A 57,671-nucleotide genomic window follows, 5' to 3' on the forward strand; every position below is an offset into this window, starting at 1 on the left:
GGCCACATCAGTGCCGCGGACGCCTGGGTCCTTCTGGGCATCTTCGGCGGGCTCATGGCCTGGACCATCCACCAGGGTCTCAGACGACGGGGGGATACCCTGGCCGATGAAACAGAGCAGGGCATGGCATCGGATACCAAGACCCTCTCCCAGGCCCTGGTCCGGCTTGCCACCGGCCTGGTGGCCCTTGTGATCGCCTCACGGGTCCTGGTCTGGGGAGCCGTGGAGCTGGCCCATGCCTTCGGGGTCAACGACCTGATCATCGGCCTCACCGTCGTGGCCGTGGGCACCTCCCTTCCCGAACTGGCCTCCTCGGTCATTGCCACCCGCAAAGGAGAACACGACATCGCCCTGGGAAATGTCCTGGGCTCCAACCTCTTCAACACCCTGGCCGTGGTGGGCATCGCAGGGGCCATCCACCCACTGGATGTGGGCCCGGAGGTCCTTACCCGGGACGCCCTCACCATGGGCGCCCTGACCCTCTCCATGTTTGTCATCGGCTACGGGTTCAAGGGGTCGGGTCGCATCAATCGATTCGAAGGCGCTGCCCTGGTGGCCGCCTACATCGGCTACAACACCTGGGTGGCCATGGAGCTTTTTCGGTAAAAAAACGGTAACGAGTCAACTCAAAATTGCCTCCGTCGGCCCTGCCGGGGGCAAATGGTTCATTTGGTTTCCCGATCATTTTCAACATAACGAGCATCCAATCGGAACGTTTTTGCGGAGCTTTTTTCAAAACGCGACCCGCCGGAGGCCAACTGAATCGTTACCCAAAAATCAAAAAAAGGCCGCCCATAGAGGGCGGCCTTTTTTTATTGTTCGCTGTTGATCGTGTTTTAGCAAAACACACGGTCACTGTTTTTTCTGTCTATAAGCCCAAGGCTTAGACACCGTATTTCTTTCCGTAGTTTTCCACCACAAAATCGATGTCTTTGTCCCCGCGACCGGAGAGGTTGATGAGGATGGACTCCTCTTTGGGGAGGTCCTTGGCCAGGGTCATGGCGTAGGCCACGGCGTGGGCGCTCTCGATGGCGGGAATAATCCCTTCGGTGCGGGAGAGTTCGAAGAGGGCGTCGATGGTCTCTTCGTCACCGGCGGTGACGTACTCCACACGCTCAATGTCTTTCAGGAGGCTGTGCTGGGGACCGACCCCGGGGTAATCAAGGCCGCTGGCAACAGAGTAAACAGGCAGAGGCTCGCCGGCATCGTCCTGGAGGAGATAGGACTTGAAGCCGTGCAGGGTCCCGGGCTTGCCCAGGGTGAGGGTGGCGGCGTGCTGGCCGTCTTCAAGGCCTTTGCCCGAAGGCTCCACCCCGTGGATCTTGACGCTCTTATCGTCGAGAAAAGCGGTGAAAAGTCCCATGGCGTTGGAACCGCCCCCCACACAGGCCACGATATGGTTGGGCAGTGTGCCGTATTTTTCCTGGAACTGGGCCCTTGCTTCGATACCGATGATTTTCTGGAAGTCGCGGACCATCATGGGAAAGGGGTGGGGTCCCACCACGGAGCCGATGGCGTAGAGCTGGGTCACCGGGTCGGCGAGGTAGGCTTCAAAGGCGGCGTCCACGGCGTCCTTGAGGGTCTGGGTGCCGCGGGTCACGGGGATCACGTTGGCGCCGAGGATCTTCATGCGGGTGACGTTGGGCTTCTCTTTCTCAATGTCGATGACCCCCATGTAGATATCGCACTCCAGGCCCACGAGAACAGCGGCCGTGGCCAGGGCCACGCCGTGCTGCCCGGCACCGGTCTCGGCAATGAGTTTTTTCTTGCCCATGCGCTTGGCCAGAAGGGCCTCGCCGAGGCAGTGGTTGATCTTGTGGGCGCCGGTGTGGTTGAGGTCTTCACGCTTCAGGTAGATCTGAGCGCCCCCGATCTTGTCGGAGAGATTTTTGCAATGGAACAGAGCGCTGGGGCGGCCCACAAAGTCCTTCATGAGGGTGGTCAGCTCCGCCACAAATGCGGGGTCGTCCTTGATCTCGTTGTATGCGACGGTGATCTCGTCGAGGATGGCCTGGAGCTCGGGGGGCACAAAGCTTCCGCCGTAATCTCCGAAGTAACCTTCGGCGTTGGGCATTTCAAGGCTGCGGATGTCGGTGGTCATATCTACTCTCCTGGGTCTGTATCGTCTCTTTCGCGGTCCTGCCCTTACCGGTCCGGCCGCCCTTTTTGTTTCTACGAGCAGAAACATGCACCAACCCCCGGCCTTTTGCAACCTTTTTTTGTCCCAAAAGCGGAAAAACCGCCAATCACCTTGCCTTTCGCCCCCAAACCCACCTATAGTGATCTTTCTGTCAATTTAACCGCATACAGGTGACTCTCGTGATCTCCAAACCTCTCATCGAGGCCATCGTTGCCCAGTACGTCCAACCCCTGGAAGGACGTCACGGCCTTGCCCACTGGGCCCGGGTCCTTGAAAACGGGCGCCTGCTGGCCGACCTCACCGACGCTGACCTCGCCGTTGTGGAACACTTTGCCGTGTTCCACGATGCCTGCAGAAAAACCGAAAGCTTTGACCCCGGCCACGGAGCCCGGGGCGCTGAGCTGGCCCGCCGCCTCCACAAAGAGGGGCTCGTTCCCCTGGACGAAGACCAGCTGGCCCTTCTCACCCACGCCTGCGAAGCCCACACCGACGGCCTCATCACCGGCGACCTCGCCGTGCGGGTCTGCTGGGACTCGGACCGCCTCGACCTGGGCCGTGCCGGCATCCGCCCCGCCCAGGGCCTCCTGTGCACCGGCGCAGCCCGGGACAGCGAACTCATGCAGTGGGCAGGCGAGCGAAGCCTTGCCGGCCACCGGCCCGACCTCCTTGCAACGGAGTGGGGCATTGTCCTCAAAGACGAAATACCCGCATAAAACAACGTAAACTGTCGCCGCGCCATCACCATGCCTCCGGCAAAGCCGCCGGAGGCAAAAACGATCGGGCGGCCCTCAGCCGATTCCCATAGTCACCTTCCGCTCAGGACCCTACCCATGCACCTGTTCAACGCCATTGCCATCCTCATCTCCCTGGCCGCTCTTTTCAGCTTCATCAACGACCGTTTTATAAAGCTCCCCGCCACCATCGGCATCATGATGATCGCCATGCTCATGTCCCTTGGGCTCATCCTGGTGGCACCCTTCGGGCTGGACCCGGGGGTGGCAAAGCTCATCTCCGGTATTGACTTCAATACCACCCTCATGGTGGGGATGCTCTCCTTTCTCCTGTTTGCAGGGGCCCTGCATGTGGAGATGGACGACCTGCTGGCAAACAAGATTGAAATCGCCCTTTTTGCAACAGTGGGGGTGGTGACCTCCACCTTTGTCACCGCTGTACTGGTTTACGGGGCCGCAAGCCTCATGGGCCTGGAGCTGGCCTTCATCCACTGCCTCCTCTTCGGGGCCCTCATCTCTCCCACGGACCCGGTGGCCGTGCTGGGAATCCTCAAATCAGCGGGAGCGCCCAAAAGCCTGGAGGTCAAGATCACCGGGGAGTCCCTCTTCAACGACGGCATCGGGGTGGTGGTCTTCCTCACCATCCTGGAGATCGCCACGGGCGAGGCAGAACTCTCCTTCGGCCACGTGGCGGCCCTGTTCGCCACCGAGGTAGCCGGCGGCCTCGTCCTGGGCCTGGCCACAGGCTGGATCGCTTACCTGATGCTCGCCAAGGTGGACAACTACCAGGTGGAGGTCCTCATCACCCTGGCCCTGGTCACCGGCAGCTACGCCCTGGCCCTTGCCCTTCACCTCTCCGGCCCCATCGCCATCGTCGTGGCCGGCCTCCTCATCGGCAACCGGGGGCGGGCCTTTGCCATGAGCGATAAAACCCGGGAGCACCTCGACACCTTCTGGGAGCTCTTGGACGAGACCCTCAACGCCGTCCTCTTCCTGCTCATCGGCTTTGAGATCCTCATCCTCACCGTAAGCAAGCGTTTCCTCGCCCTGGGTGTCCTGGCCTTCGGCATCGTCCTTGTGGCCCGGTTCGTCTCCCTCACAGGGGCCCTGGCCCTGCTCAAGCCTTTCCGCCCCTTTGCCAAGGGCGCCCTCTCCATCCTCACCTGGGGAGGCCTCAGGGGCGGCATCTCCGTGGCCCTTGCCCTCTCCCTGCCCGCCACCATCCCGGTGCGCGACGGCCTGGTCACCATGACCTACGTGGTGGTGATCTTCTCCATCGTGGTCCAGGGCCTCACCATAGGAAAGCTCATCCGGCGGCACCATTAAACAATTATTAAAGGCAAAAAACATGCCTTTGGAGGCAAGGTGAGCCACCTTGACAACAGATTGCCACAGCGCTCTCCCCTTCGTTCCTCAGGGCAAAGCGCTATGGCATTCACGCCGCCCCCCTTTTGCCCTTCACCCTTCACCCTTCACCCTTCACCCTTCACCTTTTGCCCTTCGCCCTTCGCCTTTTGCCTTTTGCCCTATTACCTATCCCCTATTACCTATTTCCTATTTCCTATTTCCTATTCACAAAAAAACACCGCCGTCCCTCAAAACGAGCAACGGCGGTGCCTTGAAAAAAAGCTCTGGCTCACAGCACGGTGGAACCCCCAACGCGGTCGGACGTTAGAGGGCAGGAAGAAATGCTGGTACAATTCATGGGTCACATCGATGCAGAGAACCGAAACATCATGAATTAAGGAGAGATTTGAGCCAGAACATCGGTGTGGGCCGACCCGTTACGGTCGGCCCCGATAATCGGTGGTGCTTAGCGTCCCCCTTCCGGGGCCAGGATAAATTTCCAGGCGCAGACCCAGGTGTCGGGGTGGGCGTCCGGCGGGCACCCCACACACTCGGTGCGGATGCGCGGGTCAATGGCCCTGGCAAAAGAGGGGTATTCCACAAGCCCTGCGGATTTGCAGGGGTAGTCGTCCAGGCCTTTTCGCTGCCGCGCGGTCTGGACCCGGCACTTGTTCATCTGAAAAACAAAGCTGTTTTCCTCTTCCTCCACAATGGACTGCTCGTTGATCCGCGCGTACATGCGGAATTTCAAGGCCGTCTTGAGCCCTTCCAGCCCGGGCGTTTCAGAGAGTCCCAGAAACCGTTTCACGGCCGAGGCCTCAAAGGGTGAAAAATGTGCCCAGCAGGAGTCGTTGCAACGCTTGGCGTCGTTCATCCCGTGGGTGAACTCCACAGACTGGAACCACACCCCGTCGTTGGCCAGCCAGTTGATGGAAATGGACTCCAGAAACGCGTCCATGGCCTCGTCATCCAGGTTAAGGAGCGCATCGGGAATGCCGTCGGTAAGGCCGAAGCCCAGGGTCTTGGAGAGGCGTTTCAGCTGGATACCCCGGCTTGTCTCCAAAGCTTTCCAGAGGGTGTCGTGGGCTTTTTCCGTGCCCATCTGATGCCTCACCTCCGTAAACCACAGGACGTGATGCATGATAATGCGATGCATCATGTCCATGGCCAGCGTCGCCTTCTCTTTGCTGCCCAACCCTTCCAGTGCCGTCTTGGTCGTGTCCGTCATCTTGTGCCTATCCCGTTAAGGGCTATGCCCTAAAATAATAATACATAACGAAACGCCACCTTAAATTCATTATGTGTCGAAGCAACGATCAAAAAATCATGCTGAGGATTTATGGAATGATCCCGTCATGTGTCATTTATTCTTGGCATGGCCCTAAAATGAATGCCATGCATGGTGTCGAACGATTCCCGGGGCATCTCCCAACGCAAAAACCATTTCCCATGTGCCCCCGGCGGCCAGGGCAATCATCGCCCCTGGCCTCCAAGGTGCAGGCCCCTTTGGCCTTCGGTCCGGAACACCAAACGGGACTGCCTGTTGCACAGGAGTTTTACTTACAAAAAAACAACATCATCATAAAATATACCAATACACACAGCCTTCGGGATCCCGCATCGGCCACCACGCTTTACCCGTGCAAAGCAGATGGATAACTCTTCACAACTATTTCCGATCCGGGATCCGGGGGCAAGCCTTTTTGCAAAAAGGCTCCCCCCGGCGTTCCTCTCTCAACAGCAAGGAGGCCCCGAAGTGGCGGCGGGGCCCGTCATGCTATTTCCCCCCGAATCCTGCGTCGTCCATGGCGGTCACGGCACCATCGCAGGTTTGAATCGCATCCATTTTGCCCATGGCGGCGGGCAGCATGGTGTTGATGAAGAACCGGGCGGTGGTGACCTGGCCCTTGTAATATGCGGCATCCTTTTTCTTCTTCTCCACAAGGGGAGCGGCCACGGTGGCGCGCCACAGGAGCATCCAGGCCATGGTGAGATCGCCGGTCACCTCCAGGAGCGGATGGGAGAAGGCATAGGCGTCCAGCACCTTGTCGGACATGGCGGCCTTGCTGATGGCGGCGGTCACTTCGGTGTACTTGGTGAAAAAGGCCTGGAGGTTCTCGGCCAGGGGCGCCACGTCGGGAATCTCTTTGGCCTGGTCGATGGTGTGGTGGATGGTCTCCAGAAAGTCCATGAAGGGCTTGCCCTTTTTCATGCCGAGCTTGCGGCCCAGAAGGTCCATGGACTGAATGCCGTTGGTGCCCTCGTAGATCATGAAGATGCGCGAATCCCTCAGGAGCTGGGCCACGGGGAACTCTTCCACGTAGCCATAGCCGCCGTACACCTGGATGCCGTGGCTGCAGACCTCAAAGGCCTTGTCCGTGATGTAGCCCTTGATGACCGGGGTGAGCACTTCCAGAAGGAGGCTGTACTTATTGCGCTCGTCCGGGTCCTCGCTCATGGCGATCTTGTCGTGGCAGAGGCCGCCGAAGTAGATGAGGCTTCGCATGCCGTCCACGTAAGACTTCATGATGAGGAGCTGACGCTTGACGTCCGGGTGGTGGATGATGGTCACGGGGGCGGCCCCGGACGGATCGGTGAGCCCCTTGGTCTGGACCCTTTCACGGGCGTAGTTCAGGGCGTGGATGTAGGAAGCCGTGGCGTTGGCAAAGCCCTGGAGCCCCACCATCTGACGGGCTTCGTTCATCATCTGAAACATGGCGGCCATGCCCTTGTTCTCTTCGCCCAGAAGGGTCCCGATGCACTGGCCTTTGCCGCCCAGGGTCAGGGAGCAGGTGCAGTTGCCGTGGAGGCCCATCTTCTCTTCAATGCCGGTGCAGACCACGTCGTTGAACTCGCCCAGGCTGCCGTCCTCGTTGATGCGGTACTTGGGAACCATGAACAGGGAGATACCGCGGGTGCCTTCGGGAGCCCCTTCGATACGGGCCAGCACCGGGTGGATGATGTTTTCCACCATGTTCTGCTCACCGCCGGAAATGAAGATCTTGCTGCCGGAGATGGAATAGGTGCCGTCGTCGTTTTTCGTGGCCACGGTGGTGAGGGCCCCCACGTCGGAGCCTGCCTCGGGCTCGGTGAGGAGCATGGTCCCGGACCACTCACCGGAGAACATCTTCTTCAGGACCTGCTTCTTCTGGGCCTCGGTGCCGTAGCTCTCGATGAGCTTGGCCGCGCCGTGGGAGAGCATGTTGTAGAGCATAAAGGCGTTGCAGGCACCGTAGAAGTACTCGTTGGCCGCCATGGAGACCGCATGGGGAAGCCCCTGGCCGCCCCACTCCGGGTCGTCGCTCATGGCCAGCCATTCGCCTTCGCAGTAGAGGTCGTAGGCGTGCTTGAACCCTTCGGGCACGGTGACGGTGCCCGCGTCAAAAGTACATCCGTCATCCCCCACCTTCTGCAGGGGGAGCATCTCCTTGATCCCCAGATTCCGGGCCTCACCGATGATCATGTCGATGGTTTTTCGATTGAACTCCGCATAGGACCCGCCCTTGTACTCTGTGCCGACGTCCAGCTGTTCATGAAGTACGAAGTCGATATCCCGTTTGTCTGCAATCAGTTGAGCCATGAATCGGTTCCTTTCATCGTTGTGTGAGTAATGATCAAAGCTGAATGAATACTGTCTCCGGCGACAAGGGGGACGAAGCCGCGATTGCCTAAAACCGTCGTAAATGAATGGCAGGTGGTGCCTGTGCGCTTTATCGCTTTAGGCGCAGGCCCCCACCATGTGAAGCACCTCATCGTTGCGGTTGGCCGCACACCAGATCCGCATGTTCTCGGCCTCCCGCACCAGGTCGTCCCGAAAATCCGGGTGGGCGATGCTGATCAATGCCTCGGCGCGTTCCCAGGTGGATTTGCCCTTGAGGGAAACCATGCCGAACTCGGTGACCACGTACTGGGTAATGGACCGGGGCAGGGTCACCACGGTGCCGGGATCAAACACCGGCCTGATGCGGGAGATGAGCTTGCCCTCGGCATCCCTTGCCGTGGATGAGAGGCAGATAAAGGACTTTCCGCCCCTGGAGTGATACGCGCCGTAGGCAAAATCAAACTGCCCGCCGGTGCCGGTGATATGGCGAAAGCCTGCGGACTCCGAGGAGACCTGGCCGTAGAGGTCCACCTCCAGGGCGTTGTTGATGGAGACCACCCGGTCGTTGGCCGCGATGTTGAACAAATCGTTGGTGTAGTCCACGGCGTAGCTGGCGCAGGACGGGTTGTTGTCCAGAAAGTCGTAGAGGCGCTGGCTTCCCAGGGCAAAGGCATAGACCATCTTGCCGCGGTCCATGGCCTTCTTGCTGTTGGTGATCTTCCCGGCCTCGAACATCTCCAGGTAGGAGTCGGCGAGCATCTCGGTGTGCACGCCCAGGTTCTTGAGATCCGAACGGGCAATGAGCTTGCCCACGGCGTTGGGCATGCCCCCGATGCCGAGCTGGATGCAGGAGCCGTCCTCGATCTCATGGACGATGCGCGTGGCGATGGCCTTGTCCACGGCGGTGACCGCCGCGTCCGGCAGGGTGAGCAGGGGCTTGTTGTCCGACTCCACCACCACATCCACCTCGGAGATGTGCACCGACTCTTCGGCCCCGCCCAGGCACCGGGGAATGTTCTCATTGACCTCCACGATGACGGTGCGGGCGTTTTCGATAATTGCCCGCTGAAAGGAGTTGGCGATGCCGAAGTTGAAATTGCCGAAGCTGTCCATGGGCGCCGTGCGCACCATGCACACATCGCAATGGAGGTTCTGCCGGTAGTGGGACGGCCCTTCATGGTAGACAAAGGGGATAAAGTGGCAGCTCCCCTTGTCGTGGCTCTTGCGCTCCCCTGAGCTGAAGTGCCAGCTGTTGTAGACAAAGCGACCGCTTTCTGCGGGAACCTTGGCCACCGCGGCCACACCGGGAAAGGCCAGGGCCCGGACCTTGACGTTCCAGAGTTCGTCCTGGCGCATGGCCAGGGCCGCGTCCAGGTATTCGGGGGCACAACAGAACGCTCCGTAGTCCACCCAGTCCCCCGGGTGAACCAGACACACCGCATCCATGGCCGACATGAGCTTGTTCTTGTAATCGTTGATGAACCCCATAACTCCTCCCTGTGCCGATGGTAAGTCTCAACAGGCGGTGCCAGGCGGGGGCACCCCCCTGCAGGGAGTGTGGGAGACCCTGCGTCAATGGGGAGTGCTGCCGCACAACATGGCCCACGGTGCCGCCGAACCGGTGAAACCGGGCTGGGTACCCGGTGACGATTCCATTCCACCGTTATCCGGCGCATACGCCGTTTCAATGAGTAATCATGGGCAACAAACATGCCACCTCTATCAACAAGATTCCAGAAGCCTGTTTTTCATAAGAAAAGTAGCAAAGAGAGGAACCGGAGCCCCTGAACAGGAAGGGGGGAACCGATGTGGCGATATCGCCACAACCCGTTCCCCCCTTCCGACCGTTCCCTGTTTGGTTCGAATAGCTTACGCCATTTTGTGGCGGATTCGCCACACCACGTGGTTATTTCAACCCATACTTGCGCATCTTGGTAAACAGGGTCTTGCGATGGATCCCCAAAATCTCCGCCGTCCGCCCCTTCTGCCACCGGGTCTTCTCCAGGGCATTTTCGATGACCCGCCTTTCGAAGGCCTCCACAGCCGCTGTCAGGCCCACCCCGGCGTCGGGCAGGGCTTCCTCCTCTTCGGGATCCTCCACGAGGGTCTCCGCCTCCATCAGCTCCATGAAATCGACCTTTCGCAAGGTCACGTAACGCTTCAGCACGTTTTGGAGCTCCCGGATGTTGCCCGGCCAGTGGTAGCGGGTAAAGGCCGCCAGGAGCCGCCCGGTGATGGGCGCCACCTCCCGCCCGTCCGCATACATGGAGAGAAAATGATCGATGAGAAGGGGCAGGTCGTCCTTGCGCTTGCGCAAAGGGGGCAGCTTGATGGGGATGATGTGAACGCGGTAGTAAAAGTCCTCCCGCATGAGCCCCTTCTGGACCAGCTCTTTGAGATTCCGGTTGGTGGCCGCCACAATGCGGATGTTGGGCTTGCGCACCAGGGTGCCCCCCACCGGTGTGTAGCCGCTTCCCTCGATGGCCCGTAAGAGCTTCACCTGCATGTTGAGGCCGATCTCCCCGATCTCGTCGAGAAACAGGGTGCCCTCATCGGCGATATCCAGAAAACCCTTCTTGTCGGCGCTCGCCCCGGTGAAGGCCCCTTTCTTGTACCCGAAGAACTCGCTTTCGATGATGCTCTCGCTGATGGCGCCGCAGTTAACGGGCACAAAGGGCTTGGAACTCCGGTCGCTCATCTTGTGGATCGCCCGGGCCACAAGCTCCTTGCCGGTGCCCGACTCCCCGTAGACCATGACGTGGACGTTGCTGGCCGCCGCGTTGAGGATCAGCTCGTAGACCTCCTGCATCACCTCGCTCTTGCCCACGATGTCCCCGAACTTGTAGCGCTCCCGGATGGAGGAACGAAGCCGGAGGTTCTCCTTTCGCAAGTGCTTGGCGCTTGCGGCGATGGCCTCTTCCGTGAGCTTGCGGTCGGTGATGTCCAGGACAATGGACTGCACCTTGATCACGCTGCGGTCCGTATCGAAAATCGGGGTGCGCACCGCAAAATACCAGCGGTCCTCCTTGGGGCTCTTCACCTCCTGGCGCACCGTCTCACCGGTGAACACCTTCTCCGTGCACCAGGGGCAGGGGGTGTCCAGCCCGTAGATCACCTTGTGGCAGAGCTCTCCCACGGCGTTGCGGCCGATCTTCTCCTCCAGGGTTCGGTTGATGAACTCCAGGCGACGATCCGTGGTGATGATGTAGATAAAGCCCTCGAAGGTTGTAAGAATGGCGGAGAGCTTGGCCTCGCTCTCCCGCAGGCTGTTCTCGGCGAGCTTGCGCTCGGTGATGTCCATGAACGAGGCGATGCTGTTCATGGTGCCCGGGATCATCCCCACCTTCATGTAGATATAAGTGAGGTTCTTTGCCTTGTCGTGGATGCGACACTCGTACTCGATGGGGATATCCGCCCCGGGCTTTCGCCGCCCGTAGTGGTAGCGCTGCATGCGGTCCAGGTCCTCGGGGACCACGAACTGGGACCACTTCATGCGGTTGTCGATCTCCTCCCGGGTGTACCCCACCATGGCCTCGAACCGCTCGTTGGAGAAAAGGATCGTCATCTCGTGGTCGATGATGATGGTGCCGGTGCCTGTGTTCTCGAACACCGCCCGGTACATCTTTTCACTCCTGGCAAGGGCCTTGATGGACTTTACGCGACCGGCGCCCAGGCGCAGCTTGTGGACCGCCTCCCCCACCCCCTTTGCCAGTACGCCCAGGAGGTTCAGCTCCTCGGCATCAAAAAGATAGTCGCCCGAAGCATACAGGGTGATGACCCACGACTCCCCCATGGAAAGGGCAATGGGCAAACTCACCGCAGCGGAGTAGCCCATCTTCAGGGCCTCGTCGCGCCACTGGGCAAAATTGTAATCCGTTTCGATATTCTGGACAATGCAGGTCCGCTCGTCGGCCATGGCCACCGCAGCCGGGCAGCCCAGCCTGTCTGCACCGTCCCCCCGGATCATCGCCAGGTCGGGGCAGAATGCCTCCAGGCCGTCCCCGGCGCGTACGGACAACAGCTCCCCCTTTGCCGCGGGCGGCCCCCCCACCCAGGCATAGTCGTAGCGACTCTCCCCGGAAGACAGGAGAAGACAAAGCTTGTCCACAAGCTCGTCTTCGGTTTGTGAGTGAATCAAGATATTGAGAAAAGAGATATAGGCCTTGTGGTTCTGCGCTCTGCGATCGTCCATGGGTGGCTGGCCTCGTGATAAAAGATAAACTCGTCACACGTCGATGCCTCAGTTACGGGGCAGGCAAACATCGTGGCGGGATGGTAACACAAGGGAAGTAGAAGTTCAAAATTTACTCTCATGATCCCTGTTCAGAAAAACGCCTCACCGTCTCATGGCGACGAAGGAAAATTTCGCCGTCTTTCACTTAACGGTTTTTTGTCCATGTGGTAATGGTCGTGGATGACAGGCGACGTGCCGCGGCAACGGATGCTTCAACATCCCGGCGGCACCAGATGTTTCGCCACGGCCCCACCCCACAACGCGAAAGGAACAACACGATGCGCCCCCCATTTCAGCAAGACACCTGCATGGATCTTCTCATTACCCTGGCGGAAACACCCGGGCCGAGCCTGGAAGAGACGTTGAGACGAAAGGTTCTGGAGAATTTTCTTACCGACCGGGGTGTGCCCTTTTCCGTGGATGGCGCCGGCAACCTCCGGGTGCTTTTCGGAGAAGGCCCCTGGGAAGAGACCGTGGTGTTCGATGCCCACATGGACGTGGTGCAGGAAGGGTTTGAGGCCAAAGTGACCCGCGACAAAGACCGGCTCGTGGGCATGGGCGTGGCCGACGACCTGGCTGCCGTGACCCTCCTGGCCCACCTGGCAGCAGACCTCTGTGACCGCAAGGTGGCCCTGGAGCGCCCGCTTCTCATCCTCTTCTCCACCGGGGAGGAGGGCCACGGAAACCTCAAAGGCATCCGGCACCTGGTGGCAGAAAAGGAAAAGCCGCCTCACCTCTTTGTCTCCTTTGACCTGAACTTCGACAATATCTGCCTGACGGCCCTGGGGTCCAAACGCTACCGCATCGCAGCCCAGGCCCCCGGTGGACACAGCTGGAGCGACTTCGGCCTGCCCAGCGCCATCGATTCCCTCATGGCCCTGCTCACCGATGTCAAGCACCGGTTCGGCGCCATCACCGCCACCCACCCCGGCCAGGCATCCTGCAACGTCGGCACCATCCAGGGCGGAGAAGGGATCAACTCCATCGCCGCAGGGGCCTCGGCAACATTTGAGTTCCGAAGCGTGGACCCAAAGATCCTGAACCGCCTGGACCAGGACCTGCAAGAGAGCCTTGCCTCCCACGTCACAGAAGCCGTCACCTTCTCCTGCACCACCACGGGAGAGCGCCCCGCGGCCTCCCCGGTGGAGAGCCACCGCATCGCACCCATGGCCGTCAAAGCCATCCACGACGCCACCGGCATCACCCCCAAAGAGATCCCCATGAGCACCAATATCAACGTCCCCCTCTCCAAAGGATGGCCCTGCGTCTGCATGGGCCTCTGCCAGGGCGGCCGCTTCCACAGCCACGAAGAGTTCCTCATCATCGACTCCCTGGCCCAGGGCTGGGAAGTGCTGCACGCCATGCTGCCGGATGGCAGGGCTTAAAAGCAAGCCTCCGGCGGCCAGGTGGGGGCACCTGGAAACCCTATGGCGAATGCATGGAGATCGCGGGTATACGAACGCTCACAGGGCATTCGCGTGATGTGTGAGATGAGGCAACCGCTTATTCAGGAGAGGCCTATGTCACTCTTCTTATGAACACGATGAAGGACATTTGGAATTCGCTTGACGTTAACCGGAATAGCTTCGCCAGCGATGATGGTGAAGAGAATATGAGAAGGCTGACCACCCAAGTGCTAACCCGGATATCTTTCTCGCTCCCAGGCTTGGCCTGGGAGTGTCTGTTGCAAGGCTCCGCCTTGCCGGTGTGGGGTATTGAGAAGGGACTCCAGCGTGGAGGCAGAGCCTCCATGCACCATTCCCAGGCGGAGCCTGGAAACGAAAGAAGATAGTTAAATGCCCCACACCGCCTACCACGGGCGCAGCCCGTCAGCGAATGTGACGGCCCTGAGGAATCCGCCTACGCCCGTGTCTGCGTGTCACCACTCAGCCAACGTCACCGGGCCACGGCGCGACAAACGAGGGCCGAGAGCATTTGCGAACGCTTGGCCCATTGCCGCGGGAGACAGTCCGGTTAAACCGATAATGGACAAGCTATGATAGCGTATCCCGTACCTTCGATGGTTGAGAGCCTGTCCGCCTAAGCTACCGGCTTTTGCATCGGGCGAAGCCCGAGTCGAAGGCCCTTGCGCTTTGGCCCGAGGAACGAGGGACAAAGCGCAAGGGTTATATGCTTTCGAGGTGGCTCACCTCGCCGCCGGAGGCACGCTTTTTGAGCCGACGTTAACCACAGAAGGCCTTGTTTAAAGTTGTTCCAACGCTTTTTCCATGCGGTCCAGGGCCTCTTCAAGGAGGGCACGGGTGCAGGCAAAGTTGAGACGAAGCCAGCCAGGGGCGTCGAAGTAGGCGCCGTCTGAGAGGCCCACGCCGTGCTCTTCGAAAAAGGTGGCAGGATTATCCACGCCCAGGTCCCGGGCATCCATCCAGATCAGGTAGGTGGCCTCCGGCAGGAGGGGGGTGAGACCTTTCATGGCGGCAAGACGTTCAAAGGCGTAGTCCCGGTTGGACCGAAGGTACGACAAGACCTCTTTCAGCCAGGGGCCGCCGTGGATATAGGCGGCAGTGGCCCCTTCGTATCCCATGAGGTTCACGTGGGGGACGATGCCCTCCATGGCCGCTTTGAAACGGGTGCGAAGTTTCTCATCGGAGATGATGGCCATGGAGCAGCCGAGACCCGGGATGTTGAAGGTCTTACTGGGGGCCATGAGGGTGATGGTGCGTGCGGCGGCTTTTTCCGAAAGAGAGGCCGTGGGAATATGAGCGGCCTTTTCGTCCAGCACCAGGTCGGCATGGATCTCGTCGGAGCAAATGAGAATATCCCGTTCCTCGCAAAAATCAACGATACCGGCGAGTTCGTCCTGTGTAAGCAGGGTACCGCCGGGGTTGTACGGGGTGCAGAGCATGAGAAGTCTCGTCTCCGGGGTCACCTGGGCTTCGAGCACCTCGCGGTTGATCACGAGTCGGCCGTCCCCCACGGGCAGGTGGACCTTCACCATCTGCCTCCGGGCGTTTTTAGCTGCAGACAAAAACGGCGGATAGGCGGGGGTGGGCACGGCGATGTCTTCTGTCTCCCCCACCAGCCGGGCGGCCACGTTGAACCCGGTGACCACACCGGGGATAAAAAGAATCCACTCACGCTCCACTCGCCAGTCAAAGTGCCGCGCAATATGCCCCTGCACCGCCTCGTACAGGGCATCGGAGGGAAGGGTATACCCGTACACCGGATGGCCAGCCCGTCTTGTGAGCGCCGTGGTCACGGCCTCGGGTGCTGCAAAATCCATATCCGCCACCCACAGGGGCAACACATCCTCTTTAAACCAATCCCACTTAAGGCTTGATGTCCCTTTGCGGTCAATGGGCCTATCAAAATGCATGACAACTCCTTCATCTCTGGTCACAGGCAGGTGCCCTTTCGTTACCCAAAGAACATACCCGCCACAAACCAAAGGCACCAGAAAAAACGCTAACCATTCAGCTCAAAAGAGCCTCCGGCGGCCCTGCCGGGGGCCAAACTTCATGGGAGTCGGGATACGCGGACAGCGGCTATTTACGAAAGGTCTTTGTCAGGGAAGCGGGGTTGCTGCCTGGAAAATACCGTCGAAAATTCCGGTGTACCCGGTAAAGCGAGGGGCATCAAACAAGCATCACAGGCCGCACAACCCGACACGATTTTCGCAACACCTCCGCCGTTCCCCGAACAGGAATCCTTGACAGCCAGACCATTTAGCATGTAAATCCTTCCGAAAACCGAACCGACACACGATATGATCAGCTCCCCCTGAACACCAAGGTTCAGGAAACCCCACGCCCAAGGAAGTGACAATCGCCCCTGATGCGAGGCCGGAGCCTGAATACATAACCAGCACCCGAGGTTCCATCGCCTCCTGATGGCCCTCTCACTGCACGAACCCAAGTGGAAAAACCCGATGTTCGAATCCGTACCCTCCTGGTGGCGCGCCACCTCCCCTGACGACTCTGCCGTGGATGTCCGAAAGGCCCTTGAAACCATCGACAGCCCCTTCTTCCTTGTAGACAAGGGAAACGGGCCCGAGGCCCACACCTCCGGAGAGATCCGCCTGGGGTGCGACAAACCCGGTGACCAGTGGCACCCCGCCCTGGCCACGGTCCGCGCCCTGCCCATCTCTGCCCTGGGGTCCCGGAGCTTTCTCAAGCGCCACGGCCTGCGTTTTCCCTATATTATGGGGGCCATGGCCAACGGCATCACCAGTGAGGCCATGGTGGAGGCTGCCGGGAAAAACGGCATGCTGGGATTTTTTGGGTCCGGGGGCTGCACCCTCCCCCGCATCAAAGAGGCCATCGCCCGTCTGAAACAAGCGGCTGCGGCTGAGCCGTTTCCCTTTGGGTTCAACTTTCTCCACCACCACGGCGCCCCCGAGGCAGAGATGGCCCTGTGCGAGCTCTACCTCTCCGAAGGGATCCGCTGCGTCAGCGCCGCGGCCTTTCTCACCATGACCATGGCCCTTGTGCGTTACCGGGTCACCGGCATCTATTTAGGCGACGACGGACGGGTGATCACGCCCAACAAGGTCATTGCCAAACTCTCCCGGGAAGAGCTCGCCGAAAAATTCATGAGCCCGCCCTCTGCGGAGATCCTCAAAAAGCTCCACGCCAGGGGACTCATCACCGACACCGAGCTGGCCCTGGCCCCCCGCATCCCCATGGCCGACGACATCACGGCCGAGGCCGACTCCGGGGGCCACACGGACAACCGCCCTGCCCTGGCCCTGCTTCCTGCCATCCAGGCCGTGCGGGACCGTCTCATGGAGACCCACGGATACCCTGAAAAGATCGGTGTGGGCCTGGCCGGGGGCATTGCCGCGCCCGTGTCTGCCACAGCCGCCTACGCCATGGGCGCCGACTACGTCCTCACCGGCACCATCAACCAGGCCTGCGTGGAGGCGGGAACAGCAGAACCGGTCAAGGCCGCCCTGGCCCAGGCCCGCCAGGCCGACGTTACCATGGCGCCTGCCGCCGACATGTTCGAGATGGGGGGCAAGGTCCAGGTGCTCAAGCGGGGCACCATGTTCGCCATGCGCGCGGCCAAGCTCTTTGCCCTCTACAAGGAGCACCCGAGCATCGAGGCCCTGCCCGAGTCCGATCGTATGTTTGTGGAGAAAAAAATCCTGGGCAAGCCCCTGGAGCAGGTATGGCAGGAGACGAAAGCTTTTTTTGAAGAGCGGGACCCCTCCCAGCTGGCCAAGGCCCAGTCCGACCCCAAGCACCGCATGGCCCTGATCTTCCGAAGCTACCTCGGCCAGGCCTCACTCTGGGCCATCCGGGGCATCCCGGAGCGCTCCGGGGACTACCAGATCTGGTGCGGGCCCGCCATCGGCGCATTCAACGCCTGGACCAAGGACACGCCCCTGGCCTCCCCCGACAACCGGGACGTCACCACCGTGGCCTTCAACCTCCTGGTGGGCGCCTCCGTGGAAGCCCGCTCCCGCATCCTGGCCAGCCAGTACCCCAGCCTTGCCGGGATCCGGTTCCTCCCCAAAACCCGGGAAGCCCTTGTCCGGTGCTCTGTAGAAATCCGCTGAGCACGTGTTTAAAAAAGCCTCCGGCGGCGAGGTGGAGGCACCTGGAAACCCTATGGCGAATGCTTGAAGGCAGACATCATGCAAACGTTTTCGGAGCATTCGCGTGGGGTGTGGCATGTGGCAACCGTTTATGCAGGAGAGGCCCATTTCATTCTTCTGGAAACACGATGCCGGGCATGTGGGATTGGCTTGACTGTATATGGCTCCTTTCGTTCCCAGGCTCCGCCTGGGAATGAGGCACGGAGGCTCTGCCTCCACGCTTGAAATCATTTCATCCCGCAAATTTAGCCTATTCTGCTGCCATGCTTCACACCTGCAAGGTGTGAGAACTGCAACCGACACCTCCTGACAGAGTCTTTGGTCAAACGCACATTCGCCCTTGATTCCACGACTTGCGTTCCCTTGCCACCCCATTATCAACATCCCATGCCCCGTCCACGCATCACAGCAAGGCATGACACCCCAGCCCCCTGGAATTCTTGTTTACTTGACGTCTCAAACCGGTCTACAAACCCAAATGCCCTTTGCCGATCATCTGGCCCAAAGGCACAGGTCACGATTCCGCCTTCGCCCCATGGCTTTTAGAGCACCCCGGGTCGTGACAAAGCCCCAACTTTTTTATCAGGAGTAGACGTGTCATGCTTAAGTGGATCGAACGATTTAACCGACTCTTTGTGGTCTGGGCCGTTCTCATCTGTGTGGTGGCAGCCCGGTTTCCCCTGCACTTTGCCCAACTCAAGCCCCTCATCGTCCCCCTGCTCATGGTGGTGATGTTCGGCATGGGTGCCACCCTGCGCGCCCGGGACTTCAAAGAGCCCCTCAAGCGCCCCCACGTGATCCTTCTGGGCGTCTCCATCCAGTACCTCATCATGCCTTTGGCCGCCTTTCTCATCTCCAGAGCCCTGGGCCTGTCCCCCGAGCTCATGGTGGGCATGGTCCTGGTGGGAAGCGTCTCCGGGGGCACGGCCTCCAATGTGGTGGCCTTCCTGGCCGGTGGAGACGTGGCCCTTTCCATCGTCATGACCGCAGCCTCCACCTTTCTGGCGGTCTTCCTCACGCCGCTGCTCACCCAGCTCTATGTGGGAGCCACCGTGCCCGTGGCCATGCTCCCCATGTTCCTGAGCATCCTCAAAATCGTCGTGGTTCCCGTGGCCGCAGGCATCCTCGTCAACACCCTCTTTCAGGAGCACCTGGAAAAAATCCAGCCGGTCTTCCCCCTCATCTCGGTGGTGACCATCGTGGGGCTCATCGGCATCATCATCGGCCTCAACCAGCCCAGGCTCTCCACCCTGGCCCTTCCCCTGACCCTGGCCATCATCCTTCATAACGGATGCGGCCTGGCAGCGGGCTACGGTCTCCCCAAGCTCCTGGGGCTCGATGAAAAAACCTGCCGTACCATCGCCATCGAAGCAGGCATGCAGAACTCCGGCCTTGCCGTGGCCCTCTCCATCAAGTACTTCACCGCGGCCTCGGCCCTTCCCGGCGCCATCTTCAGCCTCTGGCACAACCTGTCAGGGTCCTTCCTGGCCACGGTGTGGACCACCCTGGACGCAAAAAAAGAAAAAAAAGAGGGCTGCCCCGTCCTGACAACGGAGTAGCCCTCAGGTTCGCAAATGCTCCGGGGCTTCGCCCCTCCACATTTGCTGACGGGCTCCGCCCGTGGAGGCCAGATGCCCTGAAGAAGGATAAAACGAAATTGACGCTCAGCGGAATCTCTACGGCGGCCCTGCTGGGAGCTACCGTTTCAAGACGGGTGTGCTTTGCCCCGAGGAACAAGGGCCAAAGCGCATCCGCTACATGTGTTCAAGGTGTTTGTAACTATTCAGTTGCCTCCGGTAGGTCGCTTTTTAAAAAAAGCTCCGCAAAAACTTGACCCCGACAGGGCCGCTTAACCTGCAAATATACAAGTTACGATAACATATCCTCTCACTTAGAAGCTTGTAAGGCTGCACGCGTAAACCGCCAACGCATGCATCGGGCAAAGCCCGAGCCGAAGGCGCTTGCGCATTTTCCTGAGGAACGAAGGAAAATGCGCAAGCGCAATAAGCTTTCGAGGTGGCTCACCTCGCCGCCGGAGGCAGTTTTCGTTTTACCTCTATGGGCCGCCAACGTCTCAGATACGGTTTCATCGCCTTAGTACTGGCAATAGACCCAGGACATCCGCTTGGGAAACAGGGCATCCACCAGGCGAGCGGTGCGGCCTGAGGCGGGGCATACGGCCGGATCCACGTAAATAAGATCCGGAAAGATATCGGGCCGGATGTGGCGGATCTCCTGCCAGGAGCGATGGCCCAGGCAGAGCAGGGCAAACAGATCGTCGGTCATGCTCATCATGGCATCGCAGTCCTCGCCTGTTGCCGGGCCGATGTGGTGAAGCTTACCGTCCTGCCAGGCAAGGTCGATGCCGGAGTCGAACAAGTTGAGCCGCAGGGTGCCTGTGTAGCTGGGGAAAAGGCTTTCCGCCAGTCTGCGCTCCAGGACCGGGGCCATGCGTTTCAAAAAGGCTTCTTTGTCCACCACCTTCACCTGCCAGGCGTAAGGAAGACTCTCCGGGGCGCCCATGGACCGGGCGATCTTTCCCAACGTGGATTCCCGGTGCAGGTTGAGGCGGACATAGGGTTTGTCCCTTTCCAGGGCTTTTCCCTTGCAAAACGAAAGAATCTCTTGTGCCGCGACCTCGTCAACCCCTTCGCTGACTTCACTCACAATAAGGCCCTTGCCAAACCCGTTCAAGGCGATACGAAAGTAATGGGAAGCCTCGCCCTTGGGATCCGTCATCACCCAGAACTCCGAGCCGTACTCTGTTTTCAGGCTTTCTGAAAACAGGTACCGCCAGTTTGCTTCCGTCCGTTTCACGGCAATGGAATAAGCGCTCCGGTAGGCCTCATCTTTCTGCATCAAAAAAGGGATGTCCTCCACCCCCGCCCGCCTGAAGTCAAAGCGGGGCTTTTCAATCTTCCCGGGAAGGACGTCCAGGTGCAGGTTGATATGGTTTTCCATCTCCACGGCGTAGTGAAACCCGAACCGATGGTAAAACCCGGGAATCCCCTGGATCACGGCAAGATCGTACCCCTCATCCGCAAGGGCCTGGTTGAACTCTTTGTTCAACAGCCGCATCAATCCCTTGCCCCGGTGGGCTTCAAGGGTCCCCACGATGCCCATCTCCGCCACCTTCAGGGGCACCCCTTCCATCTCCCAGGCCCAGGGGATGAGGGCAAAGGCCGAGACAACCCGGCCGGTGGCCTTCTCCTCCGCAATGAACCAGTTCTCCTTTGTCATGCCCGGAAGGTGGTGGAACATGGTCTCTGCCAGCACCCCCACCTCTTCCGGGTGAAAGACCTCCTGAAAAAGGTCGTGAAGGCGTTTTCCATCGTCCTTGGATTCTGCGCGGCGTATTTTATAGTCAGTATTCATTCTTATTTTTCCTTAGGATTTCCACACAATTAAATGTCTTTTTTTGATCCCTGAGCCATTTGTCTTTATTGGATTCAAAAGCAATACCAGGCGCTTTACCCTTACGCATTCTCTCAATAGTTCAGTTCCCTGCGACGGCCAGGGCCTTTTGCCAAAGTGGCTTTACCACCCCCTGGACCCGATCACGAATGCTCCCGGCCTACGCGCCTGAGCCCGATCACATTCGATTTTTCGTTTCATGGCATCGCCATGGGGACCAAAGAGGGCGAAGCCACACGAAGCAAAAGGCTCCTGGCCGCCGGAGGTATCCTGTGGTTACTTGTTTTTTTGCAAAAGCAGGCAGACATATCCGTATTCGTCGCCATGGGTTTCATCCAGGAGAATCTCGTCGGTCATCTCCCGGAGGGCACGGCTCATGCCAAAGGTTTCGACGGTCTTTTTAACGGTGACTTTCATGTCGCTGTAAAAATCCTGCCAGTCCCTGCGCGGAAGGATAAAGGTGTCCACGACCTCATAGCCCAGGCTTTCCGCCTGCTTTTTTCGTGTGTCGGGGTCGGTCATCCGGGGGTATTCAATGCGCCAGTAGTCCTGGCAGGCTTTGGAAGGTTTACGGGTAAGCCATACGGCGTCGCTCAGGAAGAGGTAGCCGCCGTCGCGGATAAGGGGACGCCACAGAGAAAGGGCCTCCTCCACGCCAACAATGTAGGCACTGCCCTCGGCCCACAGAAGGTCAAAGTAATTTTCCGGAAAGTCGAGGCTGTGCATGCTCATGTTAAGGGGGGTGATCCGATCTTCCAATCCGCGGCGGGTCACCTCTCCTTGAAGACGATCCAGAAACGGCTGGTGGTTGTCCACGGCCGTGATATGTGCGCCGCACGCCCCGGCCAGGACAAGGGAAGCCGAACCGGAGCCGCATCCGATATCGAGGATGGAACGGATTCCCTCCGGATCACCGATGCTGCCAAACGCCTTGAGGGTCGCCTCGGTGCTCCCCGGCCCCTGGCGCTTCATCTGTTCGAAGACGTGGAAAAAATGATTCACGTAGGTGGCGTTGTCGTGCATGTCCCGCGATACCCAGCGAATGTAGAGTGCCTCCTTTTCACTGAACCCCATCTTTCGCAACCAGGCAGCATGAGCATCTGCCGAGCGTTTTTCAAACTCCGCATGCCACTCACGGGCATCGGCTGGGGCCATCTCAGGCGGGGCATCTCCGGTGATCCGATGATAAAGGGAACGAAGCAGGTCCCGGGCCACCGTCATCTCCACAAGCTCCTTTTCCAGGTGCACGAGCCGCTCCCGGATAAGCGCCATATCAGGGTCGCCGTCCATAAAATGTCGGCACTCGGCAAGGGAAAACCCCGCCTTCTGGAGCTGCTTTAGCATCACAAGCCGGTCCAGGGCACCCTGCGAGTAAAACCGGTACCCGTTCACCGGATCCCTTTCAGGCACAACCAAACCGCCCCTCTCGTAATAGAGAAGCGTGGAGCGGGATATGCCGAGCTTTTTCGTGACATCGGAAACGGTGTACATAACCTTGTTCCTTTCATCTGCTCTGTCATCTCAAGAAGGTTCGCCGTCCACAAAGCACCGGCACTCGGCAAGGGAAAACCCCGCCTTCTGGAACTGCGTCAACATCACAAGCCGGTCCAGGGTACCCTGTGAGTAAAGCCGGTACCCGTTCACCGGATCTTTTTCAGACACAACCAAACCACCCCTCTCGTAATGGAAAAGCGTGGAGCGGGATATGCCGAGTTTTTTCGTGACATCGGAAACGGTGTACATGACCTTGTTCCTTTCATCTGTTCCGTCAACCCAACACTCTATCCGGCTCCACTCAGTAGCCTATAAACCTGTAGACAGGTCAAAGGTTTTTTCAGGTCATTCGCATGCCCCGAACATCTCTTCGAGCTGCCATGCGTCTTCATGCCACTGGGGCCAATTTCGGAACCATTCCGGCACCACGGCCTCACGCACCCTGTCCGACACCGGGATATAGGGTTTCAGGTCGATGATGGGTGTGCCGTCGTGGGCATCGATCCAGGGAACCCGGATGATGCCCCGTTCCATATCCACATGAAGGCAGGCACAGGTGGTCACGGCCACGGGGTTGGGCCGATACGGGGAGCGGCAGGCAAAGACGCCTGCCTCAACGCCCTCTGCATAGGGAAGCTCCGTCAGCAGACGCGCCCTGTCGTCCCAGTTGTCATGGCCGGTGGCCCACCAGAACACCTGCACGTGGCTGAATCGGTGAAGCTCTTTTAAGGCCTCTCTGAAAGCCTTGCCCACCTGCAGGGTAAAGCCCCCTTCGGCCTCTTCATGCACCTGGCCCACGGGGCAAATGGAATAGGTTTCTTTCGTTGAATCGATTGTCATGGTCACTCCTTGGGTTCTGGGTTCATCAAATGAAGAGATGAATACACCAGAACCCAAGGGCCTTACTTTTCTGGGATTGCTTTCCGGTTTGCCCATCTTGCTATTCCTCTCGGGCAACGCACCGCATACAAATATTAGAATGACATACGCCTTGACAAACCCCACCGACTTAAACAATACTACAGCCCATACAGTATTGGTTAATACGGCATACGCCTACGATATAAGCCCGGTGCGGAGTCTCTCTCCCCAGGCCCGAACCCCGCCGAATCCAACCACGAATTCGGCAAGACTCATTTTACATGGTGATGTGATGAAAAAGATTGCGGTTTTACCCGGTGATGGAATCGGCCCCGAAGTGATGGATGAAGCGGTCAAGGTCCTGGACGCGGCCCAGAAAAAATTCGGTTTTGAACTCGCCTACACCTGGGCGGACGTGGGTGGCGCGGGCATCGACAATCAGGGCAAGGCCCTGCCCGAGCCCACTGTCACGGTCTGTGAGGAGAGCGACGCCATCCTCTTCGGCTCCGTGGGCGGTCCCAAGTGGGAGCACCTGCCCCCGGCCGAGCAGCCCGAGCGCGGCGCCCTGCTGCCCTTGAGGAAACACTTCAAGCTCCACTGCAACCTGCGCCCTGCCAAGGTCTTCAAAACCCTGGTGGACGCCTGCCCCCTGCGGCCCGACATCGCCAAAGACGGCTTTGACATCCTCTGCGTCCGCGAACTCACCGGTGGCATCTATTTTGGCGAGCCCAAAGGCCACCACGGCGAAGGCGCCGACGAGACCGCCTTCGACACCATGATCTACACCCGCGCCGAGATCGAGCGCATTGCCAGAAACGCCTTTGACGCCGCCATGAAGCGCAGCAAAAAAGTCACCAGCGTGGACAAGGCCAACGTCCTGACCACCATGGTGCTCTGGCGTGAAGTGGTCAACGAAGTGGCCAAGGAGTACCCCGAGGTAACCCTGGACCACATCTACATCGACAACGCCACCATGCAGCTGGTCAAAGACCCTCACCAGTTTGACGTCCTCGTCTGCTCCAACATGTTCGGGGACATCATCTCCGACGAGTGCGCCATGCTCACCGGCTCCATGGGCCTTTTGGCCTCTGCCAGCTTAAACGCCGACGGCTTCGGCCTCTACGAGCCCGCAGGCGGCTCCGCCCCCGACATCGCAGGCCAGGGCGTGGCCAACCCCATCGCCCAGATCCTCTCCGCCACCATGATGCTGCGCTACAGCCTGGACCTCGGCGAAGCGGCCGATGCCATCGAAGCGGCCATCTCCAACGTCCTCGAAGCCGGCACCCACACCGCGGACATCGCCCGCGAAAACAGCACCGTGGTGGGCACCGCCGCCATGGGCGACGCCATCGTGGCCGAATTGGCAAAAATGTAAAACCGTGCCTCCGGCGGCCAAGGGCTGAGCCCTTGGAGCCCAGGCTCGTGAATGCTCCGGGGCTTCGCCCCGTCACATTCGCTGACGGGCTGCGCCCGTGGGTTAGATCATATGGGCAGATTGGCACCACCCCGCTATATGGACAGAAATGGGGCTGTCCGGGGAAGGAGCAACCTGTATGGTCACAAAGATTCTGTGTACTGAGATGGTATGAGATCAGGACGGTGAGGGCGGCGTTGCTGCCCTCACCACCCCTGTATAGCCGGTCCCGCCATGGGCCGGTTGGTGCCCGCAAGGGCCCAATTGTGGAAACGGGACACAAGCGTAAGCTGTGTCCCGTTTTGCGTTGGGAAGACAAGGGGGGGCTACTGATAAGTAAACTCGTTCTTGTGGCTGACAAGTAAAGCCAATGGTGGTTACCGCTGGCTTTCCTGTGGAAAAAATGGAGCCCGCTCAATTCGAGAGACCCGGCCTCCCGAACCGGAAAGACCAAGGTAAAAACGCCACCTACCAGCCTTGAATCCACACAAACCGACTCGCCCAGAGGGCGTCTTTCAAGGCATCCAGCAGGTCGCCGTAGCTGAAGGTCCGGGTGTCGGTGTCGGGCCATGGGGTGTCGGACACCGGGGGCGGTGCCACAGGAGATTCTGTGGGCTCCGACGACCAGGTGGCAAGGAGCATGTCCCGGCTGCCGTTTCCGCCGGTTGCAATGGCTTCCAGCCCCGCGTAATGCGTCTCATCCGGGTAGGCAACGGGCTCAGAGGATGTAACGGAATGGTTGTCCATGAGGGTCAGGGCCTGACCCGATTCCGAGATATGGTAGAGGCTGAGGTAGCCTGTGGGATGGGGCGGGGAGAGAAACACCCGATAGCAGCGCCCCGACCGCAAGACGCCGGAAGGCGTCACGACCAGCCGCAAGCCCTGGTTGTCGGCCTTTTCCACAAAAAGCTGCCGGAACCAATCCTCGGGGGGAATGGGATAGACTTTTCCCTCAAGGGCCATGGCCCATCCGCCGTGCCGCCTCACCACATGATAGTCGTCGGGAAAAATGCCGAGAAACGAAAGACTGTACGAAAAAGGAAGGCTCGCCTTGTACCCGGAGGCATGGACATATCCCGAATCCCCATCCCCCATGCGACCATCCCCGAGCTTTTGCATGAACGTGCGGTTGTCATAGGCCAGGGCCACAAAATGCCTGCCCCCTGCCTTGCCGTGCTTCACCGGGGTGAGATCATCCAAAACAAACCGGCTGACAAGGGAAACCCGGAACCGGGCAGAGCCCGACGCCCCGTCAGCCCCCTGCTCCCTCACCACCTCCCCCGTGGACGAGACCCGGACCCCCAATGACTCGGCAATCTCCCGTGCCGCGTCCGCCCGGGCTTCCGCCATGGTCTCTCCCTGCCCGTACCCCACCAGCACATGCCCGGGCCCCGCAAGGTCCCGGTTCACATACCAGGCAGGGCCGCCGCAACCGAGACAGCCCAACAGAATAACCACACCCACAATCCATCCTGCACAACGCATCACACACGCCCTAAGTCTAATAAAAGCCTCCGGCGGCCCTGCCGGGGGCTAAACTTTTGAAAAGTTTAACAAACAGGTTTCAAGACTATATTTTAAGTTTTTTCCGACACAAATACGGATGTAACTTGGCCCGAGGTATCCGCCTACGCCCTTGTCTATGCCACACCGTTCGACTAACGCTGGTTGGCTACGGCGCGACAAGCGAGGGGCAAAGTGCATCCGTAACCAGCTTTCAAGGTGGCACACCTTGCCGCCGGAGACTGTTTTTTTAAGCTGAATAGTTACTTTTTCCGAAGACCAAATGCGACCTCTCCTCAAACAGGTTGCCTGATGTCATCCTTCACGCGAATGCCTCGACAGTGGGCAAGTGACGAGACACTTCATGCATTCGCCACAGGGTTTCCAGGTGCCCCCACCTGGCCGCCGGAGGCCTGCTTTTTCCACCATTTTAACCATAGAAGGCCTAAGGAGTTTTTTACTTCCCCGGCAATTTCAACTGGCCGTTGCCCCTCAAGGTGGGTTCCTGGAGTTGCGTACCGCCCCTGGCCCTGCTGACGCGGCGGGTCTGGTCGTGAACGCGCTCAAAAAGGCCCTCCAGGGTATGGTGGGTGTGGCACAGCTCTTTCATGAGAAAATAGCTGAAGAGTCGGTGGCCTTTTTCCGGGTACATGTTGGAAAATTGGCGTTCGGTTCCGGCGGTGAGAACGGCCATGCGGCGGTCACCGACCTCTATCCCCTTGGGCACGAGGCGGGTGGCGGCCCGACCGTTACCAAAGGCGGATGATCCGTCGGAGGCCCCTGTAAAACAGCTGTCCAGAAACACGATGGCCTCTGCGGCCCGGCTTTGGGAGAGGGCGTCCAGCAGGGCGTCTACCCTGAAAAAGGGGTCGGTGTGGACAAAGTCCGGTGCCTGGTCCCGGGCCAGGAGATAAGGGGCGCTGCCCTGGGTGAGGGAGGGCAGGCCGTGGCCGCTGTAGTAGAGATAAATCCGGTCGCCGCGGGCTGCCTCCCGCAGGAGAAATCGAAACTGGTCCTTGATGGAGGCGGCGGTGGCAGGAAAGGTGCGAGAGGCAAGCTCCGGGATTTCGCTTAACCCGTCGTCGGTCAGGAGAAAGACGTTTTCGGGCGGAATCCCCAGGCGTTTCATGGCCACCCGGGTGAAGAGCTCGGCGCTGCGGCGTGAATAGGTGATGGGACCGGTCTGGTCGTACTCCTCGATGCCCATGGCAAAGAGCCAGTTCCGCGAATCCCTTTGCACCTTGCTGCTGGCTTTAAGGAGATCAGGAAGATCATCGTCAAAGGAGGCAATGGGTTGAGGGGATCCTTCGACAGCAGCGGTCAGGGCTGCTTTCACCGCCCCTCGATCCTGGATTGCTGCCAGGGGAAGCAGCTCTGTAAACCTGTTTCGCTCCGGTGAAGAAAAAGCGAGAAAATCGGCGCGCAGCTCCGGGGGGAGTTTCAAAAGGTAGGGGCGATGGTCGGGGTCCAGCCGGCCGAAGGCAGAGGCCTCCTTCCGGGTAAGGTCGTACCGCTTTCGGTACCAGGGGAGCAGGTCCAGGGTCTGGGCATCGGAGGCCCCCTCGCAGGAGGCGCTCACATACAGGGTTCGCGATTCGAGGAGGGCGTCGGTAACGTCCGGGCGATAGAGGCCGTCTCCCAGGGCCAGGGTCTCCACCGAACGCCCCTGATCGTCCATGACGGTCACCCGGATGTTCCCCCAGACCTTTTGTTCGCGGACGGTTCCGGTCTCTTCATGGATCCGGCGTCGATCCACGACATCATAGTCCACCGGAGCCCACAGGTACCCCATGAAAAGCCAGGAGCGCAGGTGGCTGTCCACAACCCGCTGCCGCATGGCCTCCTCCCCGTCGGGCTCCCCCCAGCCCGTAAAAAGAGCTTTGACGCACATGGCCGGGGTTACCACAACCCCTGCCACGGTGGAGAGGGCGCTGCCCAGGATCAACCGGGCATCGGGTTCGTACCCGTATATCTCCAGGCGGGTCACCCCCCTGGCTTCCACCCGGGTTTTGACCACCCGTTCCGGCACAAGCCGCACCGCCTTCACCCGAAACCCGGGCTGCCCATCTCCTTCCTGTGCCACGTGCACACGACATGGCCCGCCGGGCCCTGGTACAGGCTCACCGGCGTATTCAAAGGCAAAGCGTTTTTGGGTACATGCGCTGAAAAGACACAGAACAACCAAGGCAGGCAACACACGTTTCACAAGGCACTCCAGACGGTTTGCGTTCGCACGACCAGCCCTTTACCGACACAAGGGCCTCCCCTCTTCTATTTTTAGGTATCGGCAAACGTTGCCTCTTTCTGAACTGCCCGGGATATGACAAGGGACTTTTGGTGGTACAGAACGCGGCCGGATATGATAAAGTGGGCTGTTGATAAAAAATACGCAAACAAATGACTTGAGCGCCGCCCGCAACCGGACATGGTCCGACGCTTCGGGCGTGCCATCCATGATAAACGTTGTATCCATAGCCTATGGCTGGTTAGAGACCTCACCCTATGACACAGAATTACCACAGACGCAGTCCCCACCCCAAGCGCCGGAGACACCGACGGCCGCCCAGAAAAAAATTCGCACCCACCATCAAGGCCGGCTCCGATGAGCGGCTGAAACCCATTTTTGAGCAGATAGGCACCCCGGAGGCCCGTCCTTTTTCTCCGGACCGATTTCAGCTGGAAGCGGTGGAGGCGGTTCGTCATGGGGATTGCCTGGTGACGGCCCCCACGGGATCGGGAAAAACCTGGATTGCCGAGCAGGTCATCATGGGGGCCCTGGAGCGGGGAGAGCGGTGCTGGTACGCCACGCCCTTAAAGGCCCTGACCAACACCATCTTCAGCCGTTTCTGCGATCTCTTCGGCAAAGGGAGCGTGGGGATCCTCACGGGGGACATCAAGGACAACCCGGACGCCCCCATTATCGTGGGCACCACCGAGATCCTGAGGAACCAGCTCTACGACGCCATGCACACCGGCCGGGACCTTACCACCGACCTGGTGGTCATGGACGAAGCCCACTACCTGGGGGACGCCGACCGCGGCGTGGTCTGGGAAGAGGTGATGATCTACCTGCCCTCGCGGATTCCCCTGCTGTTGCTCTCGGCCACCGTGGGCAATGCCCGCCAGATCGCGGACTGGCTCACCGACCTAAGGGGCCGGGAGGTTCAGGTCATCGAAGAGACCAAGCGCAGCGTGCCCCTGCACCCCCTGTTTTTCCACCCCTCGGGCACCCTCTTTCCCCTGGTGAGCCAGAAAGGGGGCAAGGGAAGCGTGGGGCTGTACAAAAAGGTCAACTCCTACGTCAATCAGGACAATCCCCCCATTCTGGCGCCCCCCAACCGGTTGCCCCCCATGGGCGAGATCATGAAGGTGCTGAAAAAATACCGGCTGCTCCCCGCCATCTTCTTCATGAAGTCCCGGGCCGACTGCAACGGTGCCCTGGAGCTCTGCTCCGGCGAGATCCTGGCCGGGGACCCGGCCCGTGCCGACCTTCTCTCCCAGCGTGTGGACGAGATCCTCACGGCCCACCCCCATCTCAGCCGCCACAAGCAGCGCTATCATTTGGAGCACCTGGCCGTGGGCGCCCACCACAGCGGGCAGCTCCCGGGGTGGAAGATCGTCATCGAGACCCTCATGAACGAAGGGCTTTTAGACGCCATGTTCGCCACCAGCACCGTGGCCGCCGGGGTGAACTTCCCCGCCCGGAGCGTGGTGATCATGAACTCGGACCGTTACAACGGCGTGGAGTTCATGCCCTTGTCCTCCTCGGAGTACAACCAGATGACGGGCCGTGCCGGACGGCGTGGCAAGGACAAGGTGGGTTTTGCCGTGATTCTGCCCGGCAAGTTCAACGACCTCCGGCACCTGGCGCGCCTCACCAACCAGGCCCCCGAGCGCGTGGAGAGCCAGATTCGCATCAACTTCTCCATGGTGCTGAACCTGTTGCTCTCCCACAGCCCCCACCAGATCGAAGGGCTCCTGGACAAATCCTTTGCCTCCTTCCTGCTGGAGAAAAAACGGGGCAGAGGCCGAAACAACAGGCGCCTCTGGGAGGACTTCACCCTTCACCTGGAGTTTTTGAAATTCAAAGGATTTGTGGACGACGACAACCGCCTCACCGCCGACGGCGAGTGGGCCTCCCGCCTGCGTATCGACTCGCCCCTTCTGGTGGGGGAGTGTTTCCGCCTGAAGCTTTTTCCCGAAGACCCGGCCCTCATGACGGCCATGGTGGCCTCCTTTGTGAACGAACGGGAACGGGACGACGAGAGCATCGACCGGAGTGCTCTGCCCAAAAAGCTCATCCACACCTTCCTCACCATCAGAAAAGGGCTCACCCCCTTTGCCCGGGAGATGCTGGACTGGGGATTTAACGTCCCCTTTCTCTACCTCCACCCGGCAGCCACCCTGTACCTCTGGGCAGCAGGCACCCCGTGGAACGATGTGGTAAGGTTCTCGGGCCTTCAGGAGGGGGACCTCTCCAGGCTGGTTCTGCGCACCGCCGACAACCTGCACCACATTGCGGCCCTCTCCGCGGTCTTCCCCCAGGCAGCGGCCGCCGCAGCCGAGGCCAAGAAGGCGATCATGAGGGACCCCATCGTCACCACACTGGAAGAGATTCCCGAGCACCGGGAGGGTCCCGTTGCCGGTTCTCCCGTATAATGCTGGGCGTTTACTTTATGCGTCATTTTATTTATATAGGACCTCACGAGGATAACCTGTGATGATCCGGCCCATGCACAAGGGCCAAAAAGACGAAGCAACGATACAGACTTGAAGGAGTAAATTCATGGAACCATGCCCATGCGGACTTGATGCGGCTTACGATACCTGTTGCGGACCCATTATCAGAGGCGAAAAAGCCGCTGAAACGGCAGAGCAGCTCATGCGCGCCCGATACACCGCCTATGCCAAGGTGGAGACCGATTTCCTGAAGGAGTCCATCCACCCCGACAAGCGCCACACCCATGACGAACGCCAGACCAAAAACTGGGCGGCCAAATCCGAGTGGTTCAACCTGGAGGTGGTTCGCACCGACAAGGGCGGCGAAGGCGACGAAACCGGCCAGGTGGAATTCATCGCCAACTACGCCGTCAAAGGCGAAAAGGCTCGCCACCACGAGCTGGCAAGCTTCGTGAAGGTCGATGGTGCCTGGTACTTTGACGACGGCGTGGGCGTTGTCCCCGAAACGGTCGTCCGCCAGGGCCCCAAAGTGGGCCGCAACGACCCCTGCCCCTGCGGCAGCGGCAAAAAGTTCAAAAAATGCTGCGGATAGCACAGCGGTAATCCGTTTCATTTCGGGAAAGCCCTCCTGCCGAGGGCTTTCCCCTCCCCCTCTTCCGCCGGGGATTCCTGCTCCGGCACCCTGTGGGTCTCCCACACATGTCACACCCAACCATCACGTTAAGGAGCATATCATGATTGAATGGGCATACCTTCGAAAAGGCTGAACGTCCTGCACCAAGACCCAGGAGTTTCTTGGGCCCCTCAACCTCGCCCCCAAAGAGGTCGTGGATGCGCGAAAAGAGCGCATTGACGCCGATGCGGCCTGGGCCATCCTCTCATCACGCCCCCTGGTAATCACAGCCCGGGGAAAAAAGGTGACGGAATGGCAGGCCAGCGACGAGAACAAAGAGGCCATACTCAAGGCGGCCATGGGGCCGTCCGGAAACCTGCGCGCCCCCACCCTCAGGTTGAAAGACCGGATTGTGGTGGGGTTTCACGACGATTATTATAAGGCAACCTTCGCTCCATAGAACCCGATGCCTCGGGGCAACATCCCCTGGCATCCCAGTCGAAAGGAAAGAAACATGTTGAAATTGTTTGCACCGCTTCTCATTGCCGTTTTTTCCCTGTGTTTTGTCGGATCGTTTGCCTCCGCCGCCCCCACCCTGGACGACGCCAACCCAGGCGAGGTGATTTTCACGGCCCAGTCCGACACCACCCCTCAGCCCACGGCCGTTGAAGCCGACGTTGAGGCCGAGGCAGTCCCCCTGCCCCCGGAGCCCATGACCTCCGAGGACCTTGAAACCGCAGCGGACATGGAACCTGCCGAAGAGCAAAACATCCCGATCCTTGTGAGTGTCTCGGAGATGGTCATCGCAACAGACATTGTGGAGCGTGAGCCCGTTGAGACCGGTACCCTCTTCTCCACGGACACCCCGCGCCTCTTCTGCCACAGCCGCATTGTCTCCCCCGAGCCCACCACCATCACCCATGTCTGGTACCGTGACGGTCAGCGCGTGGCCGAGGTGCCCCTGACCATCGGCGCCTCCGCGTCCTGGCGAACCTGGAGTTCCAAGGCCATGAGCCCTTCCCTTCCTGCGCCCTGGCGAGTGGAAATCCTGGCCGAAGACGGGACCCTGCTGGCCCAGACCGATTTTTCCGTGGAATAGCCAGACGCTCAACACCACGTGCCTCCGGCCGGACACAACCGGAGGCACGTTGTAACTATTCAGCTTGCCTCCGGCGGGTCGCTTTTTTTAAAAAAAAGCTCCGCAAAAAGATTAAAACAATCAAAATCGCTGAAATTCATGCCAAAGCCGTCAAGACCTGTTTGTCAAACGTTTCAAAAGTTTGGCCCCCGGCAGGGCCGCCGGAGGCAAACATAAGCTGAATAGTTACGGCACGTTTAAAGTCCGATGTGCCTTTATCCGACATAAGGAATAAGGCACACACGTTCCCGGTTCCGTAACCGGCCGCATGACGGCCCCATCACGAGGAAGGAGGACCCACATGGCTCTTTGGGACAAGCTGAAAGGTGAACTGGTCGATGTCATCGACTGGTTGGACGACTCCGGGGACACCATGGTGTGGCGGTTCCCGCGGTACCAGAACGAGATCAAGTACGGGGCCAAACTCACCGTCCGGGAGTCCCAGGCCGCGGTCTTTGTGAGCGAAGGCCGCATCGCCGATGTCTTCGGGCCGGGGCTCTACAGCCTCACCACCCGCAACCTGCCCGTCCTTACCACCCTCCAAAAGTGGTACCACGGCTTTGACAGCCCCTTTAAAGCCGAGGTCTACTTCTTAAGCACCCGAAACTTCACGGACATCAAGTGGGGAACCAAAAAGCCCATCACCCTGCGGGACCCCGAGTTCGGGCCGGTGCGCCTTCGCTCCTTCGGCACCTACGTGGTCCGTGTCGCAGACCCCAAGGCCTTCATCACGGAGATCGCCGGCACCGAGGGGCACTTCACCGTGGAGGAGATCACCGGCCAGCTCACCAGCATGGTCATCACCCGCTTTGCCGACCTCCTGGCCGAAAGCAAGATCCCGGTCCTGGACCTGGCGGCCAACTACAACGAGCTCTCGGCCTGGGTCACCGCCAAGCTTGCCGGAGAGTTTTCCGCCTACGGCCTGGACCTCACCAAGCTCCTCATCGAAAACATCGCCCTGCCCAAGGCCGTGGAAGAGGCCCTGGACAAACGCACCAGCATGGGCATCGTGGGGGACCTGGACGCCTACACCAAATTCCAGGCCGCCAACGCCCTGGAAAAAGCGGCGGAAAACCCCTCGGGGGACGCCTCGGCAGGGGTGGGCATGGGCATGGGGTTTGCCATGGCCAACCAGATGACCCGGACCATGGCCGACCAGGCAGCCCAGGCCAGTCAGCCTGCGGCGGCCCCCACCTCTTCCGGCGCTGCCGTACCGCCCCCCTTGCCCCCCCAGGAAGCCATCTCGTATTACCTGGGCATCGGCGGAGAACAAAAGGGTCCATTTTCCCCCAAGATCGTCCACGAGATGATCCGGGACAAGGCCATCACCAAAGAGACCCTGGTCTGGCGCAAAGGCATGGAAGGCTGGGAAAAGGCCACCGATCTTCAGGAGCTCAGGCTCCTCCTGGAAGACGGGCCGCCCCCGCTGCCTTGATAGATCAACACGCCCCCGGCGCCCTGCCGGGGGCCAGAGGTTTCATCCGCCTTCGCCCACGGGCTTCGGCGCCAATCGGAACATGTTTTGCGGGGCTTTTTTTCAAGCGCCCCGCCGGAGGCAAGCGAAAGTGCTGCCCCCACTGGTTGACATCCTTATCACCCCACAGAGTTTGACCTATGGCCAATTGCAAAAACTGCTCAGCCCCCATCCCTGCGGACACCATTGTCTGCAGTTACTGCGGAACCCGAAACGACACCGACCTGTCCGGCATCCACGAGTACACCGAGGTGGCCCCTGAAAAAGAGCGCATCTGCCCGAGGTGTGAGAAGGCCATGAAGACCATCGACCTCAAGATCGGCGGCACCTTCCTCATCGAACGCTGCGAAACGTGCATGGGCATGTTCTTTGATGCCGGTGAGCTCGAAGCCCTCATCAAGGCCACGGTGAAAAACGTGGGCCACGTCAACCACAAGAAGCTCAAAGAGCTCTACGCCCTGCAGCGCCACGACGAGTACGGCATCTCCTACATCAAGTGCCCGGTGTGCGAGACGGTGATGAACCGCGTCAACTTCGGCCAGCGAAGCGGTGTGATCATCGACCGCTGCCCCGACCACGGGCTCTGGCTGGACGGTGGAGAACTCCGGCACCTTTTGGAGTGGGTCAAAGCCGGCGGGCAGATGTACAACGACCAGCGCGAGGCCATGAAGCGAAAAATGGACGCCCGGGAGGACATCAAGGTCAGGCGGGCCACCACGGTCCACGGTGGCGGAGGCTTCGACACCTACGGGGCCACCCTGCGCCACAGCGACCCGGACCTCTTCACCATGGTGGGCCGCGTCATCCGCTGGCTGGTGAGATAAGCCGTTGTGACACGCTGAATACTGAATGCACCGACGGACGCGTACGTGGCGTCCGTACCCCGCCTTCCGGGCCCGGGGGGCGCAAGCCCCTTTGGGCCCCCACACATCCCGCCGACAACCTGTCTGAACCTTTCACCTTCATCGCCCCATCCCGGCATTTTCCCCCCCGCCGTTGCCCCGTCAGCCCGGAAAATGAGTCAGCCCCCTAAGAAGCCGGGACCCTTTGCGCACCAGATACTTGCGAGTTTCGAAGGAGTCTGGTAGGTTACCTCGGTTATGCGGCAGAAAAGGGGCCACGCACGCGCGGTATCTTTAACGACGCGCCATCTGAACACAAGGGCCGGGACCACCCCGTTTTTCATCCATAACGGGCCCCCGCCTCGCCACCCAAGGAGTGATTCCATGTCAAATGAAGGCAACAAGGTCATCTACTCGATGATCCGTGTGAGCAAATACTACGATAAAAAACCGGTGCTCAAAAACATCTCTCTCTCCTATTTCTATGGGGCCAAGATCGGCGTCCTGGGCCTCAACGGCTCCGGGAAATCCTCCCTGCTGCGTATCCTGGCAGGGGTGGACACCGAATTCGACGGCCAGACCATCCTGTCCGACGGCTTTTCCATCGGGTACCTGGAGCAGGAGCCCCTGCTGGACGAAGACCGCACGGTCATCGAAGTGGTCAAGGAGGGCGTTCAGGAAGTGGTGGATCTCATGAAGGAGTACGATGAGATCAGCGAAAAATTTGCCGAGCCCATGGACGATGACGCCATGGACAAGCTCATTGCCCGCCAGGGCGTGGTGCAGGAAAAACTGGACCACCTGGACGCCTGGGACCTGGACTCCCGTCTGGAGATGGCCATGGACGCCCTGAGGTGCCCGCCCGCCGACGCCAAGGTCAGCGTGCTCTCCGGGGGTGAAAAGCGCCGCGTGGCCCTGTGCCGCCTGCTGCTCCAGAAGCCCGACATCCTTCTCCTTGACGAACCCACCAACCACCTGGACGCCGAGACCGTGGGCTGGCTGGAACAGCACCTCCAGCGTTATGCGGGCACCGTCATTGCCGTGACCCACGACCGCTACTTCCTGGACAACGTGGCGGGCTGGATCCTGGAGCTGGACCGCGGCGAAGGCATTCCCTGGAAAGGAAACTACTCCTCCTGGCTGGATCAGAAGGGCAAGCGCCTGGCCCAGGAAGAGAAGCAGGAGAGCAACCGCCAGAAGACCCTCGCCCGGGAGCTGGAGTGGATCGGCATGAGCCCCAAGGGACGGCACGCCAAATCCAAGTCCCGTATCACGGCCTACGAAAAGCTCCTCAACGAGGACACCAAGCAGCGTGAACAGGAGATGGAGATCTTCATTCCCCCCGGACCCCGCCTCGGCAACATGGTCATCGAGGCCGACAAGGTGGCCAAGGCCTACGGGGAAAAACTCCTGGTGGAGAACATGAACTTCATGCTCCCCCCCGGCGGCATCGTGGGGGTCATCGGCCCCAACGGCGCGGGCAAGACCACCCTCTTCCGCATGATCACCGGTCAGGACACCCCGGACGACGGCACCATCAACATCGGCAGCTCCGTGAAGCTGGCCTACGTGGACCAGAGCCGGGACAGCCTGGACGGGGACAAGAGCATCTGGGAAGTAATCTCAGGGGGGCAGGACACCATCTCCCTGGGCAACCGCGAGGTCAACTCACGGGCCTACGTCTCCCGCTTCAATTTCTCCGGTTCCGACCAGCAGAAAAAGGTGGGCGCCCTTTCCGGCGGCATGCGAAACCGCGTGCACCTGGCCTGCATGCTCAAAGAAGGCGCCAACGTCCTTCTCCTTGACGAACCCACCAACGACCTGGACGTCAACACCATGCGAGCCCTGGAAGAGGCCCTGGAGAACTTTGCGGGATGCGCCGTGGTCATCAGCCACGACCGCTGGTTCCTGGACCGCATCGTCACCCACATCCTCGCCTTTGAGGGAGACAGCCAGGTGGTCTGGTTCGACGGCAACTACTCCGAGTATGAAGAGGACCGCAAGAAGCGCCTGGGCATCGACGCGGACCAGCCCCATCGGATCAAGTACCGGCACCTGACCCGATAACCGTCGGGGCCGACGGAAGGCACGGCGCCTTTTCCGTCGGCCCTCTCCAAGGGGGCACGGCGTTCCGAGGAAAGATGTTCACCGCCCCGGGAAACACGGCCCGTTGCGGCGATCCCTCCATTGATAAGTGATTGCAGAGTTGATAAAATTTGTTATATAGATTGTTATATACCCACAATAAATCCGAAGCACCCGACGTGACAGACGGCGATGGGCTTCGAAACAAAGACCGAGAATCAGCTTGTATTTCAAGTGTCTTTCGGCCCTGCCCCCTGTGGTTCACGCCCACACCGTTTGCGCCGCCGTCACTCTTCACCAACGCCATCTTCTGATTCGGGGAGAATGCATTGCCCATGGCCACCATCCTCATCATCGACGACGACCAACAGATCTGTGAAATCCTTGAAGCCTTCATCCGAAGGGAAGGCCACCGCTCCATGTCCCGGCAGACCCTCACCGAGGGATTGCAGCAGCTGGAGAGCGCGGCCTTTGATCTCGTCTTCCTCGACGTCGGCCTTCCCGACGGAAGCGGCCTGGAGCTGGTACGCCGCATCCGCAGCACCCCGGGAGAGCCCGAGGTGGTGATCATCACCGGTGCAGGCGATGCCGACGGCGCGGAAATGGCCATCAAAAACGGCGCCTGGGACTACCTCCAAAAGCCTTTTAATTTAAAAGAGATCACCCTCACCCTGAGCCGGGCCCTCCAGTACCGGGAGAACCTCAAGGCCTCTTCGGTTAAGGAGGACCCCGTGGACAGCCAGGGGATCATCGGCAGCAGCCCCGTGATCCACGACTGCCTCACCACCCTGGCCCATGCCGCCCGGAACAACGCCAGCGTGCTCATCACCGGCGAGACAGGCACCGGCAAGGAGCTCTTTGCACGGGCCGTCCACAACAACAGCAAGCGCAAAGAGAACCGCTTTGTGGTGGTGGACTGCGCGGCCCTGCCCGAAACCTTAAAGGAGAGCGCTCTGTTCGGCCATGAAAAGGGCGCCTTTACCGGGGCTGAAAAAACATCGGAAGGTCTGGTGAAGCAGGCCGACGGAGGCACCCTCTTCTTGGATGAGGTGGGGGAAATGGACCTGCCCCTTCAAAAGGTATTCTTAAGGGTCCTTCAAGAGAAGTGCTACCGCCCGGTGGGGAGCCGCATCGAGCAGAAAAGTGATTTCCGGCTGGTGGCGGCCACCAACCGGGACCTGGACAAGATGGTGGCCGAAGGCACCTTTAGAAACGATCTCCTCTACCGGCTCCGCACCGTGGCCATTGAGCTGCCCCCTTTGCGCATGCACCCCGAGGACATCCAGGCCATCATCCTCTACCACACCGGGGCCATCTGCCGGAACTTCGGCATCGAGCCCAAGGGCTTTTCCCCGGACTTTTTCCAGGTGCTCTGCGCCTACAGCTGGCCCGGTAACATCCGGGAGCTGGTCAACACCCTGGAAGGGGCCATCAGCAAAGCAGGGGAAGAGCCCATCCTCTTTCCCATGCACCTGCCCGATGCCATTCGGGTCCACGTGGCCCGGGCCAACCTGGCGGGAGATATGCCCCCGCAGGCCACCACCGCGTACCAGGTCGAGAAAAAACCCGAAGGGCTCACCGCGGTTCCCCCGCTGCTCTCCCCTGCCCCCTCCCCGGTGCTTCCGTCACAGGCCGACGAGATGCCCTCCCGGGAAGAGGTACTCACCCAGGCGGACCAGGCCTATCTCAAGCACCTCATGCGGGTCACCCGTGGAAACATCAAAGAGGCCTGCCAGGTCTCCGGTCTCGGGCGAACCCGTTTGTACACCCTGATGAAGAAATACGGCATCTCCCGACTCGGCTGGTCCACCGCAGAGCCGGAGAAAGACGATGCCTGCCCGTCCGCCCCCCTTGAATAGAGGACGGACCAGACGACGGAGAGCCCCGATTACAGGGCCTCTCCGGCCACAATCCAAACCATCTATTCACTTTTGTGAACATCCCCCATCCACTTAAGCGGCCCCTTTCCACCGTGCACGCCACATCGGCAAAGGCGGCCTGAAAAGGCCCTTCACTCTCGTCCGATCGTTTCCCCCTGTGTTTCCGGGCAGTTTCATCCCCCGCCCAAGAAATCACAAAAAAAAGCCCATTCCACGGCATATCCGGCACGCTCCCTGCATTTCTATTCAGGCAAGACAACGACGGATGATGTCGCAACCATTCAAGGAATGGGTACCATGCACGAACAAAATCAAACCACCATCGATGTCTGCACCTCCCTCTTCTGGCACCTGTCGGATAAGGGGCTCGGCCCCTCGGAGGTCAACAGACTGGTCAAAGATGTTTTTTGCATCCTCCAGGACGGGGGAACATTCACGGTGGGTTTCATCAACCACCAGCTAAACAGCATGGGATGGACCGGACACATCATCGACGAAGACGCCATTGAGCTTGTGCTGACCATTTTAAAAAATGAATTCGATTATTCCATCAGCACCCACACGGTCCACTAAAAATTGATAGCTTTACCCCCGACACCTTACTTTAGCCTTCTGCCGGGGGCCATCTACGCAACCCTTTCCCACCACCAAACCATGCGTAGGTGGTCCCCACCTTTTTTGCAATCCCACCGGAAATGAGCCTCCCACCCGGACGACGCCCTCTCCCGCCTTCCCACCGTCGTCTTGGCTCTTTTTTCCGGCACCTTCCCCCCAGCGAAAAACCCAGAGCCGCGTCAATTCCCTTGAAATCCCTTGAAAAAGAATGTGAAATAGCTTATTTAGAATGGTTTTCACCGGTTGTTTTGCCGTGTGTACCGTACAGAAAAAAACGGGATATTTGATACAAATCGGTCAAAAGCAACGCGACGATTGCGGAAAACATCAACAACACCCAGCATCTCCCCGTAAAGCTACCACTTCGATGCTGTTGACACCGCCTTCGTCACCCCTTCGGCTCCCTTCGCGTCACCCGGAATCCGGGGAGGCGCTTTTCATGATTTTTTTATATATTCAGGTATGACAAACAGCATGTCTTTTGAAAAAAACACTCCCCTCACCCGGGAGATCAGCAAGCGCCGAACCTTCGGTATCATCAGCCACCCCGACGCAGGTAAAACAACCTTAACGGAAAAACTCCTTCTCTTCGGGGGGGCCATTCAGCAGGCCGGGGCCGTCAAGTCCCGCAAGACAGACCGCCACGCCACCAGTGACTGGATGGCCATCGAGCAGGAGAGAGGCATCTCCGTCACCAGCTCGGTGATGAAGTTCAACTATCGGGACTACGACGTCAACCTGCTGGACACCCCCGGCCACAAGGACTTTTCCGAGGACACCTACCGGGTCCTCACCGCCGTGGACAGCGCCATGATGATCATCGACAGCGCCAAGGGCGTGGAGACCCAGACCGAAAAGCTCATGGAGGTGTGCCGCATGCGCAACACCCCCATCATGACCTTCATCAACAAGCTTGACCGGGACGGCATGGAGCCCCTGGACATCCTGGCCGATATTGAAGAGAAACTGCAGATCGAGTGCACGCCCCTCACCTGGCCCATCGGCATGGGCAAGCAGTTCAAAGGGGTCTACAACCTTTATAAAAAAGAGATCCACCTCTTTTCCCCGGAGAAAGAGACCCTGGCCAAGGACGGCATCCACATCCAGGACCTGTCCGACCCCAAGCTCGACGAGCTCCTGGGAAGCCAGGCCGATGACCTTCGGGACGACATTGAGCTCATCGAAGGCGCCGCCGACCCCTTTGAGCTGGAGCTTTACCTCAAGGGGACCCAGACTCCGGTCTTCTTCGGCAGCGCCATCAACAACTTCGGTGTGCAGGAGCTCTTGGACGCCTTTGTGGAGATGGCCCCGACGCCAATTCCCAGGAAGGCCGTTACCCGGGAGGTCACCCCTTCCGAAGAGGAGTTCTCCGGGTTTGTTTTCAAGATCCAGGCCAACATGGACCCGGCTCACCGGGACCGCATCGCCTTTTTCCGGATCTGCTCGGGTAAATTCACCCGGGGCATGAAGGTCAAGCACCACCGCATCGGCAAGGACATCACCATTGCCAACGCCACCATCTTCATGGCCCAGGACCGCACCAACGTGGAAGAGGCCTATCCCGGGGACATCATCGGGATCCACAACCACGGCACCATCAAGATCGGGGATACCTTCACCACCAAGGAGCCCTTGAAATTCACCGGCATCCCCAGTTTCGCACCGGAGCACTTCAAGCGGGTGCTGCTGAAAAACCCGCTGAAGACCAAGCAGCTCCAGAAAGGGCTCCTGCAGCTGGCCGAAGAGGGTGCGGTGCAGGTCTTCCGCCCCTTGCGCGGAAGCGATTACATCTTAGGCGCCGTGGGTGAGCTGCAGTTTGAGGTCACCATTGCCCGCCTGAAAAACGAGTACAGCGTGGACGCCGCCTACGAACACGTCAGCATCGGTGTGGCGCGCTGGGTGGACAGCGACGATAAAAAATGCCTGGACGCCTTCAAGGAGAGCCAGGTGGCCAGCCTTGCCACGGACTCCGAGGGCCACCTCACCTACCTCACCACCAGCGAATGGCAACTGGGCTTTGTGATGGAACAGAACCCCGACATTGTGTTCAACAAGACACGGGAATACAACTGATGAAAGCACAAAATTACCGCGAAATACCGTACAACTACACCTCTGCCGACGACGAACTCGTCGTCACCTACCTCTTTGACGCCAAGGTGTGGAACAAGCTCCAGGAACTCCGGGGAAAACGCATCACCGGGCGCTCCGCCAAGCTGCTCATGCGCCTGATGGGTGACCTGTTCATCCTGAAGCGCAACCCCTTTCTCTTTGACGATCTCGCAGGGTCCCGGAGCCGCCGTCGCCTGTTCCTGAAGACCGCCGCCAACGATTTGGCCATCATCGAAAAAATGGCGGAGCAAAAAGAGGTTCTGGAGATCACCGGACGCTGCCGCAAAGCCCTGAAGGGCCTCAACGACACCCTCAAGGGGCACCGACGTCAGCGGCGACGCATCAGGCGCGAGCTCGGGGCCATCATCGGACGCCACAACGTCTGTTTCGAGCCCTTCTCCATCATCAGCCACGCCACGGACGCCACGGACTGGCGGCGCCACCTGGCCGTGGCCGTGCTGCGCCCCACCCGGGAGTCCCAGGTTCCCCGCCTGGTGAAAGCCATCGAGAGGCTCGGCCTCTCCATCATCCCCCGCGGTGCGGGCACGGGCCTCACCGGGGGCAGCGTACCGGTCACCGAAGGCTGCGTGATGATCAACACCGAAAAGCTCAACCGCATCCGGGGCATCAAGCACCTGCCCGCGGCTCCGGGCACCGGTGCGTCCACCATGCCGGTCCTTGAACTGGAGGCCGGGGTCATCACCCAGACGGCCATGGGCTACGCCGAGGTGGAGAACCTTGTCTTTGCCACCGACCCCACCAGCTCCTGGGCCTGCACCATCGGCGGCAACATCGCCGAAAACGCAGGGGGGAAAAAGGCGGTGATGTGGGGGACGGCCATCGACAACCTGGTCTCTTACCGCATTGCCATGCCCGGCGGCCGCCTCATGGAGGTGCGCCGGGAAGATCACCCCATGCGCAAAATCCTGCCCGAGGACACCGTCCTCTTCTCCGTGCGGGACGAAGAGGGACAGATCAAGAAGACCGTCAGCCTCTCCGGCACGGAGATACGAAAAACAGGGTTGGGCAAGGACATCACCAACAAGGCCCTTGGGGGCCTGCCCGGGATCCAGAAAGAGGGCTGCGACGGCATCATCACCTCCGCCGAGTTCATCCTCTACCCATCCTTTGAATACAAGACCACCTTCTGCCTGGAATTTTTCGGCAACGACATGGAAGAGGCCAGCGATGTCATCGTCAAGATCTCCAAGGAGTTCGACAACGGCGGCAAAGAGGCCCTCATCGCCCTGGAGCACTTTGACGACGAGTACATGCTCGCCATCAACTACAAGGTAAAGGCCACCCGTAAGGGGAGCCCCAAGGCGGTCCTTCTCATCGATATGGTGGGCCACAACGAAGAGGAGATCGACAGGGGGACCCGGCGCCTCCAGGATCTTCTTGGGCCGTACGAAAACACCGAGATCTTTGTGGCACGGGACGAGGACGAGGCCGAGCGTTTCTGGAAAGACCGGAAGAAGCTGGGGGCCATCGCACGACGCACCAACGCCTTCAAGCTCAACGAGGACATCGTGCTTCCCCTGGATGTGCTGGGGGCCTTTACGCGGTTTGTGGACACCTACAACCTGGAAGAGAACCGATACAACCAGCTGGACTTCCTCAACGCCACCCTGGCCTACCTGGAGCATGCCGAGCCCATCGAAGACCCGGAATGGCTTGAGGCACGTATCCCCAAGGCCAGAGAAATCTGCAGCGAGGCCCTCTCTGCCATCCGCAACGCCACCACGGAGATGCTTCAGGACGGCGCCCAGGCCCGGCAGCTCCTCTCCGAGCTCCTGGAGTTCTTCCGGGGTTACAAGCGCATCACCGGCGACATCCAGCGCATCTTCAACGAGGTAAGGGCGCGCCAGATCATCATCGCCACCCACATGCACGCAGGGGACGGCAACGTGCACGTCAACATCCCGGTCTTCTCCAACGACATGGAGATGATGAAACGTGCCGCCAAAACCGCCGACGACGTCATGGAGGAAGCGGTGCGCTTAGGGGGCGTGGTGAGCGGGGAACACGGCATCGGCATCACCAAGATGAAGTACCTGGATCCGTCCCTTGCCAAGGCCCTGGCCGCCTACCGGAAAAAGGTGGACCCCAAAGGGGTGATGAACCCGGGACAGCTTACGGACCCGAACATCCAGTCCAAGGTCTACACCCCCTCCTTCAACCTGCTGGAGCTGGAGGCAAGTATCCTTCAGCACGGCTCCCTGGAGACCCTGGCGGCCAAAATCGCCACCTGCGTGCGCTGCGGAAAGTGCAAGATCGACTGCTGCACCTTCTACCCGGCCAAGAACATGTTCTACCACCCGCGGAACAAGAACCTGGCCATCGCCTCCCTCATCGAGGCCATCCTCTACGACGTGCAGCGTGCCCACTCCACGCGCTTCAAGTTCCTCAAGCAGCTGGAGCAGATCGCCGACCACTGCACCATGTGCCACAAGTGCTTCAAGCCATGCCCGGTGGACATCGACACGGCCGAGGTCTCCCTCATGGAACGGGAGATCCTCGTCTCCCGCAAGTACAAGAAGACCCGCATGGCCACCCGGGCCTCCCTGGCGTACCTGGAGACCCGTAACCCCCTGGGCAACGCCCTTTTCCGAAAGGGCCTAGTCTCCTGGGGCGGCTCCCTTCAGCGCACCGGCCACCAGATGCTCAAGAACATGGCCCCCATGCGCAAGGTGCTGTCCGGGACCCACGCAGCCGAGATCCTTGCGTCTCCCGTTCCCCGGCCACCCGCGGGAACCCTCCGGGACATCCTGCCCAAGTGCGGGAACAACCAGGCCATGATCCTCAACCCGCCGGAGGAGGCGGAGCAGTCTGTCTTCTACTTCCCGGGATGCGGGTCCGAGCGGCTCTTTTCCGACATCTCCAAGGCCGCCATCTACATTCTGCTCTCCGCAGGGGTCCGGGTGGTGCTGCCGCCCCCGTATATCTGCTGCGGCTTTCCTGCCAAGGTCAACGCCAAGGGTGTGCAGCACAGCCAGATGACCCTTCGGGACTCGGTGATCTTCAGCCAGATCCGCGAAATGATCAGCTACGTGGAATTCGACGCCTGCGTGGTGAGCTGCGGAACCTGCCGAGAGGCCCTGGAAGAGATCGAGGCCCCGGAGATCCTGGACTGCAACATTGCCGACGTGAGCCGCTTTGCCCTGGAAAACGGCCTGGAGGTCAAAGGGGGCAACAGCTGCCTCTACCACGCCCCCTGCCACGACTCCCTGGACGGTGACGCGGCAGGCATGCTCGAAGAGTTTACCGGCTACTCCGTGGACAGCGTGCCCCACTGCTGCTCCGAAGGCGGGACCCTCTCCATGAGCCGACCGGACATCACCAACGCCATGCTCCAGAGAAAGCATGACGAGATCGAGCTGCGCACCCTGGGCAAGGGCCGTGAGACCACCATCCTCACCAACTGCCCCTCCTGCATCCAGGGCCTGGGCCGCAACAAGGACCTCGACATCGTTCCCCGCCACCTGGCCGTAGAGCTGGCCATCCAGACCGGCGGCAAGGACTGGGAAGAGAAACTCAAAGCCATGGTGAAACAGGCCGAGGTGGTGACCTTCTAAAAAACGCCCCGGTCTTTTGAACCATCCCAATAAAAAAGGCGCCTCCCCCGTAAGCGGGTGAGGCGCCTTTTTTGGTTGTATCCCCTGGAACGGTTCTCTGTGTCACCGCCTGACGGCCCTGGCCTCAAACCCCGCCTTGGTCAGGCGCTTGCGCATCACACCGGCCCGGCTCTCCGTCTGGAAGGCGCCCACCAGGACCTGCACCCGGCCATCCGCCGGAGGGCGGGGCATGACGTAGGCAAAAAAGCCCAGGGCATGGAGACGGCTCTCCAGAATCAGGGCGTCGCTGACGGGCAGGGGGCCCTCCACGGCAAGGGCCACGCTTTTTTTCGTCAGAGAGGCTTCCGAGCCCCCCTGGGCCAAAAGCGTCTCCCGCGCGGCCTCAGCCTCCTCCCTGCTTGCAAAATTGCCGCAGAACACCCGGTACCAGTCCCCCATGCCGGGAATCGTCACATAAGCGGAAAAGGCGGCCCCGCCCAGCTCCCGAAGGGCGTTCACCTGGGCGGCAGCCCGGGCCGCGTTGCGAAAGGAGCCGACATGAAGGGTAAAGGGGTAGGTGTCTGAAAGGCCACCGGTTGACGATGGGACTGCCAGCATGGCGGCAATACCGTGGTCAAGGGGCTCAGGCGTCAGGGGCTCTGCCTTTGCCTCGGGCTCTCTCCGTGCCGGTTTCTGGAAAAGATCCACCGTCACCTTCTCTGCCCTGGGGGCCGGCACAAAATCGGGGTCCCGGGCTATTTTGACCCCAGTGCCCACGAGAAACACCATGGGAGCCAGGAGCATCAGGCCCAGGAGCCCGCCCCAAAGGGCTGCGCGGCGAAAGGCCTTTCCCCTTCGAGGCCACCCTTCCTCGGAATTCCCCGGCTCCGGTGGGTGCCCGTTTTCATGATGTACGTCCTGTTCAGCCATGGTGATTCCTCATCTTTCAAGAACCCGGCCCGGATATTTCATGAGAAAACGGGTTACCTGCAATGATTCAATATTATTACAGGCGGTTGCTGTGAAAAAATTAGACATTTCATAAATACAAAATGTAATTCACGATTTTCTCACCCTTCGGGCGAGCCGAGTGCACCCATCTTCTGCGTTATCAGAGCCTTGAGGTAAACCACTACATCTGCAGCTCTGATGCCTTGAATATGGGTGCACTCGACTCGTGAAATATCCGGGCAGGGGTCATTGTTCTTTTTCCGTTATACCGTTCAACTGCCTACACCGCCCTTCCGTCCCCTGTCAATGCGAAATCGTATGGTCCGCCGCGTCCAGGGCAAACGCATTTAGATTTTTGCCTCCGGCGGCCCTGCCGGGGGCAAAACTTTTGAAAAGTTTGACAAACAGGTTTCCTTTTTTTGGGGCACACAGCAACCGTGCATAGCGCCTTGATTACCGAAACGTTTTTGCGGAGCTTTTTTCAAAAAGCGCCCCACCGGAGGCCATTGAATTGTTAAATGCGTTGGCCCTGCCGCCGCACCGCCCCAGTGTTGACAACATGGGGAAGGCGGCATAGGCTACGGCAGCGCCCATCGGGAAAGGGCCCTTACAGAAAAAATGTCTATAGACAGGCGCTCCGCAGATTCCGCCGATGCCTTAGAAAAGGAAGCAATTGCCATGGCCGATACCGCTCCCATCATCCGCTCCTGGGCCTCCGCCCTCTCCGCCCCTGTGGCCCTGACCCTCCACACCACAGGCGATGCCGAAAGCAATGAGATGGCGCATTTCGGGCAGTCCCTTGCCGATGCAGCGGGAGAGCACCTCGTGCTGACCCTGAAAAAAAGCGAGGGCCCCCTGCCCTTCTTTGAAACAAAACAGGGCCTGAAGTTCTTCACCCTCCCCGGGGAAAAGCTGCTCGACCTTCTCCTCTATGCCCTGAAAGGATCCCCCGAGGCGATCCCCTCGTCCCAGGCCGCCCCCTTGGAGCGCCTGGCACTCCCCGCCACCCTGGATCTCTTTGTGGCGGAGTTCTGCCCCCACTGCCCCCGCATCGCGCGACAGCTCATCACCCTGGCCCTGGCCAATCCCCATATCCGCCTCTCCCTGTACGACGGAAGCCTCTTTCCCAAAGAGGCGGAAAAGCGCGGCGTTCAGGCCGCCCCCACCCTGATCTACGACGGGGACATGCGATGGAGCGGGCAGTTTGATGTGGCCTCGGCCATGGAGGTGGTTGCCGGCCGTGCCCCCGAAGAGCTCAGCGCCGATGCCATCCGGGCCCTTCTGGAGGAGGGAGAGGCCGCCAGGGTCACAGCCATGGTGGCCGGTGCGGCAAAACCCTTTGCCTCCCTCAACACCTTGCTGGCCCATGAGAAGTGGTCCGTCCGTCTGGGAGCCATGGTGGTGATGGAAGAGCTTGCCGAATCCCACCCGGCCATCGTCTCCGAAACCGCCGCTGCCCTCCTGGGCGACCGGGACGCTCTGGATCCCGCCGCTTTGGGGGATATTGTCTACATTGCCGGGCTCTCCTGCGATATCGCCCATCTGCCCACCCTTCGCGCCATCCTCCAAGGCCCCTGCGACGATGCACTCCGGGAGGCGGTGGAGGAAGCCATTGAGGCCATCGAGGAACAGACATCCTGATTTTCCGTTGCCAAAGGGCGTGTTTTTGTAACGATGCCGCTCAAAAAAGCCTCCGGCGAACCCTGGCGGGGCCAACGATTTGCCAAACAGATAATAAACAATCCCTTCAGGGCTCCGCCGAAGGCATGCTGAATAGTTACTTGTTTTTTTACTTGACAACCGCTTTGCTTCCAAAGTAACTATCTTACCGTATTTACTTACACATACCACAAGCACAAACAGCTCAGACCCTGACCCTATAACCACACCTGCGATACGACACCAGCCCCCCCGGGGCCGTTGTGCCAGCGCACCGGCCGGTATGCGATTCGCCCTCGCAGGATGCGAGTACCCCATGAAACTGACCCGGACGCCAAACAAACGGCCCTTGGACGTGGAGTACATCCTGCGCTCTAGTCTGGCGTCTCCCATCCTCCCCCTTCTCATTGCCATCATCATGGGCACCTCCGACCTCTACGCCCGCCACCCTGTCATCACCTTGATCTTTCTGGCCGCCACCTTGCTCGTACTGGGCTGTCGGGTGGTCATCGGTTCCGCCTATTTTCTCTTCCAGCGCCTGGGCACCCCCACGGCCCGCCGATGGAGCCTCGGCCTGAACTACCTCTCGGCCATGGTCTTTGCCCTGTTTGCCACCTTTGTCCTGACCCGGTACGGCCTGGTATGGCCTGGCTACCTCATCATCTTCTGCTCCGGCGCCATTTTGAGCATCACCCCGGTCTTCAGTGTGCTGCCTTCGGCCAGCACAAAAATCTACACCGGGATTTTCCTGTTCCCCCTCATCGCCTGGGGAGGTGTCTCCCAATCCTTCCAGGGGCAGATCATCGCTGCCCTGGCCCTGCTTTACTTTCTTATCGCCACCCGCGTCACCGAAGAGACGCGGACCTGGGTATCGGGCCTCTCCCTCCATATCGCGGAAATGGACAAAAAGGCATCGGCCCTGCACCAAAAGAACAAGAACCTGGAAAAAGGACTCATCGAGCAGGACAGCCACCTGAAAACCGTCACGGCAAAAAAAGAGTTCTACCGCCAGGCCTTTCAGACAAGCCCCAACCCCATTGCCTTCAACCGTCTTTCCACGGGTGAGTTCAGCCATGTCAACGCCATCTTCTCCTCCCAGTTCGGCTACACCCGGGAAGAAGTCATCGGCAAAACACCCCTTGCCGTGGGCCTCTGGGAAGAGCCCACGGCCTGGGAGACCTACCTCAACATCATGCGAACCCGCAGGTGGGTCACCAACTTTCAGTGCCGCTTCCGCACCCGCGACGGGGAGAGCCGGTCGGTGCTCCTCTCCTCCCGGCGCATCACCCTGGCCCAGGAGCATTACGCCCTGACCACGGTCAACGACATCACCGAATTTTCCCAGGCCCAGAGCCAGATCAAGCACCTAACCAGAAAGATCATCCTGGTCCAGGAGGAAGAACGAAGGCGCATTGCCCGGGACCTTCACGACAGCGTGGCCCAGGACCTCTCCTCCCTGAAAATCACCTGCAGCAGCCTGCTGGACGGCCCCATCTCCGCCTCGGTCCTTCGGTCCAGGCTCAAGGACGTCTCCAGCGTGCTCCAGGAGTGTATCGAGGCCGTCAAGACCATCGCCTACGAGTTGCGGCCCCCCATCCTGGACGAACTCGGCCTTCCCACGGCCCTGTTCCGCCACTGTGAAGACTTTCAACGCAAGACCGGCATCGAGGTGGACTTTTTCTCTGCGGGCCTCAACGGCATCCCCCTGCACTCCGAAACCGAGATCAACCTTTACCGCCTGGTCCAGGAGGCCTTGAGCAACGTGCTGAAGCACGCCAGGGCCTCAAAGGTGGTGCTCCGGCTGGTGGCCTCGTTCCCGGACATCATCATGCGCGTGGAAGACAACGGGGTGGGGTTTGACCAGGGCAAAGGGAAGGGAAAAGACGCCAAAGGCATGGGCCTGCGCAGCATGGAGGAGAGGGTCCACCTCATGGGCGGGCGCTTTCGCATCATCTCGAGCCCGGGGGAAGGCACAGCCCTTGTAATCCGGGTTCCCTTCAACATGAGCGAACAGGAACTCGAAGAGATCTACAACGAGGTGGGATCCGTCAGATAATCAGCAAATTGTTGGAGGCCCGCCCGCAGACACCCGCAACAAAAATGGGGCATTGCTTTGTCTCCGGCCTTGGTATATCGTTGCCGGAACAAAGGCTGTAGATGCCCCCCGTTCGGGACGGCATCCCATCATCAACCATCGGGGGGAAGCCGTTCAACCACCTGCCCGGAACCGGTTGCGCCTGCCCCTTGCCCGCCTCCTGCCGTCAAGGGGCTGTCACGGGTTGCGCCCGGTCCCCACTCCAGTTCCCGATCACCTGAACCCTCCCCGCACGAATACAACGGCATCACCTGCCGACCGAGATACCTGTATGGATAAAATTGTTGTCAGGGGGGGTGCCCCCCTTCACGGACGTGTTCGGGTCAGCGGCTCCAAAAATGCCGCCCTGCCCATTCTGGTCTCCTCCCTTCTGGTTAAGGGCAAAACCACCTTTTGCAATGTCCCTGAGCTCATGGACATCCACAGCATCACCTGCCTCCTGGCCGAACTGGGGGCAACGGTTGAACGAACCGAAGACAAGGTCACCATCGATGCCGGCCCCATGGACTGTGTGGAGGCCCCTTACGATCTGGTAAGAAAAATGCGCGCCTCCATCCTGGTTCTGGGCCCCCTGGTGGCCCGCATGGGCCGGGCCAAGGTCTCCATGCCCGGAGGGTGCGCCATCGGGGATCGCCCCATCGATCTCCACCTCAAAGGGCTGGAAGCCATGGGCGCCACCATTCGCCTGGAGCAGGGCTATGTGGAGGCCACAGCCGACCGCCTTAAAGGGGCACGCATCGTGTTCGACACCGTCTCAGTGGGGGCAACGGAGAACCTGATGATGGCCGCGACCCTGGCCGATGGGGTCACCATTCTCTCCAACGCGGCTCGGGAGCCCGAGATCATGGCCCTGGCCGATGTGCTCAACGCCATGGGAGCCAAGGTCGAAGGGGCGGGAACCCCGGAGATCACCATCACCGGCGTGCCGGCCCTTTCATCGGTGGACGCCGCCATCATCCCGGACCGCATCGAGGCCGGCACCTTTATGGTGGCCGCGGCCATGACCGGGGGAGACGTGGAGGTAACGGCCTGCGCCCCGGAGCACATGGAGCACACCTTGAGCAAACTCGAAGAGGCCGGGGCCACCCTGGAGGTCGGCAAGGATTCGGTGCGCGTCATCGGGCCGAAGGCCATCAAGAGCGTGGATATCCGCACCGCGCCCTACCCGGGCTTTCCCACGGACATGCAGGCCCAGTTCATGGCCATGCTGACCCTGGCCGACGGCGCCAGCGTCATCCACGAGACCATCTTCGAAAACCGGTTTATCCATGTATCGGAATTGAAACGGATGGGAGCGGACATCGTGCTCAAGGGCAACGACGTCGCCACGGTGAAGGGGATCAAACGCCTTTCGGGTGCCCAGGTCATGGCCTCGGACCTGCGGGCCAGTGCCTCCCTGATCCTCTCGGGCCTGGTGGCCGAAGGGGAGACGGTGGTGAACCGCGTCTACCACCTCGACCGGGGCTACGAACACATTGAGACCAAGCTTCGGGGACTCGGAGCGGACATCGAGCGCATCAAGGGTTAAAGCGCCACGAAAAAAGCCTGCGCCGGGCCACAGACCGACGCAGGCACTTGACCTGCAAGTGTTTTAAAGGGGCCTTTCCCGCATCTCAACTGAAGCTGGAAGGGCCCTCCAGAAAATCGTACTTCAGCCGGGTAAAATTCTGAATGAAGTAGTCCACCTGGACCACTTGGCTCACCGACAGTGCTTCAAAAATCAATGACCGCTGTCGCACCATCTTGAAGGGGCCGAAGCGCCCCGTACCGATACGCTTGTCCGACAGAATACGGAAAGGCAGCCCCCCCAGAAAAAAATTCCCGTAGCGAATATTCACGCAGGTGTCCATGCTTCGCGCATCCAGTGTGTCGTTGACATAATAGATGCAGGAGAGCCCCTCACGGCTGATGTTGATCAGGGGCCCCCTTCGCGTAAAGGAGGGGGAAAAGACAATATAAGCGCCCCTTTTGGGGAGAAAACGTTCACAATGACGTAAATCACCCATACGCACCTCACATCATTCGCTGCCGGTGGGGACCAAGCAGACCGGCACGAAAAAAAAGGGATCGTGTTAAGTCGTGATACAGGCCTGTTCGACTTTGCAGGAGGCCATCATGAATACGTGCGGGAAACGAGCAAGGCTCGTGGTGTGAAACGAATGGATACCGGGAGTATCAAACAGATAACAACGGGTGCACATACTTTATGTTTGGGAGGACTTTAGTATACCATACCCGCTGGTTGAGGGAAACGCTTCTCTTCCTCTTCCCCGCCATGTCGGGCCTTGACCGGCGCCCCATGCTCTTTGTGCTCACAGGTCTTGTGACGGGCATCCTCACGGGCCATGCCCGCACGCCCCTGCCGGTATCCGTGACCCTGGTGTCGGTCCTGACAGCCTGTGCATGGCTCAGCGCACCCCGGCGCGTCCCCATGGCCTTGCTTATCCCCCTGTTCACCCTGGCAGGGGCCTGGCTCATGGCCCCTTGGGCACCCGCTGAAAAAGGGCTGAGCGGGTTGACCCCAGAGCCCCTTCCCCTCACGGGACGCATGGAGCAGATCCGGTTTCAGGACCGTGACCTCAAATGCATCCTGCGGGATGTCCTCCTTGGGAACGGCCCGAGCCTTGCTCCACCGGCCACCGGCATCCGCCTGATCATCAGAAAGGGCCGCTCCCTGCCCGTGGCCGAGGGGATGCAGCTCACAACCCGCTGCCGGCTTCGCCCCTTTACCAGTTTCAACAACCCTGGACGTTTCGATTACCGGCGCCACATGATGAGGCAGGGGGTCGCGGCCTGGGGCGTGGTCAAAGCAGAGGAGGTGACCTTGTCTCCGGCGGCTCCCGCCCATCGGTGGCGCACCGCCCTTCACCATATTCGGGCACGCATCGAAGGCGCCCTCTTCGACCATGCACCAACCCATGACTCCGGGGCCATGCTCTGTGCCCTTCTCACCGGCAATCGCTCCCATATGCCGCCTTCCCTGCGCGATCTCTTCACCCGTACCGGCGCAGCCCATCTGCTGGCCATCTCCGGCCTCCACCTTGGGATCGTGGCCACCCTTTTCTACTTCCTGTTCACGTGGGCATTCTCCCGCTGGGAGCGCCCCCTCATCAAGGGACACACACAGATGCTGGCCGCCACCTTCACCCTGGTGCCGGTTCTCCTCTACGCCCTGCTGTCCGGCATGGCCCCGTCCACCCAGCGGGCCCTCACTGCCGCAGGTCTTGTCATGGGTGCCCTGGTCCTCCATGAAGAGGCGGACCTTCCCACCACCCTTGCCCTGGCTGCCCTTATTATCCTCATCACCCATCCGCCGTCCCTGTTTGCCGTCTCCTTCCAACTCTCCTTTGCCGCCGTGGCCGCCATCCTGGCCAGCCTGGCCCGGCTTCGCACCCCGGCCTCCCCGGTGGCCCTGCCCACTCTCCGGCAGCGGATGCTCCTGTTTGTCATCCCCCCGTGTTTTGCCACCTTCGGCACGGCGCCCCTGGTCTTGCATCACTTTGGCTATGCGGCACCCATCGGGCTCTTGTCCAACCTGATCCTGGTTCCCCTCATCAGCTTCGGCACTATCCTCCCGGGGCTTGTGGGGGTGATTCTCCTCCCCCTCGGATCGGCCCCTGCCGGCCTCCTGTTTTCCCTGGCCGGCTACACCCTGGAGGCCGCCATCCGCATCGCCGCTCTCTTCTCCGACGTTCCCGGGGGCTACCTTCTTCTGCCCCGCCCCGGGGTCGGGACGACCCTTCTCGTGCTCTGCCTTCTTTTTTCCCTGCTGCTCTCCCCCCTTCGCAAGGGCAAAGGCCCCGTGCTGGTTGCCGCCTGCTGCCTGCTCATCTTGGGGGGAAGGGCCACAACAGCCTTTGTCCAGCGCCACCACAACCCCACCCTCAAGGTCACGGTGCTTGATGTGGGCCAGGGCTCTTCCGCTGTGCTGGCCTTTCCCAACGGCAAACGATGGCTGGTGGACGGCGGGTTTGCCCGGCCGGGACGCTTCGACGTCGGCCGCTTTGCCGTGGGGCCTTACCTGCAGGCCTCCCAGATCACCACCCTCGATGCCGTGGTCCTCACCCACCCGGAGAGCGACCACATGGGAGGCCTTATTCATATTCTGGACAACTTCAAGGTCAAGACACTTTTCATGGGGCCCTACCCCGGCAAGGGGGCGCTGTGGAACCGGTTTTCCGAGGCTGCCGCCCGGTCCGGCACCCGCATCGTTTACTTGACGGACCGGTCCCCGCCCATGGTCGTGGAAGGCGTTCGCGTCACCTGCCTTCACCCGGAGGCGCCCCCCAAGGGATTCACCGGCAGCGGCTCGGTGAACAACAACTCCCTGGTCCTCGGGCTGGCCTACGGAAATCACCGGTTTCTGCTCACCGGCGATATCATGAAAAAGGCGGAAGCCCGGCTTATGTCCGATGCCGGAGAGGCATTGAAGGCCGACGTCATGGTGATCCCCCACCACGGCAGCCGAAGCTCCAGCACCCAGGCCTTCCTCACCCGTGTACACCCCTCCATCGGCGTGATCTCAGCCGGACAAGCCAACCGCTACGGTCTTCCCCATACCGAGGTGGTAAAGCGATACACACGGGCCCAATGCACCCTCTACGGGACCCACCGGAACGGGGCCGTCACCATCGAATCCGACGGCACCGCCCTGTCGGTTTCCACCTTCCTTGACTCCTCTTCCCCTTTTCCTCCCTCGCTCACATGGACACGGCCTTGACACCGACTCTCCCGACGCATAAAGTACGGCAATTGGTTTCGATTTTCTCGTTGTGGAGGTTCCCCTTGGTATTTCGTCCCCGTGGCATTAGGCATTCCATCGTGCCACCCGCTCTGATGGCCCTCATTCTGGCACTTCTCCTTCAAGGGTGTGCTGCGCATACCTCCCCTTCCGTGGAGCCCCCCGTGGCTGCGCCAGAGCAAGAAAAAACGGCGACGGATACGGTTGAAGAAGCCTTGATTTCCGAGGACGCGTTTGCAGAAGACGACGAATTTCTGGATGATGATGATTTTTTTGATGACGAAGGGTTGATCGACGAGTTCGGCGACACCCCGGAGGAGCTAGTCTGGGATCCCCTGGCCCCCTTCAACCGGGCCATGTTCACCTTAAACGATACCCTCCTTATCTGGGTGGTCAAGCCGGTGGCTTCAGGCTACCGCACCGTCACCCCCACGGTTGTCCGGCGGGGTGTGGCCAATTTTTTCAACAACCTCAAGACCCCGGTACGCCTGATCAGCAGCCTGCTCCAGGGCAAGATCAAGGGGGCGGGCTCCGAAGTGGGGCGATTTGTCATCAACACCACCGTGGGGGTCCTGGGATTCGGAGACCCGGCGGGCAGCTGGTTCCACATGGAGCCCAGCGACGAAGACCTGGGCCAGGTCCTGGGCGCCTGGGGCGTGGGCAACGGCATGTACATTGTCTGGCCCCTTCTCGGCCCCTCCACCTTAAGGGACAGCGCCAGTATTCCCGGTTACTTTTATCTCAACCCCGTGGGGTACGTGGAACCCACAAAGCTCTCGCTGGCCATCACCGCCTACGAAAAACTCAACGAAGCCTCCTTCAGCATGGACGACTACATTGCCCTTAAGGCCTCGGCCCTGGATCCCTATACCTTTATCCGTGACCTTTACATCCAGAGCCGGGAAAAAATGGTCCAAGAGTAACCCGCGGCGACATGCCCCAAAAGGCTTCGGGGGCCGTATCACCGTACGTGCCAACACCCCGCCCGCACCCAATGCGGGTGCATCACAGGAAAGCCTATGGAACCCCCTATCCTGGAAGTCCGCAACCTGGTCAAGCACTATGCCGACGTCGAGGCGGTGAAAGGCATCTCCTTTTCCATCCGTCCGGGCACCTGCTTCGGCCTCCTCGGTCCCAACGGAGCCGGCAAAACCACCACCATTGAAGTCATCGAAGGGATCCTTCCCGAAACCTCGGGCGAGATTTTCTACAAAGGCGCTCCCCGGGGAGAGAGCTTCACCCGTGAGGCCGGGATCCAGTTCCAGAACACGGAGCTGCCCATGTTCCTCACCGTGCAAGAGACCTTGGAGACCTTTCGCCATCTCTACACCAAACGGGCCGGGCGGGAAGCCCTCATCGCCATCTGCCGCCTGGAAGAGATCCTCAAACGGGACAACCGGAAGATCTCCGGTGGCCAGAAGCAGCGCCTTCTCCTTGCCATGGCCCTGGCAAACGACCCGGACCTCGTCTTCCTGGACGAGCCCACCACCGGGCTGGACCCCCAGGCCAGGCGCCACCTCTGGGAGATTGTGGAAAACCTGAAACGGGACGGGAAAACCGTGGTACTCACCACCCACTACATGGATGAAGCCGAAAAACTCTGCGATGAGCTGGCCATCATGGACCACGGGCGCATCATCGCCATGGGAGCCACCGAGGCCCTGCTCTCCGCGCACTGCCGGGGCTCTTCCATCGTCCTGCCCGGCATCGCAGAAGACAGCGCCTTCGCCACCCTCACCACCCCCTGGTTCCGGTTAAAGGACGGCCGCATCAGCATCCAGACCGAAAACCCCGACCACTCCCTGCGGGAACTCGTGGCCATGGGCATGGACCTGTCCGGAATCGTGGTCATGCCCCAGAACCTGGAGGACCTCTTTCTCAAGCTCACGGGCAAAGCGCTTCGCAACTGACGACAAAAACGGCCCCATGAAAGGTACCATCGCCATGTTCAAACGTATCTGGACCCTTTTCAAAGCCCGCAACATCGAGTTCTACAGGGACCGCTCCGCCCTGGGGTGGAGCATCCTCTTCCCCTTTCTCATCATCGCCGGTTTCTCCCTTATTTTCAGCGAGGATTCCCAGAAGCTTTACAAGGCTGGCGTCCTCAAAGCCGACGGCGCAGCCCCCCTTCCCCAGAGCGAACACCTCCTCACCCACCCCCTGATCCAGGCCATTGAACTGGCCGACCGGAACGACGCCCTGGCCAAGCTGCGCCACCACCGCCTCGACATGGTCCTGTCGACGGATACGGGCCATTACTGGATCAACAGCGACGCCCCCAAGGGAAAAATCCTCGAAGAGATCCTTTTGGGCGGGGGACGCACCGGAGACGGCCCCTTCACCCGGCAGATGGTCACCGGGGACCGCATCCCGTATGTGGAATGGCTCTTTCCCGGCATCCTGGGCATGAACATGATGTTCTCCGCCCTCTTTGGCGTTGGGTATGTGGTGGTGCGCTACCGGAAAAACGGGGTCCTCAAGCGCTTCAGCGTCACCCCGGTTCGCCCATGGGAGTTCCTGACGGCCCAGGTCATCTCCCGCCTTTTTGTCATGCTTGCCACCACAGGCATTGTCTACGGGACCTGCACCGCCCTGTACGGATTTTCGTGCCGGGGCTCCCTTGCGGCCCTGTTTGCCGTCTTTGTTGTGGGCGGCATGTCCATGATCTCCCTGGGCCTCCTTCTGGCAGCCAGGGGCAGCAGCGAAGAGCTTGCAGGGGGCATCCTCAACCTCATCTCCTGGCCCATGATGTTTCTCTCGGGGGTCTGGTTCTCCCTTGAAGGCACGGCCCCCTGGGTCCAGGCCCTCTCCCGGGTCTTTCCGCTGACCCACCTCATCGAAGGGGCCCGCAAGGTCATGAACGACGGAGCCGGTTTTGCCGAGGTTCGTCTGGAAATCATTCTCCTTCTGGCCATGACCCTTGCCTGCCTCGTTGC

Annotated in this window: 38 protein-coding genes and 1 pseudogene (2 of these 39 running past the window's edge); 25 read left to right on the forward strand and 14 right to left on the reverse strand. The window is 60.2% G+C overall.

Annotated elements, in window-relative coordinates:
• Positions 1-606: the 3' portion of a calcium/sodium antiporter gene (locus ACOYW0_RS09255; RefSeq protein ID WP_482418231.1), read on the forward strand. Its footprint begins 375 nt before the window's first position; 606 of the gene's 981 nt are visible here — the last part of the coding sequence; the start codon falls outside the window, past its left edge; it ends in the stop codon at positions 604-606.
• A 277-nt stretch (positions 607-883) separates the two neighbouring features.
• Here the strand turns inward: ACOYW0_RS09255 and trpB are convergent, their stop codons facing one another.
• Positions 884-2,101: a tryptophan synthase subunit beta gene (gene trpB, locus ACOYW0_RS09260; RefSeq protein ID WP_482418232.1), complete on the reverse strand. Its 1,218-nt coding sequence runs from the start codon at positions 2,099-2,101 to the stop codon at positions 884-886.
• A gap of 218 nt (positions 2,102-2,319) precedes the next feature.
• Between trpB and ACOYW0_RS09265 the strand changes: the two genes are divergently transcribed.
• On the forward strand, positions 2,320-2,853 hold the full coding sequence (locus ACOYW0_RS09265) for an HD domain-containing protein (protein ID WP_482418233.1): 534 nt from the start codon (positions 2,320-2,322) through the stop codon (positions 2,851-2,853).
• A gap of 117 nt (positions 2,854-2,970) precedes the next feature.
• A complete protein-coding gene (locus ACOYW0_RS09270) occupies positions 2,971-4,197 on the forward strand; it encodes a cation:proton antiporter (protein ID WP_482418234.1) in 1,227 nt (408 codons plus the stop codon).
• Between the two features lie 487 nt (positions 4,198-4,684).
• Here ACOYW0_RS09270 and ACOYW0_RS09275 read toward each other — a convergent pair whose 3' ends face one another.
• The 4 genes from ACOYW0_RS09275 to ACOYW0_RS09290 form a co-directional block, all read right to left on the reverse strand.
• The gene (locus tag ACOYW0_RS09275; protein WP_482418235.1) at positions 4,685-5,446 is read right to left on the reverse strand and encodes a DUF6125 family protein; all 762 of its coding nucleotides are present in this window, start codon (positions 5,444-5,446) and stop codon (positions 4,685-4,687) included.
• Positions 5,447-5,995: 549 nt separating this feature from the next.
• Positions 5,996-7,798 carry an acyl-CoA dehydrogenase gene (locus ACOYW0_RS09280; RefSeq protein ID WP_482418236.1) on the reverse strand — a complete coding sequence of 601 codons (1,803 nt, stop codon included), beginning with the start codon at positions 7,796-7,798 and terminating at the stop codon, positions 5,996-5,998.
• Positions 7,799-7,936: 138 nt separating this feature from the next.
• On the reverse strand, positions 7,937-9,307 hold the full coding sequence (locus tag ACOYW0_RS09285) for an acetyl-CoA hydrolase/transferase family protein (RefSeq protein ID WP_482418237.1): 1,371 nt from the start codon (positions 9,305-9,307) through the stop codon (positions 7,937-7,939).
• 418 nt (positions 9,308-9,725) lie between these two features.
• Positions 9,726-12,011 (reverse strand): sigma 54-interacting transcriptional regulator, encoded by a 2,286-nt coding sequence (locus ACOYW0_RS09290; protein ID WP_482418238.1) that lies wholly within the window; start codon positions 12,009-12,011, stop codon positions 9,726-9,728.
• A gap of 350 nt (positions 12,012-12,361) precedes the next feature.
• On the opposite strand from ACOYW0_RS09290, the gene ACOYW0_RS09295 reads away from it, so the two are divergent.
• Positions 12,362-13,438, forward strand: coding sequence for a M20 family metallopeptidase (locus tag ACOYW0_RS09295; protein WP_482418239.1), 1,077 nt, complete (start codon positions 12,362-12,364; stop codon positions 13,436-13,438).
• Between the two features lie 818 nt (positions 13,439-14,256).
• Here the strand turns inward: ACOYW0_RS09295 and ACOYW0_RS09300 are convergent.
• Positions 14,257-15,387 carry a MalY/PatB family protein gene (locus tag ACOYW0_RS09300; protein ID WP_482418240.1) on the reverse strand — a complete coding sequence of 377 codons (1,131 nt, stop codon included), beginning with the start codon at positions 15,385-15,387 and terminating at the stop codon, positions 14,257-14,259.
• Between the two features lie 552 nt (positions 15,388-15,939).
• On the opposite strand from ACOYW0_RS09300, the gene ACOYW0_RS09305 reads away from it, so the two are divergent.
• Together ACOYW0_RS09305 and ACOYW0_RS09310 are read left to right on the forward strand one after the other, a co-directional pair.
• Positions 15,940-17,571 (forward strand): PfaD family polyunsaturated fatty acid/polyketide biosynthesis protein, encoded by a 1,632-nt coding sequence (locus ACOYW0_RS09305; RefSeq protein WP_482418241.1) that lies wholly within the window; start codon positions 15,940-15,942, stop codon positions 17,569-17,571.
• 638 nt (positions 17,572-18,209) lie between these two features.
• The gene (locus tag ACOYW0_RS09310) at positions 18,210-19,169 is read left to right on the forward strand and encodes a bile acid:sodium symporter family protein (RefSeq protein WP_482418242.1); all 960 of its coding nucleotides are present in this window, start codon (positions 18,210-18,212) and stop codon (positions 19,167-19,169) included.
• A gap of 535 nt (positions 19,170-19,704) precedes the next feature.
• On the opposite strand, the gene ACOYW0_RS09315 is transcribed toward ACOYW0_RS09310, so the two are convergent.
• The 4 genes from ACOYW0_RS09315 to ACOYW0_RS09330 form a co-directional block, all read right to left on the reverse strand.
• Positions 19,705-20,985, reverse strand: a complete 1,281-nt coding sequence (locus ACOYW0_RS09315) for a GNAT family N-acetyltransferase (protein WP_482418243.1) — start codon at positions 20,983-20,985, stop codon at positions 19,705-19,707.
• A 315-nt stretch (positions 20,986-21,300) separates the two neighbouring features.
• Entirely contained in the window at positions 21,301-22,515 is a 1,215-nt protein-coding gene (locus ACOYW0_RS09320; RefSeq protein ID WP_482418244.1) for a MerR family transcriptional regulator, read from the reverse strand.
• 30 nt (positions 22,516-22,545) lie between these two features.
• Positions 22,546-22,767, reverse strand: coding sequence for a MerR family transcriptional regulator (locus ACOYW0_RS09325; protein ID WP_482418245.1), 222 nt, complete (start codon positions 22,765-22,767; stop codon positions 22,546-22,548).
• Positions 22,768-22,863: 96 nt separating this feature from the next.
• On the reverse strand, positions 22,864-23,358 hold the full coding sequence (locus tag ACOYW0_RS09330; protein WP_482418246.1) for a TrmO family methyltransferase domain-containing protein: 495 nt from the start codon (positions 23,356-23,358) through the stop codon (positions 22,864-22,866).
• 313 nt (positions 23,359-23,671) lie between these two features.
• Here ACOYW0_RS09330 and leuB point away from each other — a divergent pair, with 313 nt between their 5' ends.
• Positions 23,672-24,754 (forward strand): 3-isopropylmalate dehydrogenase, encoded by a 1,083-nt coding sequence (gene leuB / locus ACOYW0_RS09335; RefSeq protein ID WP_482418247.1) that lies wholly within the window; start codon positions 23,672-23,674, stop codon positions 24,752-24,754.
• Between the two features lie 507 nt (positions 24,755-25,261).
• On the opposite strand, the gene ACOYW0_RS09340 is transcribed toward leuB, so the two are convergent.
• Together ACOYW0_RS09340 and ACOYW0_RS09345 are read right to left on the reverse strand one after the other, a co-directional pair.
• Positions 25,262-26,257 carry a hypothetical protein gene (locus ACOYW0_RS09340; RefSeq protein ID WP_482418248.1) on the reverse strand — a complete coding sequence of 332 codons (996 nt, stop codon included), beginning with the start codon at positions 26,255-26,257 and terminating at the stop codon, positions 25,262-25,264.
• Between the two features lie 496 nt (positions 26,258-26,753).
• Complete coding sequence (locus ACOYW0_RS09345; protein WP_482418249.1) at positions 26,754-28,379, reverse strand: caspase family protein; 1,626 nt, start codon at positions 28,377-28,379, stop codon at positions 26,754-26,756.
• Between the two features lie 419 nt (positions 28,380-28,798).
• Here ACOYW0_RS09345 and ACOYW0_RS09350 point away from each other — a divergent pair, with 419 nt between their 5' ends.
• From ACOYW0_RS09350 to ACOYW0_RS09400, 11 genes and pseudogenes are all read left to right on the forward strand, one after another.
• Positions 28,799-30,955 (forward strand): DEAD/DEAH box helicase, encoded by a 2,157-nt coding sequence (locus ACOYW0_RS09350; RefSeq protein WP_482418250.1) that lies wholly within the window; start codon positions 28,799-28,801, stop codon positions 30,953-30,955.
• Positions 30,956-31,082: 127 nt separating this feature from the next.
• Complete coding sequence (locus tag ACOYW0_RS09355; protein WP_482418251.1) at positions 31,083-31,568, forward strand: YchJ family protein; 486 nt, start codon at positions 31,083-31,085, stop codon at positions 31,566-31,568.
• Positions 31,569-31,755: 187 nt separating this feature from the next.
• A pseudogene (locus ACOYW0_RS09360) lies at positions 31,756-32,049 on the forward strand (ArsC family (seleno)protein); the annotation flags it as partial.
• Positions 32,050-32,103: 54 nt separating this feature from the next.
• Positions 32,104-32,688 carry a DUF2914 domain-containing protein gene (locus ACOYW0_RS09365; RefSeq protein ID WP_482418252.1) on the forward strand — a complete coding sequence of 195 codons (585 nt, stop codon included), beginning with the start codon at positions 32,104-32,106 and terminating at the stop codon, positions 32,686-32,688.
• Between the two features lie 340 nt (positions 32,689-33,028).
• Positions 33,029-34,162, forward strand: coding sequence for an SPFH domain-containing protein (locus ACOYW0_RS09370; protein ID WP_482418253.1), 1,134 nt, complete (start codon positions 33,029-33,031; stop codon positions 34,160-34,162).
• A 179-nt stretch (positions 34,163-34,341) separates the two neighbouring features.
• The gene (locus tag ACOYW0_RS09375) at positions 34,342-35,025 is read left to right on the forward strand and encodes a zf-TFIIB domain-containing protein (protein ID WP_482418254.1); all 684 of its coding nucleotides are present in this window, start codon (positions 34,342-34,344) and stop codon (positions 35,023-35,025) included.
• 402 nt (positions 35,026-35,427) lie between these two features.
• Positions 35,428-37,110, forward strand: a complete 1,683-nt coding sequence (ettA, locus tag ACOYW0_RS09380) for an energy-dependent translational throttle protein EttA (RefSeq protein WP_180142281.1) — start codon at positions 35,428-35,430, stop codon at positions 37,108-37,110.
• 353 nt (positions 37,111-37,463) lie between these two features.
• Entirely contained in the window at positions 37,464-38,987 is a 1,524-nt protein-coding gene (locus ACOYW0_RS09385; RefSeq protein WP_482418255.1) for a sigma-54-dependent transcriptional regulator, read from the forward strand.
• A 318-nt stretch (positions 38,988-39,305) separates the two neighbouring features.
• Positions 39,306-39,581 (forward strand): hypothetical protein, encoded by a 276-nt coding sequence (locus ACOYW0_RS09390; RefSeq protein WP_180142278.1) that lies wholly within the window; start codon positions 39,306-39,308, stop codon positions 39,579-39,581.
• Positions 39,582-40,097: 516 nt separating this feature from the next.
• A complete protein-coding gene (locus tag ACOYW0_RS09395; RefSeq protein WP_180142276.1) occupies positions 40,098-41,696 on the forward strand; it encodes a peptide chain release factor 3 in 1,599 nt (532 codons plus the stop codon).
• A complete protein-coding gene (locus ACOYW0_RS09400) occupies positions 41,696-45,310 on the forward strand; it encodes a DUF3683 domain-containing protein (protein ID WP_482418256.1) in 3,615 nt (1,204 codons plus the stop codon). Before ACOYW0_RS09395 ends, ACOYW0_RS09400 begins: the two co-directional genes overlap by 1 nt.
• A gap of 102 nt (positions 45,311-45,412) precedes the next feature.
• Here the strand turns inward: ACOYW0_RS09400 and ACOYW0_RS09405 are convergent, their stop codons facing one another.
• Positions 45,413-46,219, reverse strand: coding sequence for an SPOR domain-containing protein (locus ACOYW0_RS09405; RefSeq protein WP_482418257.1), 807 nt, complete (start codon positions 46,217-46,219; stop codon positions 45,413-45,415).
• Between the two features lie 699 nt (positions 46,220-46,918).
• Between ACOYW0_RS09405 and ACOYW0_RS09410 the strand changes: the two genes are divergently transcribed.
• The 3 genes from ACOYW0_RS09410 to murA all read left to right on the forward strand — a co-directional run bounded on the left by ACOYW0_RS09410 (position 46,919) and on the right by murA (position 51,522).
• Complete coding sequence (locus ACOYW0_RS09410) at positions 46,919-47,881, forward strand: thioredoxin family protein (protein WP_482418258.1); 963 nt, start codon at positions 46,919-46,921, stop codon at positions 47,879-47,881.
• Between the two features lie 334 nt (positions 47,882-48,215).
• The gene (locus tag ACOYW0_RS09415) at positions 48,216-49,955 is read left to right on the forward strand and encodes a PAS domain-containing sensor histidine kinase (RefSeq protein WP_482418259.1); all 1,740 of its coding nucleotides are present in this window, start codon (positions 48,216-48,218) and stop codon (positions 49,953-49,955) included.
• Between the two features lie 310 nt (positions 49,956-50,265).
• Positions 50,266-51,522 (forward strand): UDP-N-acetylglucosamine 1-carboxyvinyltransferase, encoded by a 1,257-nt coding sequence (murA, locus tag ACOYW0_RS09420; RefSeq protein WP_482418260.1) that lies wholly within the window; start codon positions 50,266-50,268, stop codon positions 51,520-51,522.
• Positions 51,523-51,607: 85 nt separating this feature from the next.
• Here murA and ACOYW0_RS09425 read toward each other — a convergent pair whose 3' ends face one another.
• Positions 51,608-52,000 (reverse strand): hypothetical protein, encoded by a 393-nt coding sequence (locus tag ACOYW0_RS09425; RefSeq protein ID WP_482418261.1) that lies wholly within the window; start codon positions 51,998-52,000, stop codon positions 51,608-51,610.
• A 200-nt stretch (positions 52,001-52,200) separates the two neighbouring features.
• Here ACOYW0_RS09425 and ACOYW0_RS09430 point away from each other — a divergent pair, with 200 nt between their 5' ends.
• From ACOYW0_RS09430 to ACOYW0_RS09445, 4 genes are all read left to right on the forward strand, one after another.
• Complete coding sequence (locus tag ACOYW0_RS09430) at positions 52,201-54,714, forward strand: DNA internalization-related competence protein ComEC/Rec2 (RefSeq protein ID WP_482418262.1); 2,514 nt, start codon at positions 52,201-52,203, stop codon at positions 54,712-54,714.
• Between the two features lie 185 nt (positions 54,715-54,899).
• Positions 54,900-55,658, forward strand: coding sequence for an MlaA family lipoprotein (locus ACOYW0_RS09435; RefSeq protein WP_482418263.1), 759 nt, complete (start codon positions 54,900-54,902; stop codon positions 55,656-55,658).
• 96 nt (positions 55,659-55,754) lie between these two features.
• Positions 55,755-56,645, forward strand: coding sequence for an ABC transporter ATP-binding protein (locus tag ACOYW0_RS09440; protein ID WP_482418264.1), 891 nt, complete (start codon positions 55,755-55,757; stop codon positions 56,643-56,645).
• Between the two features lie 16 nt (positions 56,646-56,661).
• Positions 56,662-57,671, forward strand: the 5' portion of a protein-coding gene (locus ACOYW0_RS09445) for an ABC transporter permease (RefSeq protein ID WP_482418265.1). The gene runs 34 nt beyond the window's last position; the window shows 1,010 of its 1,044 coding nt (coding positions 1-1,010); it begins with the start codon at positions 56,662-56,664; its stop codon lies beyond the right edge, outside the window.

The sequence above is a fragment of the Desulfoluna sp. HI9BLuna genome, assembly GCF_056829775.1.

Coding starts and splice junctions, on each gene's coding strand:
- trpB (WP_482418232.1), bottom strand. CDS start 2,101: ATGACCACCGACATCCGCAGCCTTGAAATGCCCAACGCCGAAGGTTAC.
- ACOYW0_RS09270 (WP_482418234.1), top strand. CDS start 2,971: ATGCACCTGTTCAACGCCATTGCCATCCTCATCTCCCTGGCCGCTCTT.
- ACOYW0_RS09275 (WP_482418235.1), bottom strand. CDS start 5,446: ATGACGGACACGACCAAGACGGCACTGGAAGGGTTGGGCAGCAAAGAG.
- ACOYW0_RS09280 (WP_482418236.1), bottom strand. CDS start 7,798: ATGGCTCAACTGATTGCAGACAAACGGGATATCGACTTCGTACTTCAT.
- ACOYW0_RS09285 (WP_482418237.1), bottom strand. CDS start 9,307: ATGGGGTTCATCAACGATTACAAGAACAAGCTCATGTCGGCCATGGAT.
- ACOYW0_RS09290 (WP_482418238.1), bottom strand. CDS start 12,011: ATGGACGATCGCAGAGCGCAGAACCACAAGGCCTATATCTCTTTTCTC.
- ACOYW0_RS09295 (WP_482418239.1), top strand. CDS start 12,362: ATGGATCTTCTCATTACCCTGGCGGAAACACCCGGGCCGAGCCTGGAA.
- ACOYW0_RS09300 (WP_482418240.1), bottom strand. CDS start 15,387: ATGCATTTTGATAGGCCCATTGACCGCAAAGGGACATCAAGCCTTAAG.
- ACOYW0_RS09305 (WP_482418241.1), top strand. CDS start 15,940: ATGTTCGAATCCGTACCCTCCTGGTGGCGCGCCACCTCCCCTGACGAC.
- ACOYW0_RS09310 (WP_482418242.1), top strand. CDS start 18,210: ATGCTTAAGTGGATCGAACGATTTAACCGACTCTTTGTGGTCTGGGCC.
- ACOYW0_RS09315 (WP_482418243.1), bottom strand. CDS start 20,985: ATGAATACTGACTATAAAATACGCCGCGCAGAATCCAAGGACGATGGA.
- ACOYW0_RS09320 (WP_482418244.1), bottom strand. CDS start 22,515: ATGTACACCGTTTCCGATGTCACGAAAAAGCTCGGCATATCCCGCTCC.
- ACOYW0_RS09325 (WP_482418245.1), bottom strand. CDS start 22,767: ATGTACACCGTTTCCGATGTCACGAAAAAACTCGGCATATCCCGCTCC.
- ACOYW0_RS09330 (WP_482418246.1), bottom strand. CDS start 23,358: ATGACAATCGATTCAACGAAAGAAACCTATTCCATTTGCCCCGTGGGC.
- leuB (WP_482418247.1), top strand. CDS start 23,672: ATGAAAAAGATTGCGGTTTTACCCGGTGATGGAATCGGCCCCGAAGTG.
- ACOYW0_RS09350 (WP_482418250.1), top strand. CDS start 28,799: ATGACACAGAATTACCACAGACGCAGTCCCCACCCCAAGCGCCGGAGA.
- ACOYW0_RS09355 (WP_482418251.1), top strand. CDS start 31,083: ATGGAACCATGCCCATGCGGACTTGATGCGGCTTACGATACCTGTTGC.
- ACOYW0_RS09365 (WP_482418252.1), top strand. CDS start 32,104: ATGTTGAAATTGTTTGCACCGCTTCTCATTGCCGTTTTTTCCCTGTGT.
- ACOYW0_RS09370 (WP_482418253.1), top strand. CDS start 33,029: ATGGCTCTTTGGGACAAGCTGAAAGGTGAACTGGTCGATGTCATCGAC.
- ACOYW0_RS09375 (WP_482418254.1), top strand. CDS start 34,342: ATGGCCAATTGCAAAAACTGCTCAGCCCCCATCCCTGCGGACACCATT.
- ettA (WP_180142281.1), top strand. CDS start 35,428: ATGTCAAATGAAGGCAACAAGGTCATCTACTCGATGATCCGTGTGAGC.
- ACOYW0_RS09385 (WP_482418255.1), top strand. CDS start 37,464: ATGGCCACCATCCTCATCATCGACGACGACCAACAGATCTGTGAAATC.
- ACOYW0_RS09390 (WP_180142278.1), top strand. CDS start 39,306: ATGCACGAACAAAATCAAACCACCATCGATGTCTGCACCTCCCTCTTC.
- ACOYW0_RS09395 (WP_180142276.1), top strand. CDS start 40,098: ATGTCTTTTGAAAAAAACACTCCCCTCACCCGGGAGATCAGCAAGCGC.
- ACOYW0_RS09400 (WP_482418256.1), top strand. CDS start 41,696: ATGAAAGCACAAAATTACCGCGAAATACCGTACAACTACACCTCTGCC.
- ACOYW0_RS09405 (WP_482418257.1), bottom strand. CDS start 46,219: ATGGCTGAACAGGACGTACATCATGAAAACGGGCACCCACCGGAGCCG.
- ACOYW0_RS09410 (WP_482418258.1), top strand. CDS start 46,919: ATGGCCGATACCGCTCCCATCATCCGCTCCTGGGCCTCCGCCCTCTCC.
- ACOYW0_RS09415 (WP_482418259.1), top strand. CDS start 48,216: ATGAAACTGACCCGGACGCCAAACAAACGGCCCTTGGACGTGGAGTAC.
- murA (WP_482418260.1), top strand. CDS start 50,266: ATGGATAAAATTGTTGTCAGGGGGGGTGCCCCCCTTCACGGACGTGTT.
- ACOYW0_RS09425 (WP_482418261.1), bottom strand. CDS start 52,000: ATGGGTGATTTACGTCATTGTGAACGTTTTCTCCCCAAAAGGGGCGCT.
- ACOYW0_RS09430 (WP_482418262.1), top strand. CDS start 52,201: ATGTTTGGGAGGACTTTAGTATACCATACCCGCTGGTTGAGGGAAACG.
- ACOYW0_RS09440 (WP_482418264.1), top strand. CDS start 55,755: ATGGAACCCCCTATCCTGGAAGTCCGCAACCTGGTCAAGCACTATGCC.